Source organism: Nostoc sp. NMS8 (assembly GCF_017115045.1).
In the GTDB taxonomy this organism is placed as follows: domain Bacteria; phylum Cyanobacteriota; class Cyanobacteriia; order Cyanobacteriales; family Nostocaceae; genus Nostoc.
The window spans coordinates 115,343-173,013 of sequence record NZ_JABXKK010000094.1; the positions used below are offsets into that span (position 1 = coordinate 115,343).

Sequence of the window (57,671 nt, forward strand, 5' to 3'; positions counted from 1 at the left end):
AATCTTTTTGATGCCTAAGTCCATGAGCATTTGTGCCCCCATCCCGTAATCTCGCAAGTCAGCAGGAAATCCTAAACGCTCATTTGCTTCTACTGTATCCAATCCCATATCCTGCAACGAGTAGGCTTTCAGCTTATTAATCAAGCCGATTCCCCGCCCTTCTTGGCGCAGGTATACAACTACACCTTGACCAGCAGCCTCAATCATTTTCAGTGCTGCTTGCAACTGCATTCGACAGTCGCAGCGCAAAGAACCCAAAGCATCACCAGTTAAGCATTCTGAGTGCATCCGCACCATCACAGGCTCATCTTTGAAATTAGCTGGATCGCCCTTGACAATTGCAACGTGTTCTGTATTATCCAGAGTATGGCGGTAGGCGTAAATTTCAAACTGACCGAATTGACTAGGAAGCTTGGTAATCACCTCACGATACACTAAGCGATCGTGCTGTAGGCGATAACTGATTAAATCCGCAATACTAATAATTTTTAAATTGTGACGTTTAGCATATTCAACTAATTGCTGTAACCGCGCCATTGAACCATCGGGGTTTTGAATTTCACAAATTACCCCGGCTGGGTATAACCCTGCTAGTCGAGATAAGTCCACAGCCGCTTCCGTATGCCCTGCCCGTTTGAGTACGCCTCCAGCCTTAGCCCGAAGGGGAAAAATATGACCAGGGCGACGTAAATCGGTGGGTTTTGTGGCTGGATTGAGAGTAACCTGGATAGTGCGAGCGCGGTCTTCGGCTGAGATGCCTGTGCTTACGCCTAATTCTGGCCCGGCATCAATACTGACAGTGAAGGCAGTTTGGTTAGTATCTGTAATGTTGCTTACCATCAAGGGTAAGTCTAGCTCGTCTAGGCGATCGCCTGTCATTGCCAAACAAATCAGCCCTCTCGCTTCCACCGCCATGAAATTAATAGTGTCGGGTGTAGCAAATTGAGCAGCACAAATCAAGTCGCCTTCATTTTCTCTATTTTCATCATCTACCACTACAATGACGCGACCAGCTTTGAGGTCTGCTAAAGCGGCATCAATCGAATCAAATTTAAAAGCTTGGGTAGTATTAGGCTGTGACACAGAAAGATTTCCAGCTATAAACGTAAATTTTTTTTACAATTTCTTCTTTTAGATTGTAGCTCCTTTATAAGGCAGAGAAGTAGACTAGCAATAATTTGATCGCGTGACAAGAATTATGTCATTAAAAGTAGGGATAAAGTGCAGCGACAGTTAAGGATGAGGGGGATGAAGAATAATTTACTTCCTCTGCTCCCTCATCTCCCCGTTTTGTGCGCTACGCGTCTAGTCGCTGATATTGTTGATAGCTGAGAACGAATTAACTATTCATGGGATAAGGATTTCAGATCATGGGCAAATTTAGACGCGTACCCGTTGGGATTGTTGGCGCGTCGGGCTATGGCGGAGTACAGTTAGTACGATTACTGATGGATCATCCAGAAGTTGAACTGGTTTATTTAGGTGGTGAGAGTAGTATTGGGAAATCCTTCGGGGATCTCTACCCGCATCTAGCTCATGCAACTAACCTGCTAATAGAGGCTGTAGAACCAGAAATAATTGCTCACCGCTGTGAAGTAGTTTTCTTGTCTTTACCAAATGGTCTGGCTTGCCAAATCGCGCCGAAACTGTTGGAAAAAGGATGTAAAGTTATAGATTTGAGTGCAGACTATCGGTTTAGTAATTTGACAACTTATACAAATTGGTATGGCATTGAGAGAAGCGATCGCACAATTGCAGCGACAGCAGTTTATGGATTACCAGAACTTTATCGCGATCGCATTGCCGAAGCTCAACTCATTGGCTGTCCTGGTTCCTATCCCACAGCTAGTCTTCTTGCACTTTCGCCACTATTAAAGCAAGGTTTAATCGTACCAGAAACAGCTATTATCGATGCCAAGTCCGGCACATCTAGCAGTGGACGACAGCCTCAAACCAACTTATTACTAGCTGAAGCAGACAACTCAATCGCAGCTTTCAACGTCGGTCGTCACCGTCATACCCCAGAAATTGAGCAAATTTGCAGTGACTTAGCTGGTCACGAACTCATGATCCAATTTACACCGCACTTGATCCCAATGGTACGCGGGATTTTGGCAACGGTATATGCCAAGATGAGCGATCCTGGTCTAGTGCGAGATGACTTAATCACAATTTTCTCAGCCTTCTACCGTAACTCTCCTTGGGTAAAAGTCTGTAGTAGCGGTATTTACCCCCAAACCAAATGGGCTAATGGCAGCAATCTTTGTTACATCGGTGTAGAAGTTGACCCGCGCACAGGTCGCGTAATTGTCATGTCAGCAATTGACAATCTAATTAAAGGACAGGCGGGCCAAGCTATTCAGTGTCTAAACCTGATGATGGACTGGGATGAAACCTTGGGATTGCCCAAATTGGGGTTTTATCCGTAAATGGGGATTGGGGATTGGGAAGAATTCTAGTCCCCAGTCCCCAGTCCCTACTTCGGCCCTAACCCCACAGCACCAGCATAAACGGCGCGATCGCCTAGTTGATCTTCAATTCGCAGCAAGCGATTATATTTTGCTACGCGTTCGCTGCGACACAGAGAACCTGTTTTGATTTGACCGGCACGGGTTGCTACAGCTAAATCAGCGATCGTTGTGTCTTCGGTTTCACCAGAACGATGGCTAATTACTGAACGGATACTGTTACGAGTTGCCAAATCAATCGTTTCTAAGGTTTCGGTAAGTGAACCGATTTGATTGAGTTTAATCAAAATGGCATTAGCAGCTTTTTCCTGAATGCCTCTTTGCAAGCGGGTGGCATTAGTAACAAATAAGTCATCCCCTACCAACTGCACCCGCGAACCTAACTTCTGGGTGAGTAATTGCCAACTTTGCCAATCTTCTTCGTGCAAGCCATCTTCAATTGACACAATTGGATATTGGTCAACTAGTTGTCCTAAATAATCAATAAATTCAGCCGGGGCGTGAGGTTTACCATCGTAAACATACTGTCCATTCTTGTAAAATTCGCTAGCCGCTACATCCAATGCCAAAGCGACTTCTTCCCCTGGCTTATAACCAGCTTTCTTAATGGCAGCAACCAGCAATTCCAAAGCTACTTGATTGGACTCTAAATTAGGGGCAAAACCGCCTTCATCGCCCACACCAGTAAGCAAACCCTTTTCATCTAATACCTGACTAAGAGTCGCAAACACCTCTGCACCCCAGCGCAATGCTTCCTGGAAGGAAGTTGCACCAATTGGGACAATCATAAATTCTTGAAAATCCACGTTATTTGATGCGTGTGCGCCACCGTTAATCACGTTCATCAACGGCACTGGGAGCAAATTCGCTAAAGGGCCACCCAAATAGCGATATAGAGGAATATCAAGAGATTCAGCACCAGCTTTGGCTGCTGCTAAGGAAACTCCCAAAATCGCATTTGCGCCCAAATTGGATTTGTTGGCAGAACCATCTATCGCGATCATTGTGCGGTCTAGGAGTTCTTGGTTGAGGGCATCCAAGCCTAGTAATTTTGGTGCAAGTGCTTCTTTGACGTTTTGTACTGCCTTGAGTACGCCTTTGCCTCCATAACGGCTTTTATCGCCATCACGCAGTTCGTGGGCTTCAAAAGTGCCAGTAGATGCACCACTGGGAACCTGCGCCAGTCCGACAACACCGTTGGCTAAATGCACTTCGGCTTCAATTGTCGGTCTACCGCGTGAATCAAGAATTTCACGAGATGCGATCGCCTCAATGGCAGTATCTAGAAATTTACTCATCTGTACTTTATCCTTTATTCGAGTGTGTTACGCATCCAGTCCAGTTGCTTAACCCAATCGTTAGCATAGGCGGTTAAGAGGCTTTCTCGGCTGAGATTAAAGAAGATTTCCACTATAGGATCGGAATCAACGCCAAGAATGGGTAATTGTTTATCCTGTCCTTTCCTTTTAGTTCTTTCTGTGAAGGCATTTTTACCTTAAGACTTTGAGCTAGGTAAAATGTTGGCAGAGAATAACACTAAATCAATTACACAGAAAAGGTCAATATGCGATTACTACACACAATGCTGCGGGTGGGCAATCTTGAAGAGTCCTTAAAGTTCTACTGTGAAGTTCTAGGAATGAAACTGCTGCGCCGAAAAGATTATCCAGGGGGAGAATTTACCCTGGCTTTTGTTGGCTATGGCGATGAAAGCGACAACTCGGCGATCGAACTAACATATAACTGGGGAGTGGAAAAGTACGAATTGGGTAATGCTTACGGTCACATTGCCCTTGGTGTTGATGACATTTACGCTACGTGTGACGAAATCCGCAGTCAGGGCGGTAAAGTCGTGCGTGAACCAGGGGCGATGAAACATGGTTCGACAGTAATTGCTTTTGTGGAAGATCCAGATGGATATAAAATTGAACTGATTCAACTGGGAAGTCAAGGGTCAGCAGTCAAACAGGAATCACAAGAGCAACTTGTAAGTCAGTAATTCTTATAAGGTATAAAGGATTTCCAAAAAATAAATTATCCGCTAGGGTAGAGTGTCACTTACCAAGCTGGATTTAGATCCCCGACTTCTTCAAGAAGTCGGGGATCTGGGCAGCAAGTTTTGCTTAAGAAATATATTAAAAAGTTGAACCAGACGCGGCGAGATTGATTATTACCGCCTACTGTCTTCTCATACCAGCAAATCTCGAAGCGCGAGACTTCCCCTTTTTAGGCGGGTTAGGGGATATCTTCTGCGTAAATCCTATTAGTCTTACCTACATACTGTCGTTGATGAGTAACATTAATCGCGTAGACGTAGCCCATCGTAGACATCACTCTAATCACAACATCATCTGCCAAAGTCCACTCATAACAGTATTTTCGTTTTAAATTAGAAAATAGGTAATCGATTAAACTATCACCAATTACCAATCTAAAATTGCCACCGGAGATACACGCGGATATACGCTGAGAATGCTTGGATAATTAGGGACTGGGGACTAGTACCGCAAGGCAGAATTCAAAATGACGCTCTCTCTCTACGAGACGCTGCGCTAACAAAATTCAAAATTAATACGGCGTAAGCGTTTCATTAATTTTGAATGGGTATTTTACTTACGCCGTGTTGTACTAGGGAAAGATTTTTCCAATCCCCAATCCCCATTACCCTTTATCCCCAGAGGGGGCCCCACCTTCCCCAATCCCTAAACTAAAAATCAAAATTCCAAAATTATAAAGATGCAACCTACAGATCCAAATAAATTTACTGATAAAGCCTGGGAAGGAATTGTTAAATCTCAGGATATAGTTCGTGCTTATCAACAACAGCAACTAGATGTTGAACATTTAATTATTGCCCTGTTAGAAGAACCCACGAGTTTAGCAATCCGTATCCTGGCTCGATCTGAGGTCGATCCAATCCGCTTACAGGAACAGCTAGAAGCCTTTACCCAACGTCAGCCCAAAGTTGGTAAAAGCGATCAGCTTTACCTTAGCCGCAATTTGGATATTTTACTAGACCGAGCCGAGGAAGCTAGAGCCAGGATGAAAGATTCCTACATTTCCGTGGAACACATACTTTTGGCCTTTGCTGAAGACGATCGCATTGGACGAAAGATCCTCAAAGGCTTTAGTGCGGATGCAGCTAAACTAGAAGCTACTATCAAAGCTGTTCGCGGTAGCCAAAAGGTGACAGATCAAAGCCCAGAATCCCGCTATGAAGCTTTACAAAAATTTGGCAGAGATTTGACAGAACAGGCAAAAGCGGGAAAACTCGACCCGGTAATTGGGCGGGATGACGAAATTCGGCGGGTAATTCAAGTCTTGTCTCGTCGTAGCAAAAATAACCCTGTCTTGATTGGCGAGCCTGGGGTAGGTAAAACTGCGATCGCTGAAGCTTTGGCACAGCGAATGGTTAATGGTGACGTTCCCGAATCGTTAAAAAATCGCCAACTCATCTCTTTAGATATGGGTAGTTTAATTGCTGGGGCGAAATATCGAGGTGAGTTTGAAGACCGTCTAAAATCTGTTCTCCGGGAAGTTACGGAATCTAACGGGCAAATCGTCCTATTTATTGACGAACTGCATACCGTAGTCGGTACAGGTTCCAACCAACAAGGGGCAATGGATGCCGGAAATCTGCTCAAACCAATGCTGGCGCGGGGAGAACTGCGTTGTATTGGCGCTACTACCCTCGACGAGTTCCGCAAACACATAGAAAAAGATGCCGCGCTAGAACGCCGCTTTCAGCAAGTATTTGTGGATCAGCCAACGGTGGAAAATACTATTTCCATTCTGCGGGGATTGAAAGAACGCTATGAAGTGCATCACAACGTCAAAATTTCTGATTCGGCTCTGGTAGCAGCAGCAACCCTGTCAGCGCGTTATATTAGCGATCGCTTCCTACCAGATAAAGCCATCGACCTAGTGGATGAAGCCGCAGCCCAGTTGAAAATGGAGATTACCTCCAAACCAGCCGAATTGGAAACCATCGATCGCCGCCTCATGCAGTTAGAAATGGAAAAACTGTCGTTAGCTGGCGAAGAAAAGGGTACTCCCCAAACTAAAGAACGTTTAGAACGAATTGAGCAAGAAATCGCCAATTTAACGGAAAAACAGCTGACATTTAACGAGCAATGGCAAGGTGAAAAGCAGATACTTGAGGCTATCAGCGCCTTAAAGAAAGAAGAAGATGCGCTGCGAGTGCAAATCGAACAGGCAGAACGTGCCTATGATCTGAATAAAGCTGCCCAATTGAAGTATGGCAAATTGGAGGGAGTACAACGCGATCGCGAAGCCAAAGAAGCGAGCCTTTTAGAAATTCAAAACCAAGGTTCCACGTTGCTGCGAGAACAAGTCACCGAAGCCGATATTGCCGAAATCGTCGCCAAATGGACAGGAATTCCTGTTAATCGCCTGTTGGAATCAGAACGGCAAAAATTACTGCAACTAGAAAGTCATTTGCATCAACGAGTCATTGGACAAGAAGAGGCTGTAGAAGCAGTAGCAGCCGCAATTCGTCGCGCCCGTGCGGGGATGAAAGATCCCTCTCGTCCCATTGGTTCATTTTTGTTCATGGGCCCTACAGGTGTAGGCAAAACCGAACTCGCCCGCGCATTAGCTCAGTTTCTCTTTGATTCTGATGATGCCTTGGTGCGCTTAGATATGTCTGAGTATATGGAAAAACACTCAGTTTCTCGGTTAGTGGGTGCGCCTCCGGGATATGTAGGATATGAAGAAGGTGGTCAACTTTCCGAGGCGGTTCGCCGCCGTCCTTACTCAGTGGTGCTGCTAGATGAAGTGGAAAAGGCGCACCCCGATGTGTTTAATATTTTATTGCAAGTGTTAGATGATGGGAGAATTACTGATTCTCAAGGAAGGACGGTAGATTTTCGTAACAGCGTTATTGTCATGACCAGTAACATTGGTAGCGAACATATATTGGATGTATCTGGTGATGATTCCAAGTATGAAACGATGCGGAAGCGGGTAATGGATGGGTTGCGATCGCATTTCCGCCCGGAATTTCTCAACCGCGTTGATGATATTATTCTCTTCCATACCTTAAATCGCACAGAAATGCGGCAGATCATCCGTATTCAACTCAAGCGGGTAGAAAATCTCCTCCGCGAGCAAAAAATCTTCTTTGAAATATCCCAATCAGCTTGCGATCATCTTGTTGAATCAGGTTATGACCCAGTTTATGGAGCTCGTCCACTCAAACGGGCAATTCAGCGAGAAGTAGAAAACCCCCTCGCCACCAAGTTACTGGAAAATAATTTTATCTCTGGAGACACCATAATCATCGATAAAAATGAAACCGGTCTGTCTTTTAGTAAAAAAGTGCTGGTGAAGGTGTCAGTACCACAGATTGCTACATAGCATCTGGCACAAGAATCCCCCGTTTAGAAAACGGGGGAGTGTCAAATTGAAATCAGTGGTTAAGCTGTTGGACATTTAACTTACATAATAAATGACCTCTTAACAAAAGTAATGTGAACAGCAAAATTCCCGATTTCTTCTTAGAGAAGTCGGGAATTTTCGCTTAATATCTGATTATTTTGCACTAACTGATATTTTTCTTTTAACAGATGGGTATTATAAGCCTACTCTACTAACAACATCCTCATAAATTTGCCTTCAAATAAAATACATTTCCGCAATTTTACTGTGACGTTATGCTCTTATTGTTGTTCGAGCTTGAATTAAATAATTTTGAAAAAATCAGTGTTTACCGGATAAAATAAACAATTCATTAATGATATAACTTCAAACAAATTCTCTTTTGCAATAGCTGCTTCATTTGGAATTTCGTAAAACCAGATGCAGTAGTTAGACAAATATAGCCTCATCTTATGCCTGGGAAAATATTTGACAGGCATAAACAAAGATATCAAAAAAAATAGAAACCTCACTAAATATCACTTGACAGGGAAGCAGCTATGTCTCGAAAACGTCAGCTAGTCAAGGCAATTCAAAAAACTTTCAAACAAATTAGCAAGCAGTTTTTATCTGCAATTAACAAGCAAATTATTTGGCTCCTGCGGACTCTTTTTGGCACTCGAAGAAAACGCGGCTCAGAGAATGCTGGGTTTTTGTTGCCGACAGTGGCAATGGTGTTGATAGTAGTCGTCTTGTTGACCACTGTTATTTTGTTTCGGTCTTTTGAACGCTCCAAAAATGCTAGTAATGTCCGGGTGAATGAGGCTGTACTTAACGCCGCATCACCTGCCCTTGACAGAGCTAGAGCAAAATTAGACAAGCTATTTGATGACCGTCGGCTCCCACGAGCTACACCTTCAGATACAGCTTTAGAGAGTGCCTTCACGAATTATTTGAATGAATATACTTTTGGGGATGAAACTCAACTAAATCTGAATTATACCGGTCAAACAGCACTACCAACTTCATGGATGTACCCGATTGATACAAATAACAATGGGAAATTTGATACCTATACTCTTTATGGAATTTATTTCCGAAATCCGCCTATAACTAATGGCGCATATAGTCGTGCTAGAAATCCTTTAGAGGCCAGAACTCCGCCCATGACCTCTGGTAGTATAAGCAACGGTTGTCAAGATACTCTAGGAACAAGTGCTACTTTGGTGGGGAGTACGGGCTGGTTTAATATTGCTAGTAAGCTCAAAAAAAGCTTTTTTGTCTACACTGCTAATGTTCCCATCACTAATCCTAACCCACCAACCAATTACGAAACTTTCCAAGGTAATAAAGGTTTTTCAGCTTTAGAGTATCAACAAGACCGCGTACAACTACCGCTAGTTAACAATGCGGTGGTTTATGAAGATGATATAGAACTTACCCCTGGTCCTGCATTTAACCTCAATGGACGGATCTTGACTAATAGTAACTTCCTGACTGGTAGCGGTTCTCAAACTGTTACGCTTTATCAGGTTAGTAGTAAAAATTCCTGTTTTTACGATCAAGACAATTCCAAAATTATTGTCGGTGGCAATTTAGCAGCAGGTGGTTTCACGAATGATAGTGATTTAGGTAACAGTACTCTAGTACATTTATTCCAAGGGCAAGGATCTGATCCTAATACCAGTAATGGTGTTAAAGATAACAAATCAGTTGCAGGAGTACCGACTAATATTGCCTACAATAGTTTAGCTTATGTACAGCGCATCAATCTCTTAGTGAAATCGCAGGCGGCTAATGCTGCATCTACTGACCCACAAGAAGTCAAAGATGGTATTACTCAACAACTAAATGTATTAAATCTAAATACATCGACTGCCTCTACAGCACAACAAGCTAGTATCCGTAATAACCAGCTAGGACTTTACTTTAAAAAACGTACCCGCCGAGTACCCTATATTGAAATTGCTTTTGCTGGAGATGCACTAGGAACTTATAATGATACCGATAATAAGCCCCTAGTAGGAAGTGGTGACTCACTACGTCCACCAGACACTTGGGTTTATCCCTTTGATCCCACTGATGGTAAAACTAAGACTGGTTATGCCGAGTTAACACTAAAAGCTAATAGTTCTGATAGTACTAAGCTGTTACCTAGTGCTACAGAGACAACTAAGCAGCAACAAGTAGGTAAAGAACAATACGTTGGCGATCGCATTTTGCTTGGTAATAACCTACCTGCATTGTGGTGGAAAGGGACAACATTTGTTGGTTCAGATAGCACAGATACTCAAGATATTACAGGTATTGTCTGGGACGACGGAACTGGAACTCGCAATCGTCGCAGTCGTGTACAGCAACTAGCCGATTTAGGAACTGTTGACAGAGATGGAGACTGGGAATCAGCAGCTTCTAAAGTACCAACTACTCCCCAAGATCCTGTAGGCGGCTTACGGGTAATCACTGGTGCAGGGATTTATTTGCCTAAAGATTACACTCCTAGTAGTAGCCAAACTGATTTGAACACAGCAGCAGCAGCTACAAATAGAATTTGGTCAGATATGATGCCTGTACCTAATACTATTGCCATCAAAGCTGATAAATCAATCCAAGATACTCAAAATAGCAATATAGTATTACCCAACACTACTTATACACCGTATTTACGGATGCGGGCTACAGCAGTTTATCACTACCAAGCGAGTGGCTACAGTGCGACAACCCCTACACCTATTGCTTGTATAAGTAGCTTCTACGATCCCACAAATAGCGCTACAGCTAAGAACCTCAATAGTCTTCCGTCTGCGACAGGTTTTATCTATGACAAAGCCACAGGTGGTAAATCTCATAATGGTATTGTCTACGTAGCTCCAACAAAGGGGGTTTCTGACTATTCAGATTTACTAAACTACCAAGCTAGTTTAAGGTATCCCAATGGGCGGTTGGTAAATGAATTACTCAGCACCGCTTTACCAAAAGCAGCTGCCTCTCGGACACTCTCAGAGCAGTCTGCTATTCATGCTGCTATCTGTGCCATCCAAATATTAGATGGTAGTATCGGCGATCCAAGTAATACCGTTATCCCTCACGGTGCAATTTACGAAACTGCTTTTTTAGATGGAAGGCAGATTAAGGCAATTCATAAAGACGCGACAACGGCACTTGGTGTAAATACGTTCACCAATACCGATGGTGTAATTGGAGATGGAACTGGGATAGTAGCAAACGTGACGACTCCAGCCTACGAACTTGCCAAAGAAACCCGCCAACCTCTGGAAATTCGCACCACTGTATTAGATATTAGTAAGTTGCGGACAAAAACTTATGGCACTGCAACAACACAAGAATACTTAATCCCCAATAGCGGTATTGTTTACGCTACACGGGATGATGCACTTTTAGATTTGAGTGCTGCTTCTAATATTACGGCAGCAGACACGGATACACAAAAACAGAACAAAAAAGATGCTCAAAAATCAAGTAGCCCTGTAGACTTTATACTTGACCCAACTCGCCGTCCTAACGCCATCACGTTAATCAATGGCGACCCACTCTGGCGTGTTCAGGCTTACAGAGATGCAGAAAAAGGCTTGATTTTAGCCTCTAACTTGCCTGTATATATTCAAGGTGACTTTAATAAACATACCGGAGAAGAATTTAATACAGTTCTAGCTAGTGATTTGAGCAATTTCTACACTCGCGCTGCATCAGACCGTAATAAAAACTTTGCTTGTCGTACTGGTGACGCTAGGCTACCAAACTGCACCACTGGGGACGCATGGCGACCTGCCAGCGTGTTGTCAGATGCCATTACACTTCTTTCTAACAACTTCCAAAGGGGCTACCGGAGTGATGGAGACTATGACCTAAATAATAACCTGGGCGATACTTCTTCTATTACCGCATTTCAGAAAAATGGGTTTGCTTTTATCAATAGTAGTAATGCTGTAGTTACTACCAACAATAGTAATACCATCAATGCTGCCTGGTATGGTACTGACGGCTTGCCTAAAGACCTTGATACTACTACAACTGGTACTCAAGGTAGTTCTTATCTTAATAACTTTGTTACACCCATCCAACGAAGGAAAAATGCCCCAGAGTATTTAATGGAGGTCTGTCCAAAACTACCTGTTTCAGCTTGCAATACGGCTGATGGTTGGTGGGTGAGAATACCAGATCCAACTGCTACAATTCCAGATCCAGGTCTAAAAGCATCTGATGCTACTGGAGTTTTTCTCTTGCTAACTCATAAAGCAGGTACAACAGCACAATTACCGACTGATCCTAAATATCTAGGCTATCCTCGACGTGTTGCCTTTCTCCGTAATGCATCTGGAGTACTCACGGTTGATTCTAATAGTAAACCAACCATTATAGGTATCAAAAACCTGTTAATCACTCAATTTCCATTAGCTAGTTTTGATACTAATAGACCAGATTCTAAAGACAATGCTCTATGGTTCCGAACGACTACCGCTAATGACGATACTAAACCGCCAAAGTTTACTCTAGGCTCAAATACAAGCGATCAACCAGCTTTATCGCCAGTTTTACAAATTCAAGTGGCTTTCGGCACTGATGAAAGTACATCACCAACATCAAGTAGCAGAATAGGCCCTAGTAATACACAGGATAGTAACTGGCTGCAATGGGCCACACCTACCACCTTTAATTTAGCCGCAGCAGGGGGAGACACCCCGGCTCGTCCGACAGAAGATAATGGTGGTTTACACAACTTTGTCCGCTTACTGGAAAATTGGAACCCAACTAGCGACTTAAACGCAGCTATTGCAGCTAAAATTAACGGCTCTTTTATCCAAAGAGGTCGTAGTGTCTATGCTACTGCACCATTTGTAGCATTCTTAAATACCTCATCTAGCGCAGTATATCCGATCGCTAACTCTAGTGGTCTAGTACCTTTTTATCTAGCTCCTAAACGGCAGTGGGGTTATGATGTCGCCTTGCTGTCGCAATCACCAGATGCATTTTCGCAAAAATTAGCGATAACGCCAGATGACAAACCCAATGAATACTTCCGAGAAGTTGGTCGAGATGATACTTGGGTACAAACGTTATTGTGTGCAAAAGACACGAAAGGAACTATTGATGTAAGTGATGATACTAATGCTATCGATCTTGATCAACGTCCTACTAACTGCCCACCTACTTAAAATTTCCGAAGCTGGTGATTAGCAATGATTAAGCACAAACAACAAATCCACTCTTCTAGTGAATCTGGTTTCACGATTATTGAGTCGTTGGTAGCAATGCTAGTAGTTGCTATTTTACTAGCAGCGATCGCACCTACCATCGTCATTGCAACAGCAACTCGCGTCCAATCAAAACGCGTAGAACTAGCCACACAAGCTGTCAGAACATTCATTGACGGCGTAAAAACCGGAGCCGTGACAACTCCTGCTACCACTATTGCACCCACTGGAACATTAGCTGGCAATAATTTACTTACTCTTACAACTATGCCAGTTCCTCAAACAACAACATTGCTAACATCGCTATATTGCGTGACAAAAGATACAAATAACAGTTTGGTTATTACTAACCCAGATTGTACAAGCAACACAAGCAAAATATTTTACATTCAGGCTGTAAGAATTACAGCAACAGGAAGCACCCCAACTGATAGTACAGGTCTACCAAAGGATGGCTACCGTTTGGCAATTCGGGTTTATCGATCAGATATTGACGTTACTAAACCTGTCTATGCTGGTCTTAGCGATAGTAGTATCAATAAAAAACAAAACACTTTCACTGGAACTTTGGGAAATACCCAGTCCCCACTAGTGGAAATGACCACTGAGATTGGTTCTAGAAATACTTCTTTCAATGCTCTGTGTCAGCGTCTTGCTATTACTAGCGCCACTCCTATTCTTAGCAACAATACTTGTAATTAGTGACTTCCAAATAAAAAATACTCAATTACTTCTTGTGGGGTGGGCATCTTGCCATTGGTATCAACTTAACGTGAAACCGCTTGTCCACCGGGAATTGAAATTCCCATCTCATAGCTAAAGTCATCTGAAGATGACTAAATATCGCCAAAAATCTCTAGTCTACTTCAGTAGACTTTAGCCTATTAGCCCGGAAATTTATTTCCGGGCGGGCATGTCAGCCAACAGTTAAGCTATTTCCTAGCTTAAGTTGACACCAATGGCATCTTGTCTGCCTTTGGCTATGAGCAGGCAAGATAATTACGCTACAACATTGGATATCTACACCATCATTCACTATATGTATTTCTATCACTAAGGGGCATACCGTAGTTATGAAGAATGTACTCAGATTTCTTCTCAGCATTCAGCTGAAACACTCTAAGTTTGTTCAGCAAGTTCATGGTTTTACCCTGATAGAGCTTTTGGTAGCCTTATTGCTGGCATTCCTTGTGCTGACACCACTGCTAGGATTCATGGTTAATATTCTCACTACAGATCAGAAAGAGCAAGCAAAGGCAAATTCTGAACAAGAAATCCAGACAGCAATTGATTACATCGCCAATGATTTACAACAAGCTGTCTATATATATGATGGAGCTGCACTGGCTAACAATTCAAACACTACCCCAGCAAGCTCAGGAATTCAAGACCAAATACCTCCTGTTAAAAGTGCGACTGGTTGTAGTTCTACTGCTACTTGTAAACCAGTTCTCGTCTTTTGGAAACGCAAGTTTATTTCAGCTCCCAGCAGCACTACAGACGACACTTTTGTTTACTCACTAGTTGCCTACTATTTAATCAAAGATAGTAATACTACTTGGTCAAACGCGGCTCGTATTGCCAGATTTGAAATTAGTGATGGAGTTCTGGCTTCTAGTGGTACTAATGGAAATTGTACTGACTATCCTAATGATACATATATTACCTGTCCCAATAAAGGTTTTCAGCGTTTTAACTTAAATCTACCAGGTGCAGCAGGTATAAAGAATCAAATGAATTCATGGAAAACAGCCTCGTCAGCTTACGACCAACAAGCTTCGGTACTAATCGATTTTATCGATCAAACCTCTATTGGTTCAACAACTCTTCCTTGCACGCAGCAACCACTTAACTCAACCATAAATCCAACACTTAGCTCAGGTAATTTTATGGGCTTTTATACTTGCGTTGATGTTGCCAACACAACAGCACAGGTGTTTTTACGAGGCAATGCACTAGCTAGGTTGCAAAATAGCAATTTTGATTACTCTTCAACTAACCAAACTTACTTTCCGACCGCAAGTGTCCGCGTGCAAGGACGTGGATATTTATATACTAAATAAACTTCACAATAAACAGCACAACTAATAGTGGGGCATTATGGGCAACCTAACTTTAAAGTTATTCCACACTAGGATGTGTAATAAAGACACGAAGAAGCGATTTAATCCTCAACACGATGCTGGCTTTACTTTAATAGAAGTGCTTGTTGTGGTGCTAATGATCGGAATTTTGTCAGCGATCGCAGCTCCTAGTTGGCTTGCCTTTGTAAATCGACAGCAGCTAAATAAGGCTAATGACGCAGTTTTAGCTGCATTACAAGATGCAAAAAGGGAAGCTAAAAAAAGTAAACTTAGCTATACCGTGAGTTTTCAAAAAAATACCACAACTCAAAATGTAGAGGTTGCTGTTTATCGTACCAATCCTGGAGTCCCTACATGGAAACCTTTAGGGGCAGATATAGGCGTTAGCTCTAATAAATTACTGTTAGGTGCAAATCTCAGTGGCGAAAACACTGCCAATTCTACTAATAATTCTCCTGTATCTTATACTTTAAGTACGCCAATAAAAATTACCTTTGACTACATGGGGGCTTTACCAACTTTACCAACTCCTCCAAACTTTGGAACAGTGCCAGCAGGTACAGAGCCACCTGGGTTAAAAATAGTGGTAGCTGTACCAAGCGCTTCAAATTCTACATCGGCTAGTAGTGTAAAGCGATGCGTAATTGTGAAAACTCTCTTAGGTTCAATACTTACAGCAAAAGACAATAAATGCGATTAGGTAGTTGATGTAGTAATCTTTATTTAAAAACACGTAATAACACTGTACATAAAACTGCACATTGATCGCAAAATTGAAACATCATGTGCAGTTTTAATGTTTGATAGATTTATTTAAGAGTCGCTGATAAATTAGCCATTGGCTGAACATATAAAAAGCGTCATAATCAAAATATTCCTTTCATAAAATGACTGATAACCTTGACTTTACTGTAGCTATCCCAACTTATAACGGTGAAAGTCGTTTACCTGAACTACTAGAACGACTACAAAATCAACTTCACACCGAAAATTTATCTTGGGAAATTATAGTTGTAGACAATAACAGCACTGATAACACAGCTAAAGTTGTTCAAACATATCAAAAAAATTGGCAGTGTCCTTACCCTTTAAAATATTGCTTTGAAGCGCGACAGGGAGCAGCTTATGCACGAAAAAGAGCAGTAGCAGAAGCTAAAGGTAGACTTATCGGTTTTCTAGATGATGACAACTATCCAGTATCAAATTGGGTATCCACAGCTTATGCTTTTGCTGAAAAATATCCTAAAGCCGGAGCTTATGGCAGCCAAATTCACCCTGACTGGGAAGTAGAACCACCAGAAAACTTTCAGCGAATTGCTCCATTTTTGGCAATTACAGAGCGAGGTAATTTACCACTATTATATAAAGCAGCGAAAAAACTACTACCTCCTTCTGCTGGACTTGTTGTCCGAAAACAAGCTTGGTTAGAAAGTGTACCAGATAAGCCTATTTTAACTGGTAGAGTTAAAGGCAATATGCTCACCAGTGAGGATTTAGAAATGTTGTCCTACATCCAAAAATCAGGATGGGAAATTTGGTACAACCCTGAAATGGAGATTTCTCACAAAATCCCAAAATTTCGTTTGCAAAAAGATTATTTAATTCCGTTCTTTCGAGGTATCGGACTTAGCCGCTATGTGACTAGAACGGTAAATATAAAAAATGTGTATAGGCCGATTGCTCTTTTATCTTACATGATAAATGACCTGCGTAAAATCGCTTTGCACTTAATAAAATATAGAACTAAGGTCAAAAAAGATTTGGTGCTTGCTTGCGAAATGGAACTTTTTACAAGTAGTTTCGTTAGCCCTTTTTATCTATGGAAAAATGGATATTTTAAAAAATAAATTATAGAAACTTAAAGTATTATGACTGAACTACCAAGTGAAAAATTAGATATTAGCGTAGCCATTCCTGCATATAATGGAGCAACTCGTTTACCTAAAATTTTGGATAAAATCTTAACCCAGAAAGGAGTAGAAAAGCTTAACTGGGAAATTATTATTGTGGATAATAATAGTTCTGATAACACATCTGAAGTAATCGAGAATTATCAAAAAATATATGATGGAAGATTTCATATAAGATATTTTTTAGAACCCGAACAGGGAGCCGCTTTTGCACGACTGCGGGCAGTGCGTGAAGCCAGAGGGCAGCTAATCGCATTTTTAGATGATGATAATTTACCCGATCCTAATTGGTTATTAGAAGCATATAATTTTGGATTAAATCACCCTCAAGCAGGTGCTTGGAGTGGACAGATTCATGGTGATTTTGAAGTAAACCCACCAGAAAATTTTGAAAGAATTCAAGCTTTTTTAGCTATCAGAGAACATGGTTCAAATCCACATTTATTTGATGCGGATAATTTAAGACTACCTCCTGGTGCGGCGCTTGTTGTTCGGAAAGAAGTATGGTGTGAAAATGTACCAGTACGACCTAATTTAAGCGGGAAGTTACCTGGTATTTTGGTGCAGGGTGATGACTATGAACCATTACTTTATATACATTATGCAGGTTGGGAAATTTGGTATAACCCCACCATGCATACTTATCATCAAATACCACGTTGGCGATTTGAGAGAGATTACCTTCTAACTTTGGCGCGCGGCTGTGGATTGTGTATTTTCCAGTTACGCTTGATAAATACTAAAAATTGGCAAAAACCAATAGTGTTTGTGAAAACTATTTTAGGTAATTCACGCCGGGTATTACAGCATCTCATTCAATATAGATGGCAATTGAAAAGTAATCTTATTGCGCTTTTTGAGATGGAGTTTTACCTAGCTAGTATGATGAGTCCTTTTTACTATTTAAAATCTACTATACGCAGAGTATTAAAAAATAAATTAGCCACATAAAATAATGAAAGCTAGAAAAAAATTACCAAAAATCTCTGTAATCATTCCTGCTTATAATAGTGAGAAGACTATTAAACAGACAATTCAATCTGTTTTAAATCAAACTTTTACTAATCTAGAATTAATTGTAATTAATGATGGCTCACAAGACTCAACTTTAGAAATTATTACACAATTTCAAGATTTACGAATAAAAGTATTTTCCTATGCCAACGCTGGGGGTAATGTCAGTCGTAACCGAGGGCTAAACCATGCAGTTGGAGAATTTGTTAGTTTCTTAGACGCAGACGATCTTTGGACACCTGATAAACTTCAGTCTCAGTTAAAAGCTTTGCAAGGAAACGTTACTGCAAAAGTCGCTTACGGTTGGACTGATTACATTGATATCAATGGTAAATTTCTCCTTTCAGGTAAGCGCATTAATTTAAATGGAAATATTTATGAAGAATTATTACTAAATAACTTTTTAGAGAATGGTTCAAATCCCTTAATTTGTAAAAAATCTTTAATTACATTAGGTGGCTTTGACGAATCTCTAAATGCGGCTCAGGATTGGGATATGTGGCTGCGATTAGCCTCTAAGTTTGATTTTATATGTGTACCATCTGTACAAATTTTATATCGCCTAAGTGCTAATTCAGTTTCTTCCAATCTTGTCAGACAGGAAAAAGCCTGCTTAGAAGTGCTTGGGAGAGCATATAAAGAAAGACCTTCAACGGTTAGAAATAGTTGGGATATAAGTTTAGCAAATTTATACAAATACCTTGCTTGTAAAGCCTTGCAAAAGCCGTTTAATCGTCAAAAATCTCTATCATCTGTTAGATTTTTGTGGAAATATTTTCTTAACGATCCTTCAAAAGTTGAGAATTTAAATTTCACCTTAAAACTATTCTTGAAAATTGTCATAATTTTTATCTCGCCGACCTTGTTCTACAGTATTATTAATCGGCGCGATGCAAGAAACCAAGAACCTGAAAGATTGCTCAACATTTGGGCAGTTGAAAATCGGCCAGAAAGAAAAAATGGATACCCAGGTGTATTTACGATTTCTAGCTAATACAAAAAATCTCTGGAATAGAGACTCTAACAGTGGTTTTACCTTATTAGAGATGTTAGTAGTTGTTCTATTAATTAGTATATTAGCCACATTGGGAATATCTAACTGGCTGGCTTTTGTGGAGACTCGCCGTCTCAACACTGCCCAAAACCAGGTTCATTATGCTATGCGCCAAGCCCAAAGGCAAGCCACTAAGGAGAAATTGACTTGGCAAGCCAGCTTTCGTGAACAAAACAGCATAGTTCAATGGGCAGTTCATCCTGCTACAGTAAACCCATCTAACGTTAACTGGAATAATCTGGATTCCAATGTGCGCTTGGATGAGGAAACAACTTTATCAGAGTCAGATGGCATCAAACAAATCCAATTTGATTACAAGGGTAGTGTCACTAAACCACCATTGGGACGGATCACTCTATCTAGCAAGTCTGGTGGTAAAGTTAAACGTTGCATCATAGTTTCTACAATTTTAGGGGCAATGCGAACGGCAAAGGAGCATACTACAAGCAGTAACGATAAGTATTGTCACTAAAATATTTTTAGTTTATTCAAAAGACAAGGTATTCTGTGCTGAACTTACCAGGAAACCCAAAACGGCACCTGATTATTTTTACTCGCTATCCAGAACCAGGTAAGACAAAAACGAGATTGATACCTGTTTTGGGAACTGTTGGTGCTGCTAATCTTCAACGCCAAATGAGTGAATATACAATATTTCAGGTTCAAGAATTGCAAAAGGCTGTTGACATATTTGTAGAAGTGCGGTTTACAGGTGGCGATTCGCAACTCATGGAAGACTGGCTGGGGTTGGATTTGGTTTATCAGTTTCAAGGTGAAGGGGATCTAGGTTCGCGGATGGTGCGATCGCTTTTCGATGCCTTTCAATCTGGTATGGAACAAGTAATTATCATCGGTACAGATTGTCCTGGAGTGAATGCCCAGATTCTCGCGACAGTTTTTGAGAAGCTACACGCCTTTGACTTAGTACTTGGCCCTGCGATCGATGGTGGATATTACTTAATTGGTTTGCGTCAACCCATCCTGGAGTTATTCGTTAACATCGACTGGGGAACCGATCGAGTATTCCAGAAAACCGTGGACATTGCTCAGAAACTTAATTTATCATACGTGAGCTTGTCGCCTTTAGCTGATATTGACCGACCGGAGGATCTACCAATTTGGGAACAAGCCCTTGCAAGTCAGATGGAAAAATGAAGGAGATGAGTAGAGATATAAGTAGGTCGGCGTAAATAATTATCGTTGGGAAAGGCAGGGGGCAGGGAGCAGGGAGCAGGGGGAAAGAGAGTTTGATCCTTGTTTACTTTTCTTTACACAGTTTGGTTTTATTGTGCCGACTTACTTAGCAATTTTTGTATGGATGCAAGATATATGAAATCCCCGAATTAATTTCGTATCTTAAGACACCAGGGATTTCCTGAAGACACTATACATAACAAATGTTACTGTGGTCTAGTTGAAAACCAAGAGGCAGATAGCCTTTACCACGATTGAATCTGCTTTATGTTTTTACACAATAGTCACGGTCATGGGCACAATATTCAAGTAGCTTGAAATATGAAAATCACTCGTATTCACCGCCAGTTTGAAAAACTATGGTTAACCGTTTTGCTTCCGTAAGTCCTGCCCTCACGCTTAAGGTAGTTGGCATAATCTGCATTTTGTCTTTTTTCGTTGACTTTTTGATTCTATTGTTACCCTTTCAACCGACTGATCGGGTATGGCAAATCAACTTGGCAACAGCACTCGTCGATCGGGGAATTGTTCCTTTAGTAGGTTTAGGGCTTCTGTTTGCTGCCTATTGGGTTGGTAATCCTGATGCCGGAAGCGATCGCCCCCAAGGTATCGATTTAAGATTTCCCGCCCTGATCATCTCAAGTATTTTAGGGTTGATGTTCTTGCTGATTTTTCCCCTGCACCTGAATAATGTCAATCAAGCTAAGGCTCAAACACTTAACCGCATCACTCAAGAAGCAGATCAAGCAGAAAATCAACTGAACACTCGGTTATCGCAATTGCAAGCACAACTGAATACTGAGCAAGGAAAAGCCCAACTAGAACAGCTGCGAAACCAAACCAAAGCTCAGTTTAGTGAAATCCTCAAAGATGACCAAAAATATAAGCAAGCACTTGAAAGCCCTCAAATTCCTGCAAACATTAAAGAGTTACTGAAGAAGGCTAAAACGAATCCCCAAGCACTTGACAAAGCTATCGAACAACAAACAGATATTCAAACGCTGCAAACTCAACAACTGAGCCAAGTTCGCCAGCGCAGAGACGAAGCGCTGCAACAAGCTAAAGATACTGCTTGGAAATCTGGACTGCGGATTGGGATTAGCAGTTTGCTGTTGGCTATTGGTTACATTATCATCGGCTGGACAGGCTTAAGAGGTAGGGGTGCTGTACAAGGTGGTAAACCTAGAGCTGCCGCACGCTAATCCACTATTGGCATGGCAGTAATAACGTATCTAAAGATTATTGACGGCTGATACTGCCATGCAGCTAATAGCTCATAACAATAAAAAAGCAATTATCACTGAGTAAAATCACTATAAAACTTGGGTAATGTTCTCAATTTACATACTGACATATAACGAAGAAATAGATATTGCTGGTTGTATCGAATCGGCGATGCTATCGGATGACATCATTGTTGTGGATTCATGCAGTAGCGATCGCACTGTGGAAATTGCCAATCGCTATCCCATCCGCGTTGTCCAACATGCTTTTGAAAGCCACGGACGCCAACGCACCTGGATGTTAGAGTCTATCATCCCGAAGCACGAATGGGTTTACATTCTCGAAGCTGACGAGCGTATGACACCAGAACTGTTCGCGGAATGTGAAAGGGCAAGTCAGAATCCAGACTACATCGGTTACTATGTGGCTGAACGTGTGATGTTTATGGATCGTTGGATTCGCTACAGCACACAGTATCCCCGTTACCAAATGCGACTCTTCCGCCACGGTAAAGTGTGGTTTACAGACTATGGTCATACTGAGCGAGAAGTTTGTGAGGGGGCAACTAGCTTTTTAAAAGAAACATACCCACATTACACTTGTAGCAAAGGCTTGAGTCGCTGGATTGACAAGCATAACCGTTATTCTACAGATGAAGCTCAAGAAACACTTTATCAACTAGAACAGGGAACGGTTAACTGGCGAGATTTATTCTTTGGTAAATCGGAACTTGAAAAACGTCGCGCCTTGAAAGATTTGTCTTTGCGTTTGCCCGCCAGACCGTTGCTACGGTTTATATATATGTATTTTATCTTAGGCGGATGTTTAGATGGACGCGCTGGAATCGCTTGGTGTACATTGCAGGCATTCTACGAATATCTGATTTTGCTCAAAGTCTGGGAAATGAAGTATCTACCAAAACCTAATTTAGAGGCAACAGCAACTCTGGCACAAGAGAGTACACAAAAGTTACAGTGCAGGGATTCTGAAAGTACTCATGTTGATACGGTATAAAGGAAACTGGAGATTAGAAGGATTCCTAGTAAGATCAACAAGCCGCGAGAGGGTGCGCGATCGCAAAATCAGAATGCCAGAAGTAGGATAGCACAGCTAGCTGTGCTACCCTACTGTGTGTTACATCTAAACAAAACCATTATCATAAATTAATATTTTTAACAGAACATTTTCATAAAAGCCGCTCCTGCTTAAATGTGACTGCCCAGATAAAATAATTCCTTAGTTTACCTGGTGAGACTTTCACAATCATCAGCAGCTTTTGATTAAGCGCGGTAGATTAGTAATAACCAAGGACTTGCAACAATCATTTACAAGTCTGACAAAGAAAAGTAACATCCTTTGAGAATAACCAGTCGCCATCGGATTGGTTAACGTCTATGTGTATGCTTATGGCGAGTGTCAAAGGAAAATAGCTGATTTTCAGCAATCCCTATGTATTTTTGCGGCAGCATCCAAGCTACTAGGGTTTTGGAAGTTAGTTGCGGCATAAACTGCCTAAAGTTAAAGTCTTCGGAATTTGACGAATCTGCTGGTATGGATACCGATAACAAAAGTTCCTCTAGCTTAAAACAGGAGAATCGGGGCTTGGTAATCGATCGCCTAAAACAGGATTTAAAAAACGACCTGATTGCTGGTTTATTGGTAATAATTCCCCTAGCAACCACTATCTGGCTGACAATTACTATTGCTAATTGGGTAATTAACTTCCTCACCCAAATTCCCAAACAACTGAATCCCTTTGATGGCTTAAACCCAGTTATAGTAAATCTACTGAATTTATTAGTAGGGTTGGCTGTACCTTTACTAAGTATACTATTAATGGGCTTAATGGCTCGTAATATAGCTGGGCGATGGTTGTTAGATTTTGGTGAGCGATTATTACAGGCAATTCCTTTAGCAGGACAGGTATATAAAACTCTCAAACAGCTTTTAGAAACAATCCTAAAGGATTCTAATGGCAAGTTTCGCCGCGTAATTTTAGTAGAATATCCCCGCCGAGGAATTTGGGCGATCGCTTTTGTTACTGGCGCAATCAGCAATGATATCCAAGCCCAGATGCCTCGTCCCGTACTAAGTGTTTTTATCCCCACCACCCCGAATCCAACTACCGGATGGTACGCAGTCGTTCCTGAAGACGAGGTGGTGAACCTCTCCATGTCCATTGAAGACGCCTTTAAAATAGTTGTATCAGGTGGCATTGTCGCTCCCAATACACCCTTGGTTTTCTCCAAAGAATCCATACTAAAAGTCACACACGAAGAAACCAAGCAGCAGGTTATTACTGAATTTGGGACTGGGGACTAGGGACTGGGGAGTGGGAAAGATGAGTATGTGGATTCATACACTAAGCAAATCTTAAAAGAATTTCTTCTTTAGTAGGACTTATGCAATAACTCTCTGAAACTCTTATTCCTTTGTGGCTTTTGCATCCTACCCTGCGGGAAGCACCTCTTCGTCTATGCGGTTCATTTTTTATTTTGCGTAAGTTCTAGTACCCAGTATCCAGTCCCCAATCCTCAATCCCCAGTACCTTCTTATTAGCTGTTTAGGTAGCGTCTGGTAGAGAAGTTGGAGAATCTTGGGCGCGACTCGTTAAAATCTATCTGGCAAAGTCACAAGTAAATCGGTAATTTTGTTATTTTACTGTGCCAAAATTGGTACAATTGTAAGTTTGCCCAGCCTAGTTAATCTATTCTCGCACAATCACCCCTCATTTTTATGCAACCCCGTAAACCCCAGCAAATTGCTCGTGAATTGGCGCTTTTAAGCCTTAGTCAATTGCCAGTTAACCCCAAAAAATTAGATAAATTGGAAGACGATCAACTAGTATCCAAGTTGGTACTAGGAGCAGTACGGACTCTGACCTCAGAAGTGCAAGATACTCTTGATAATGCCGCAGGTGAACTGCAACGCAGTAACGATCGCCTTTTAAGCAGTCAAACTCGTGCTTCTGATCTCAATACTGCCAGAACAATGCTTCAAGAAGCGATCGCCTGTACCCAAACAGCAATCAATCAGTTGGGTACAGCAGTTGAGTTCCCAGTATTGATTCAGTTAGCTAATCAGGACAAGGGAGTTCGGAATTACGCTAAAGAGCTTGTGATTACCGTCAACGAAAATCGACATATTATAGATCAACTCATTTCTAATGCCTTAGTAGATTGGCAAGTAACTCGCCTCGCCCAAATTGACCGCGATATCTTGCAAATCGCTGTGGCAGAAATGAAGTTCTTAGGAGTTCCAGATAGTATCGCCATTAACGAAGCTGTGGAATTAGCCAAACGCTACAGTGGCGATGATGGTCATCGGTTTATTAACGGTGTTTTGCGCCGAGTTACTGAGCAGAAACAAACAGCATAGCCTTTTATGCCTTTTATACTTACTTCCAAAAGTGAGCAAAATGAGGGGGATAAGGGAGAAATAAGCAATGCCCCATGCCCCAAGTTAAATTAAACTCATAACTCATAACTCATAACTTATATAACCAATACTGCTGCAATGGTTTTTAATTGGTTCCGTCGTCAACATAATGATTCCTCTGATACTCCCTCCGATCAGAAGCAGGAAGAAACTCCTCCTATACAAGAACCCCAAACAGAGCCAGTTGAAACTGCACCAGACACAACGGCAGATTTGTTGGCATTTGCTAAAGCTGCCTACAAAAATATTCAGCAAAAACAACAAGCTGAGGTAGTAGAAACCCCACCTGATTTAGCAGATTCCTCAGTACCATCAGCGCAAGCTGAAACCACAGAAACGCAAATTGCAGAAGTCACTGAACCAGAAGCAACTGAGGAACCTGCTAGTACAACCGTAGAAGCTGAACAGCCAGTAGTAATCCAAGCTGCTACTGAGGAAAATACAGAAGATTCATTAGTGGCAGCAATTACCGAGCAGCCAGATGTCTCCAGCCCAGAACTCACAGCCAGCGAAGTTGAACCAATACCCACCGAACCAGAGGCAGCACCAGCCGCCTTATCCTTCTTAGAACGGGCGGCGGCAGAACGGCAAGCCAAGCTGGAACAACTAATAGCCACCGCTATTGAAGTCCCCGAACCGGAAGTAGCACAGCCAGTAGCCACAACCTCAGAGGTGGGAGAGGAAATTTTTGGGCTGGAATTTGATGATGGGTTTGTCTGGTCAGCGAAAGTTCTGGCAGATCAAGGTAGAAGTGCAGAAGACGTTTCTCTTGAAGAAATTACCTGGCTGAAAAAGCTCCGGCAAGGCTTAGACAAAACTCGCCGTAGTATTCTCAACCAACTAAAGGCGATCGTTGGTCAAGGGCCGCTTAATCAAGCTGCTGTGACGGAAATTGAGGCGTTGCTCTTGCAAGCTGATGTGGGTGTACAGGCGACAGACTTTATTATTGATGCTCTACAGAAAAAACTTCGAGAAGAAGTTACTGCACCTGAAGAAGCGATCGCTTATCTGAAAAAAATCCTCCGAGATATGCTGGATGCACCAAGCAAAACATCCCACAAAACTAGCTTTACCCCAGAAAAAGAAACCTTAAATATTTGGTTAATCACTGGCGTAAATGGCGCCGGTAAAACTACCACCATCGGCAAAATTGCCCACCTCGGACAAAAATCTGGTTATAAATGTTTGATTGGGGCAGCAGACACCTTCCGTGCCGCTGCTGTGGAACAGGTGAAGGTTTGGGGTAGTAGGAGTGGTGTGGATGTCATTGCCAATCCGGGAAAGAATACAGATCCAGCAGCAGTTGTATTTGATGCGATCGCAGCCGCTCAAGCGCGTCAAACTGAATTACTTCTGGTAGATACAGCTGGGCGACTGCAAAACAAGAAAAATTTAATGGACGAACTCGGTAAAATTCGGCGAATTATCGACAAAAAAGCCCCAAATGCTAAAGTAGAATCTCTTTTGGTTCTGGATGCCACTTTAGGGCAAAATGGACTACGGCAAGCTGAAGTTTTCTCTCAAGCTGCCCAACTGAGTGGCGTTGTCTTAACTAAGCTTGATGGTACTGCCAAAGGCGGCGTTGCCTTGGCCGTTGTACAACAGCTAGGTTTACCCATTCGCTTTATTGGTGCTGGCGAAGGAATTGAAGACCTGCGACCCTTTTCGAGCTATGAGTTTGTCGAAGCTCTCTTGAGTGGCTAATTGAAAAATTTGGGGTCAAAAATTTTTCTTGACAAACTGATAAATTTAGGGATAACTGATCTGGTATTATCACTTGAACTAACTAGAAATAAAATGCTGGAAACGGCTCAAGTACTGAAACCATAAGTTTGTAACATTCAGGAGGCGCTTTCCTCCTGTCTCCTACCTTCTCTCAGTAAATGGGTGATTTTTGCTAACATTTCCAGCTAATGCCCTTTTTGACACCCAAAATGGGCTTTTTCAATGTAGCACTACGGCTATTTTGTGACACACAAAAGCCTGTAAACTTGAACCTTACAGCAATTTGACGGGCAAGCAAAGTGTCAGCAATTTGCCCAGAACCTATCTCAACAAAAGTACGGCTTCCCACTATAAAAACTTCAGAGAATTATCGATTGTAAACTCAAAAGCTAAATATTGGCAATTATTCCGTCAATTATGGTATACAAATTAAGTATTTGAAGACTTATTTACATATTTTCCGATTTGGGAATCAGTGTAAGTCAGCTTTTAACAAGCCAAGCTTCATTTGAGCGCTTCTAGAGCTTTTCCCTTAGAAGGCTTCTAGTCTCCTAGTTGCTTCTGCTTAAGCAGTCACTCTGAAAGCGTTATAAATTATTCTTTGAATAAAGTATTTTTCTGACTTTAGAGATATGCTTTGGAAATTAAGTTATGAAAAGCTATATGAGCGATCGCTGAAACTAGGAATTTTTACAGGTTGGGTTTGGACTACAAATACATGATTTTAAATGACTAAATATTCCATCAAAAATAGAATAAGCAAATAGAATACTGATGAAATTTGCCTATTACGTCTTTATACTCTTGCTAAAATGACAAGTCTTGTCTAAATATGGTTTAGCAATGGCAAAGCCAAAAGATTTATAAGTAATCTAAAATCCGCCAATATTAAAGTGCAATAATACCCCTACCTGTGTCTCAACTTCCCTCTCAACCCACTGATAACAATAGTAGTGCCGCAACTGATGTCACACCAGTCGTGGCACTTAAAGAACTCGTGGCAAGGTTGCACCGGGAACAGAACAAAATTCAAGATTTGCTAAGTTCTTTAGGATTTGCCCTGAGAAGTTTCAATAATTTAAATCAGTTTTTGGAACTAATACCCCTGATGGCAACAAGGGTGACAGATGCAGACGGTAGTGCCCTGTTTCTCTATAAACCTAATGGTCAAGTTAGGTTAGAGCAGTTACATTGGCAAGATAGTCGTCAGCGAAAGAATATCCGCAAGGCGCTAGAAATAGCTAGCAGTCAAATCACACTTGTACCTAATGCTGCCCCTTTAGCGAATGCCACGGGAATTTTGGATGACCAAATGCATCGCTATTTGGGGCCAGATGTGCAAATCTTTGGTACGGCGATTCTGGTGAAGCATACAGAACGGGGATGGCTCTATGTCTTGAGTCGCGATCCAGAATATAGTTGGACAGAAACTAGGCAAAAGTTAGTTAGGTTAGTGGCAGACCAAACAGCAGTAGCGATCGAAAATGATGAACTAGCTGTAGAACTGAGAAAAAAAGAACGCCTAGACCAAGAATTAGAAATTGGTGCAGAAATTCAACGGCGACTTTTGCCACGTCAATGTCCTACAATCCCTGGTGCAGTTCTGGCGGCACGTTGTAAACCTGCCAATCGGGTTGGTGGAGACTATTACGATTTTATTGCTACCAGTAATAATAAGATTCAGCCCAAGATCAAAGGCGGTACGGAAAATAGTCGCTGGGGTTTGGTTATTGGAGATGTCATGGGCAAAGGTGTCCCCGCGGGACTGATTATGACGATGATGCGGGGAATGCTACGGGGAGAAGTGCTACATGGTAATTCCCCTGCCGGAATTCTGCAAAACTTAAATAGAGTTATGTATGCGGATTTGGAAAATTCCCACCGCTTTGTAACGCTATTTTATTCAGAATATAGTCCTCATAGCCGAATTTTGTCTTATAGCAATGCGGCACACAATCCTCCTTTATGGTGGCACGCAGCGACAAAAACTGTTAGCCGTTTAGATACTTTGGGAATGCTAATCGGTTTGGATGCTAACAGCCAATATGAAGATGCCCAGGTACAGTTAGAGCCTGGGGATACAATTATTTACTATACAGATGGTTTGACCGATGCTGCTGCTGCTGGTGGCGATCGCTTCGATGAAGATAATTTTGTCTCTAGCTTCAATACCGCTTGCAAGTACTGCAATGGCCCACAGGAGATTGTAGATTACCTATTTGACCAAGTTCAGCAATTCATTGGTGATGACAAGCAAAATACTGATGATATGACATTAGTTGTTCTGCAAATTTTATAAGAGGAGGCAGAAAGCAAGAGAAAAGAATTATTTATTTTTTCTTTAAATTTTCGTAGCGATCGCCTAAATCGTCGCACATCAACCTTTTTTGGTGACTTGTTTGTATTTAGCCTTGAAGATTATACATAAAAAATGATCCTTAGAATACTTTTCTGATCGAGTAAAAACTATATATTTTGCACATCTAGCACAGTAGGAAACGTCAAGGGGGAGAGCAGGAAAAAGGTAAAAGGTACAAGGTAAAAAATAAAAGGTAAATTTACTTCTTCATTTTTGCTTTCTTTCTATCCTTGTGACACAAGCATTTAACCTGCTCCCTCTTGGCGTTTTAATTTTTCTTTTCTCCGCCGTAGCAAGTTCACAACAGTTACGACGGAGTTTTGTTTTTGTTTGTTTCTTCTGTCTAAACTTGATTTTTTTAACTTTCTTGATATTAAGGTTGCTTAATCTTCATTTAATGATTTGTCAAGATTTTTCTGAAAATATTTTAGATGAAAAATTCCGATACTTATTCTTGCGCTCCAGCTTTTTGCAGATTCCGCACCACATTTTTATAACCATTAAATTCTGCAATCATCAAAGCCGTATAACCGCCCCGGTTTTTCAAATTTACATCTGCCCCGGCTTGCAGTAATACCTGCACAATTTCGTTATAACCTGCTGAGGCAGCCCACATTAATGATGTTGCCCTTGCTGAGTCTTGAAAATTCACATCTGCCCCCTTTGCTAGCAACAAATCTATAATCTCTGTGTGCTTGCGTTCGGTTGCTTTGATCAAAGCAGTTTTGCTATCATCCCCTGGAATGTTGGCGTCAGCACCATAGTCTAGTAACACTTTCACTGTATGGGTGTGTCCTTGTGATGCTGCCAACGTTAAAGGTACTTCACCAAGATTTTTCCCATTAATATCTGCCCCAGAATGCAGCAATGCCTCGACAATTTGGCTATGTCCCTGTAATGCTGCTACAAGCAGTGGTGTATCACCCAGGTGGTTCCTAATTTGGACATCTGCACCCCTGTTAAGTAAAACTTTTACGACATCAATGTAGCCTTCCACAACGGCAAGATGTAGAGCAGTTTCACCATCTTGGTCTTGGAGATTAATGTGGGCATCTCCATCCAGTAAAGCTGCTGCGATCGCACTGTGTCCAGCAGCGGCGGCGGCTGATAGGGCAGTTCCACCATCAGGGTTGTTCACATTCACGTCAGCCCCTACTGCTAGCAGTGCTTCCACAATCTTCAGATGTCCCAAGTCTGCTGCTAGCATTAAGAGTGTCTCACCTTCCTCATCCGGGATATTGACATTGACACCAGTTTGAAGAATTGCTTCTATAACTTCTATTTTTCCCTGCTTAACAGCAAGTTTCAATGCCGTATCATCATCTTTATCGGCGATATTAACTTGGGCACCAGCAGCTAATAAAACTCGCACTACATCGATATGACCTTTGAGGACTGCTGCCATTAAAGCTGTGCTGCCATCTTCATTCGTGGCATTGACATCAGCACCTCTGGATAGTAAAAGCTGCACAATGTCAAGTTGTTTTGCACTAGCCGCCAACATCAAAGCCGTCAAACCATAGAGTTTTCTGGGCAAGTTGATATTTGCCCCAGCATCCAGAAGCGATCGCACAATTTCGGTATAACCTAAATTAGCAGCAAACATTAACGCTGTGGTGCCTTGGCGATCGCACGCGTCCACCGCCGCACCCGCAGCCAGCAGGGCACACAGCCCCTTAATATCACCACTTTTAGCAGCTTTTAGCAGCAAAGTATCGTTGTTTTCAGTCATGAATGAGATTCCACATTGGGGGTTTTGTTGTATCCCCTCAAAATTTAGTCTGAGATTGTTTATCCACTTTGGCAAGAGGTTATGCAATTCAAAATTCAAAATTGCAGTCTTGGCAAGCATTTTATCTCTTTACTGGATGCGAATTAAAGTAAGTGAGGCTTTACTCTTGTCTTCTGTCCTGATTCCTCAACCTCTTTTAATTTGAGCAACATTAAGCACACAAAATAGAGTTATGCTAATTTTTATGAAGATTTAAGAATTAGGCGAGAACACAATGAGTCTGGAACTTTCTGCGTCGGTGAAATATTGGTTGAACTTCTTCCATCCGGTGCTGATGTGGGCGCTATTAGCATTCTCAATTTATGCTGCCTACTTGGGGCTGCAAGTACAGCGTACCAGAAATGCTCAGGGAGAAGAAAAGAAAGAACTGATTAAAGGTAGATATAACGTCAGACACTACCAAATCGGGTCTATACTCCTAGCTTTAATGGTCACAGGTGCGATCGGTGGGATGGCTGTCACTTACATCAATAATGGTAAATTGTTTGTCAGCGCTCACCTATTAGCAGGACTAGGTATGACAAGTCTAATAGCATTTTCTGCTGCTTTGTCCCCCTATATGCAGAAAGGGGCAAATTGGGCGCGTGCAACTCACATTTTGATAAATTTCACCCTTTTGGGACTTTTTGCTTGGCAGGCTGTTACTGGTGTGCAAATTGTCCAAAGAATTCTTACTAAAGCATAGTTAAGTAGTTAGAAATCATATCAAGCCTAGTAGGTAATGTGGTAATGAAAAACTCCATCCCCTTGTGGTGGAGTTTTTGGTCATAGTAAATGGGGAAGATATTAGCAAAGATATTCAGAAATCGATTGCCCAAAAAATTATAACTACAAATGCTGATTACGTTTTGAGCCTCAAAGATAATCACCCCACACTGCACCAACAAGTGAAGAATAAATTGCAGATAAAGCAGTAAATAAGTAAGTAAACGCAATTAAATATAAAATGTCATTGCGAGTGGAACGAAGTGAAGCGTGGCAATCTCAGTCTTTGCGATCGCAACTCTTAGAGACGGTCTGCGAACACTTCGTACCCTACGGGAAGGCTTACGCCAACGCAATGACGAACTATCTTATATTTATCTAGATCCACCGACTTAATGCATTAAATAAATGTAAAGTATCTGAACTTTAATCTTGAATTTATAAATGACCTGTAATTCACAAATAGCAGAAGGTTGGCATGGCAAACTTGATTTAGTCTATGCCGATCGCCAGGGTGCAACCCAATTAATTTACAATCACCAACAAGCGCCTCTGAAGGTACAACGCCCATTTTATCCAGAAGGGCAAAAAGTTTGTCATAGCGTAATTTTACACACGGCTGGGGGAATGGTGGGAGGCGATCGCTTATCCTCTAATATCCACCTCCAATCCCAAACCCAAGCCTTAATCACTACAGCTGCTGCAAGCAAGATATACCGCAGTAATGGCTTACAAGCTAGACAAACTATCGAAATGCAAGTTGACGCTGGCGCTTGTTTAGAATGGTTGCCGCAAGAGACAATTTTATTTAACGATGCGATTTATCGGCAAGATTTACGGGTAAAATTAGCAACCGGAGGCAGTTGGTTAGGATGGGAAATTACCCGATTTGGTCGTAGTGCTAGAGGAGAGAAATTCTTGCAAGGAGAATGGCGATCGCACACCGAAATTTGGCAAGAAGGTATTCCCTTATGGATTGATCGGCAATGGTTACGGGGTAGCGAAGAAACTTTTCACAGTCCCCACGGCTTGGCAGGAAAACCAATAGTAGGTAGTCTAGTTTGGGTTGGTGGTACAGTTTCAGGAGAAATTGTCGAAAAAACGCGAAATTTATGGGATGGGGAAGGAGAAGCGGGTGTTAGCAGGTTACAACATGGATTATTGTGTCGATATCGCGGTGCTTCTACATCTGAGGTGAGAAACTGGTTTATTGATGTTTGGCAATTGCTGCGAGTTTCTTTTTTGAATCGTGGTAATTGTATACCAAGAGTATGGCAGCTTTGAACGAACCGCCATCGCGCAGCGTCTCGCAGAGAAGACGCCAAGAATGCCAAAAGGAGATAAGAATGCAACTTACGCCGCAGGAAAAAGATAAGCTATTAATTTTTACTGCTGCTTTATTAGCAGAAAGACGTAAAGGAAGGGGTTTAAAACTGAATTATCCCGAAGCGATCGCTTATATTTCTGCTGCCATTTTAGAAGGTGCAAGAGATGGGCAAACTGTAGCTGAATTGATGAGTTATGGTACAACTCTATTGACGCGGGATGATGTCATGGAAGGGATACCAGAAATGGTGCATGATGTACAGGTAGAAGCAACTTTTCCTGATGGCACAAAGTTAGTAACAGTACATAATCCAATTCGTTAATTTTGTAAATTTTAATTTATTATGATTCCTGGAGAAATTATCACACCAGCAGGTGAAATTGAACTAAATGTTGGTCGTCCAACTATAAAATTACAAGTGTCCAACACAGGCGATCGCCCCATACAAGTCGGTTCCCATTATCACTTTTATGAAGTTAACACCGCCTTAAACTTTGACAGAGAACAAGCGCGAGGAATGCGCCTTGATATCCCCGCAGGAACCGCAGTTCGCTTTGAACCAGGCGACGAAAAAGAAATAACTCTCATCCCCCTGGTTGGTACTCGCCAAGTCTACGGCTTCAACGCCAAAATAAACGGAAACCTCTAAAAACTCTCCGCGTACCTCTGCGCTTCCCTCCGCGTCCCTTTGCGTTAAAAAAAAGGATTTTATATGCCTTACAGAATGGATCGCCGCGCCTACGCCGAAACCTATGGGCCGACAGTAGGCGATCGCATCCGACTTGCAGACACAGAATTATTTATTGAAGTTGAACAAGATTTCACCACCTACGGCGACGAAGTGAAATTTGGCGGCGGTAAAGTCATCCGAGACGGAATGGGACAATCCCCTATTTCTAACGCCGATGGTGCTGTTGATTTAGTTATTACTAATGCCTTAATTCTCGATTGGTGGGGTATTGTCAAAGCGGATATCGGCATTAAAGATGGCAAGATTTTCAAAATTGGTAAAGCCGGAAATCCTTATATTCAAGACAATGTAGATATTATTATTGGCCCCGGAACCGAAGCTTTAGCCGGTGAAGGAATGATTCTCACTGCTGGCGGTATTGATGCCCATATTCATTTTATTTGTCCTCAACAGATTGAAGTGGCGATCGCTTCCGGTATTACCACCATGATCGGCGGCGGTGCTGGCCCAGCTACAGGTACAAATGCCACTACCTGCACCCCTGGCCCTTGGAATATTTACCGAATGCTGCAAGCTGCTGATGCTTTTCCTGTCAACTTAGGATTTTTGGGTAAAGGTAACGCCAGTCAACCCCAAGGACTTGTAGAACAAGTAGCCGCCGGTGCAATGGGATTAAAACTCCATGAAGACTGGGGAACCACACCCGCAGCAATTGATACTTGTCTCAGTGTTGCTGATGAATATGATGTGCAAGTAGCGATTCATACTGATACGTTGAACGAAGCCGGATTTGTTGAAGATACGATCGCTGCTTTTAAAAATCGTACCATCCACACTTACCACACCGAAGGCGCAGGCGGCGGACACGCACCAGATATTATCAAAGTTTGTGGACAAGCCAACGTTCTGCCATCTTCTACCAATCCCACACGCCCTTACACCGTCAACACCTTAGACGAACACTTGGATATGTTGATGGTATGTCATCACCTCGATCCTGCGATCGCTGAAGATGTTGCTTTTGCCGAATCTCGCATCCGTCGAGAAACCATTGCTGCTGAAGACATTTTGCACGACTTAGGCGCATTTAGCATGATTTCTTCCGACTCCCAGGCGATGGGAAGAGTAGGCGAAGTGATAATTCGCACCTGGCAGACATCTCACAAAATGAAGGTGCAACGGGGAACTCTTAATCCACAAGGAACTGAGCAACAAGCAGACAATTTTCGGGCAAAAAGATACGTTGCTAAATATACAATTAATCCGGCGATCGCTCACGGAATTGCTCAATATGTGGGTTCAGTGGAACAGGGAAAACTAGCAGATTTATGTTTGTGGCGTCCGGCATTTTTTGGCGTGAAACCAGAAATAGTGATTAAAGGCGGAATGATTGCATGGGCGCAAATGGGCGATGCTAACGCCAGTATTCCTACACCGCAACCAGTGTATATGCGATCGATGTTTGGTAGTTTTGCAGGGGCGCGTCATGCCACATCATTAACTTTTGTTTCCCAAGCAGCTTTAGAGAGAGAAATTCCCAGCCAGCTAGGTTTACAAAAGTCAGCAGTTGCCGTTTCTGGAACACGCCAATTGAGTAAGCAGGATATGAAGCTGAATTATACACTACCCCACATTGAAGTTGATCCAGAAACATACCAAGTCAGGGCAGATGGTGAGTTACTGATTTGTGAACCTGCCACAGTTTTACCAATGGCGCAGAGGTACTTTTTGTTTTAATTCATCACAGACAAATCTACTGAAATCATAAGTTACCAAGAACTGATTATCGAAACTCCTTAAGACGTGGATAAAGGTTTAAAATGCAAAATTAGAAAATATCTTTATTATTTTCCGTTTCTAATTTACTTATTGGTAATAGCAAGTTATGCTCAATTGTTTGTCTAACTTTATCGCTAATATTACAATCGCTGTTTAAGCAGTTTACCAGGAGCTTGTTACTATTATAATATTGCTGTAGTAGTTTAGCTTGTCTATAACTGAACTGCCACTTATGACCAATATTACGATGTTCAATCATTAAAGCTATTAACTGTTCAGTCCAGGCTTGACTATTTTTCTCCCACCATTCTCCAAATCCTTCTAGTTTTTCAAATAGGTTTTCCCATTCTGGTATTGCCTCATTAAGCTTATCTCTTAGTAACTGCAATGCCGTCTTCAATTCTGGTTGAAAAGAAGAAGTTAAATCTATAGCATTTATAAGAAAATCATCAATATCAGCTATATTACACCAAGCATCATCCCGAGCAACTAACGCTTGTCCACGAGATGATTTATCAATAGTTTCATCAAGAATATCAGTAGCATCAAGACCTTGAAAAAAAGCGTTAGCTAAGTCATCGCTAAGAACAAGAGTATTTGTGAGAGCATGATTGAGTAACCAATCTATCTCTATATCATCTAAACTATCTTCTGAATCCCATCCTAGAGCATTATCTAAACCAGATAAAGTATTTTCTGAATCCCATTCAAGAGCATTATCTAAGTTATTTTGTTCGCTGTCTAAGGTCATTTCAAAATACAATGCTCTGATAGCTGCTGGCTTGTAAAAAGATTCAAATGAACTAGATTTACAATCAAGCCATTCTAAAAAATGCTGTAATTTTTCATCTGAAGCAGCTAAATTATCAATTTTCCGCTTCATTAACAATACTAAATTATCTGCTTTTACCATAACTCCAACGGTTAGTAAAAACACCTCTTACCAGCGTTTTTCATTGATATGTTTTACTAAATTTTCATATGCTAAAACAGATACAATTTTTCTAGCGCAGAAATACTCTTGAAAAGTCAGATGCGAAAAAGAATAAATTCCTTTTGCTCTTTCCACCAGTAAACCATGCTGGGCTTCAATAGATTTCAAAACAGCTTCGCTATCAAGTTTCAAAACCTCTGGTTCTAAATTAGCAAATTGTAAATTACTGATAAAATCGACGATATATGCCTCTACAGTTTTTTGTTTAAAGAAATAGTCTTTCTGCTCAAAGGTAGTAAAAGCAATTTCGCTGAGTAAATCTTCTTTACAATCCAACAATAAATTTTTATAAACTTGATTGCGCTCAATGTTCCGTTTCGCATCCCATTTCTTAAGCAATATATCCAACCCTTCTTTATAAAGTTCTGAACGGTTTGCTGGAAAATCTTCGTTTTCCTCAAATACTAGACACAGCAAGGTTAGCAATAGTGGATTAGTTGCCAGTTCAAAAATTCGTTTGTTAGCTTGTAGTTTTTCAATAAATCTTTTAGCTTTGACTTCGCAGTTTAAGCGGAACCAGTTGTGAGCATAAATAGCAATCTGTAAACCATTAGTTTTTTGTGATGCTGCACTGCTTGCAGTCCTGACACTCGCTTCTCACTGGCTTCGTGAAGTTCAAAGTGATCAAAGTTCTCCCGATCAAACTTTTGCAGCAGTCGCCCAATTTTCACTCGTTTGCGTTTTGTGGTTTTCTCCAGAATCTTGACGTTAGTATAGATTCCTCGCTCTCCAGTTAACTCAACAGGTTGATCCATATCCAGCACGCGCATCGTTCCACACTTTTCTTTAATGCTGGGTTTAACCTGTTCGCGGATTTCTTGAACTAGAGCATCAATATCATCCTCTGCAACCTCAGCAGTTAAGCAATCAGCAGGTTCCTGCTGGGAATATCGCTTTTGTAGATACTCCCGCAAGCGACTTTCTTTTACAGGCCCACTGCCATTGATACTGAATTTCTTATAAATCCCTGTTAAACAACTGCTGACATTGCTCTCAGAGATGTTTAGCGCTTGTACAACTTGAACTCGACTCTTGCTATTACTAAATATTTCCAAAAAGACTGCCTTTTCTTGTTTTGACAATTCGCTATATTGCTCTAGTTCTGTCAGGAAGTCTCTTGGTAATGACATATATCTAATGTGAAGTCGCCTTAAAGTTCAGTCTAGCTTGCATTTACAGAGTTTTGTGGCTAGTCAAGATATGTCAATCTAAGTCACAACAAGTCAAATAAATAACTACAAAACAAAATTGCGACATTGAACTCAGTCAAGCAACTGAGGCGATCGCAATGTTAGAAATATTAATTACTCTGATTCTCAAGAAATCTGTTGAAGTTATCCTAGTGTTACTGCTGAAAAAAATCTGGGCATGGCTGCTGAGGGATGAAAACTTCCAACGCCTTAACCACTTTTTGAAAATGCAGATTGTTATACTCTATCTGGATTTGATTTTGCTCAAAACATCTCTAAAGTCTCTGCCTGAGCCAACAAAAGAGAACGATTCACACACATATAGCTAGACAAATTGTTACAAATACAGCTAGTCTTATCAAAAATTTACTTTTACCCCGTACCTTGCATCTATATGACTTCACAATCTTCTCGTTCTGACAAAATTCTAGTTGTCGATGACTCTCCTGATAACGTGTTTTTGATCAAAACTATTTTGGAAGAAGAAGGTTACACAATCAGCACCGCAGAAAATGGGATTTCGGCCTTGGCAGAATTGAAAGCTTCTCCTTGTGACTTGGTTCTGCTGGATCTGATGATGCCAGGTATGGATGGGTACGAAGTCACTAAGCACATTCGGAAAGAGATGAAATTGCCTCAATACGTCCCCATATTGCTAATAACTGCCCACGATACGCCCAACGTCGCCCACGGTTTAGACTTGGGTGCTGATGATTTTATCCGCAAGCCTGTAACAGTAGACGAATTGCTGGCACGAGTGCGATCGCTCCTGCGCTTGAAGCATAGTATGGATGAACGTGATGAAATTGCCCGCCAGCGAGAAGATTTTGTCTCCCGTCTCACCCACGACTTACGCACTCCCCTTGTAGCTGCCGATCGCATGTTAATGCTATTTCAGCAAGGCGCGCTGGGAACATTATCAACGCAAATGCAGGAAGTAATCGCCATCATGGCCCGTAGCAATATCAACCTGCTTTCTATGGTGAATACTTTATTGGAAGTTTATCGTTTTGAAGCAGGTCGCAAAAGTTTAGCGTTTCAACCAGTTAATCTGGGCCAATTGCTAGAAGAGGTAACCGGAGAATTATCACCCTTAGCTCAAGACAAAGCACTGTTGCTAAATGTGGATTTTACCGAAGAATCAAACACAGTCATGGGCGATCGCTTAGAATTGCATCGTCTATTTACAAATCTTATCGGCAATGCGATCAAATTTACCGACTCCGGGTCTGTGACTATTCGTTTTACTTCTCAACGCCAGTTTGACAAAAGTAATCAATCTCACATTTCTGAAAGATCCAATTCTATTGACTACATTAGAATTGAAATAGCGGATACAGGCCCAGGTATTCCTCCTGAAGAACAAGCTACCATCTTTGAACGATTTCGCCAAGGCAGCCATAAGAGTTCTGGTAGTGGCTTAGGGTTATACCTTGCTCGTCGAATTGTTGAAGCACATCAAGGCATTATTCTGCTAAATTGTGAGTTGGGTAAAGGTAGTATGTTTATTGTGCTTTTACCCACCAAAATCTGAGAAAATTAGTAATTGTAAATTATGAATTTTAGAGCTTTTTATCCTGACAATTCATAATTTATAATTACTACTATCTACTAATAAAAATTAAATAAATATTTCAATCATAAAATTCTACACTAAAGTTGACGATGTGAGTATGAATTGTATAACATGATTAGCATTAATTAAATAGTTTTTGAGAGGACAAAATAATGATTACCACTGAATTATCTAACGTTGGCAATATTCTCCATAATCAGCGAGAATTTTTTCAAACAGGAAAAACTAAAGATGTAAATTTTCGCATTGAACAACTGAAAAGTCTTAAGCAAACCATCATTGAGCATGAAAAGTCAATAGTCGAAGCATTACAAGCAGATTTGCATAAACCAGAAGTTGAGGCTTACATTACAGAAATCAGCGTAGTTAAAGAAATTGATTACACCATAAAACATCTTCAAAACTGGAGTAAGCCCAAAAAAGCAGCAGTTTCCTGGGACTTTTTTTCCTACTCAGCAAAAATTTATCCAGAACCGTTAGGGGTTGTCTTAATTATTGGGCCTTGGAACTATCCATTTCAGTTAATTATCTCACCTTTAATAGGTGCGATCGCCGCTGGTAACTGTGCAATTATCAAACCTTCAGAAATTGCTTCTCATACTTCCCATATCATCACTGAAATTATTGCCAAACATTTTGACCCTGCTTATATTGCGGTGGTTGAAGGAGGCGTGGAAGCAAGTCAAAAACTACTTGCAGAAAAGTTTGATCATATCTTTTTTACTGGTGGTACAGCCGTCGGCAAAATCATTATGACAGCAGCGGCAAAATATCTCACCCCCGTGACTTTAGAATTAGGTGGCAAAAGTCCTTGTATCGTAGATACTGACGTTAATCTGGAACACACTATTAGACGAATCACTTGGGGTAAATTTATTAATGCTGGACAAACTTGTGTCGCCCCTGACTATCTTTTAGTCAATAAAAAAATCAAAAAAGATTTAATAGATGGTCTGGAAAAAAACTTAAAGGAATTTTATGGCGATAATCCTATAAACAGCCCTGATTATGCCAGGATTATTAGTGAAAAACACTTTGATCGACTGGTTAGCTTTCTCAAAGATGGAAAAGTTATCATCGGTGGAAAAACTGAACCTTCTGAGCGTTATATCGCCCCGACAGTGATTGATGATGTCTCCTTAGAAGATTCAGTAATGCAGGAAGAGATTTTTGGGCCGATTCTACCCATCATTGAATATACTGACATTGCAGAAGCGATCGCCTTGATTAACTCTAGACCCAAACCATTAGCGTTATACTTATTTTCTCAAGACAAAAATCTGCAAAAGCAAGTTTTACAGGAAACTTCTTCTGGTGGAGTCTGTATTAACGACACAGTTATGCAGGTTGGTGTATCATCTTTACCATTTGGTGGAGTAGGAGATAGCGGTATTGGCAACTATCACGGTAAAGCTAGTTTTGACACATTTTCCCATAAAAAAAGTGTGTTGCAAAACTCTTTCTGGCTTGATTTAAAATGGCGGTACGCCCCATATAAGGGCAAATTGCCCTTCATAAAGAAACTTCTGGGTTAGAAGTTATGAGTTATGAATTTTTGACTCCTAACTCTAAACTTCTAACTTCTAACATCAAATCCCAAAAGCGTTGCTGTAACGCTCCTCAGCCCAGGGTTCACCACGGCGATGGTAGCCATTGCGCTCCCAAAAACCAAGTTCTTCGCCGGGCAAAAATTCCAAGCCATTGATCCACTTAGCACTTTTCCAAGCATATAAATGGGGAACAACTAGCCGCATCGGGCCACCATGTTCAGATGGAAGGTCTTCACCAAAAACTTTAAAGGCAAAGAAGTTTTCTTCGCGGATAAAATCTTCTACAGAAATATTGGTAGTATAGCCGCCATAGCAGTGTTCCATAATGTGGGCTGCCTTGGGATCTACTTCAATCAGACCCATAAAATCTGTAACTTTAATGCCAGTCCATTTGACATCAAGTTTAGACCAACGCGTTACACAGTGAAAATCTGCCGTGAATTCGTGTTGAGGTAGCGCCATAAAGTCTGACCAACTAAAGGTAGCAGATTTTGCTAAACCCCAAACTCGAAACTCCCATTCTTCAGTGCTGACTTGGGGAGTTTCACCGTAAGTTAATACAGGGAAACCTTTAGCTAAGTGTTGACCAGGAGGGACGCGTTCGCCTTCTTCCTTTGCTGGTTTCTGAAAAAATTTTCCTAACATAGTTGGAGAAAAATAAGTTTCTCTAAGTATTTACAATCTTTTTTGCTGAACTGCTAACAGCACCAGATGTTTTACTCTTTATATGATTACTTGATCATTACTCATGAATGATAGGTAATGGGTAATGGATATTCCCAATTACTCACTACCAATTTTTTTCCATCTAATGAGCTTGTGTAGAGTATCTATGACTCATAATGCAATCAGGAAAGCTAAGAAAAAGCGTTTATTTAGTCGTAGGAAGTTTGATTGATCACTTTAGCAATCAAATCTATCGGTGCTGTTCATGCTTTTCCTGACTGGGAAATTATGATTCTTCTTCCTCTTCTTCAGCAGTTGGATATACAAATGTAGAACGTCCAGTCAAAATTGATTTGCCTAGAGAAAGGGCTTTCTGAGCTTCGACAACAGCTTTGTGTCTCCAGGTAGCTCGACGTTTATCTCGTTTTGATTTTGAAGTTTTCTTCTTAGGAACAGCCATGTCAGCAGATATCGCGATTCTTGACAACCTTCTTATTCTAGTCCATCCACTGACACGAAGGACAATAGTAAGGGCAATTCATGAATTGCCCCTAATGAAAATCTTTCTTTTCGGCTATTTTTTGGGTAAGTCCTGGCTGTTGTTAAAGAAAAGTAGCGATCGCGCAGTTTTAAAGTAAGTAGCCCAATTTTGAGCATCGGGGCGCGATCGCCATTGAGGACGACTGACATCTAATGTCAGGACTGGTGCGATCGCTCCATAATTTTGTACGGACACAATGATGGAAACATCTGTCACCAGTATATCTTGGTCGAAGCTCCTTTGAGCAGCTGCCCTTGCGGCCGCTTCCGCCCTTCTGAGAACGGTTTCATAGTTTTCTTCTGGCAGGCGGTCGATAGCTAGATCGACTCTAGCGGTGTAAGCTCGCACAACCTGCGGTGCAATCGCTTCCATCAAAAACCACGCAGGAACAGTAGATATAAGCAAAACTACTAAAGGAATTATCCGGATTCTTCTGGCAATTTGGCTAATAACTGAAAAGGGAGTGATCCATGATGGTAGGTGAGCATAAATCTTGCTCATGACCTTCTATCTCCTTAATGATGATCTGTTATTGAAATTAGGTAAAAGGTATTTTCCCGCTAATTAACGTAATAAAAATTACATTCTAACTGAAGATTCAATTAGAATCCCCTAGACTATAAGACACAGGTTAGCTTTGTTTTTTTGGCAAAGCCAACCGCAATTTTAAGACCAGCAAACAATAACTGACAAAGAGCGGGATGGCAAATTACTGGGCGATCGCGATTGGCATCAATCAATATCAGTTATTTCAACCTTTAAGTTGTGCCCAAGCGGATGCTGAGGCACTAGACGATTTTTTGGTGACAGAGGCAGGTTTTCTCCCCGAACACTGTCTAGTCATGACAGATACTTCGCCACCGATTGGGGATAGATCAACTTACCCGACAAAGGAGAATATTTTACTGCTGCTTGAAGATTTGGCAGCAAGAAGTTGGCAACCAGAAGACTATCTGTGGTTATTCTTTAGCGGTTATGGAGTCAACTACAAGGGCAAAGATTATTTAATGCCAGCAGAGGGCAACCCGGAACTAGTACAAGAGACTGGCATAGAATTGCGATCGCTAATGCAAAGTCTGCAACTTGCTGACTTAAATGTATTGTTACTGCTTGATATCAACCGCGCTTTTGGCACTCAAGCAGATGCTCCCGTTGGTGAAGAAACCATAGAACTAGCCCAAGAGCTACAACTTGCGACAATTCTTTCTTGCCAACCAGAGCAATTTTCCCATGAGAGTAGCGAATTAGGTCACGGATTCTTTACAGCAGCTTTGTTAGAAGCTTTGGGTTCTGGTAATGGTAGCAACTTAGCAGATTTAGAAAGCTACCTCAGCCTGATCGTGCCAAAATTATGTCACCACCACTGGCGTCCTGTCCAAAACCCTGCCACTATCATCCCATCAAGGCAGCAAGTAATCTTGCCAGAATTGGCAGTGGAAAGCGACTTTCAAGCAGAATCGGTGATTTATCCCGAAGAATCTTTTGCTGTTGCCCTTGCAGCTCCTCCCCTCGATGATTCCTTTAGAACTTCAGCAGATCGGAGCAGACGAGGAGAAGCTACTGTGAAATCCTCCCAACAGGTGAAAAGTCAAAAAGTCCAGGGGTCAAGTAGCAGCTTAGTTGCCCAGCCAATGGCGGAAACTTCTTTAGGAGTCAATACCACAGGAAGATTTATCCCCAATTCTTCAAAAGGTTACGTCTCTCGATTGCCAGCGAATCAGCCAAGCATCCCTTTTTGGAAACAGTTTATCTTATGGGGCGGAGGCAGCTTGCTGGTAGCAGGTTTAATCGCTGTAGTTTTTCTCCGTAATCAAGAAACTTTCAGAATTAAGCAAATATCAAGCACATCACCCAATACCAATGTTAGCGATCGCCAAGTTATTGAGAATTTACCAAGCGATGGTACTCCAGCAGTTAGACTCAAAAATCAATCTAGCGCCCAAATAGTCTCTAATTCCGAGTCAAAAAAGCGGAATCAAGCAGTATTAGACCTGGCGAAAATGTCGCTCAGACAAACTCAGGCGAGCGATTTGAGCATGGCGATCGCTACAGCCCGAAAAATTCAATCGGGTGAACCACTGTACGAACAAGCTCAAGAGAATATTCAGATTTGGAGCCAGATGATTTTAGATTTAGCAGAAGGTCGTGCTAAACAAAGACAGTATGCCAGCGCTATTGCTGCGGCTCGATTAATCACCAAAGACGAAGCCCCCTACGCCAAAGCACAAGCAGCAATTAACCTGTGGCGGCTAGAGGGTAAACAGTATGTGAGCAACAGAACTCTTTTAGATGCAGCTAATGCCTTAATTAAGTCTGAACAGGCATCTACCTATAATCGAGCGATTGAAGTTGCCAAGAAAGTACCAGCAGATCAACCAGGCTTCGATACAGCCCAGAAATCGATCAACAAATGGAGTGAGAAAATTTTAGACCTGGCCAAGCGTCGCGCCGCCGAAGGAGAACGTAATGCCGCAATTGCCACCGCTGCTTTAGTGCCAGAGGAAACAGCCGCTTATGAAGATGCTCAGGATGCCATTCAAAAATGGCAAAAGAAATAGTAAAAAAATAATAAAAAATAGTTAGGAGTTAGGAATTAGGAGTTATATTATTGATCCCCGACCTTTTACTCCTGACTCCTAACTTTTTCCTCAGCGTTCATATCTCAGTATTAGCAGTACTGCGATACATCTTCGCCACACTCGTCGGCTAGATAGCACAACGCTCGGAAACGTAAACCAACCACTTCTTCATATAAGGGGTTGAGCTTGCACATGGGTGGGATGTGAAACAAGGTCTTCCCAAATAATTTGACATCGCGCTCAAAGGGGCATTGAGATGGAATCAGTTTGCACAAACGATGAGCTAGTTGGCGATCGCGGACTTGAATGTTTTCTACTCGCTGCCGTAAGGGTTGGAGAATATCCCAGTAAGGCTTGGAAGGAGAATGGTTAAGCTGGGTTGTTTTATGGTCAGTAGTCTCTGCTTGATTGATTGATACCCAGCTAGCCAGAAAAATCCTTTTTGTGGTATTGTCGAATACCTTCATGGTTAACCCTCTGTGTTATTGAGGCTATTCACCTTTTTGATGAATATATACAACGTGGCAACGAACTTTCCCGGAAAAATCGCGTTCTGACTGCGATATAATGTAATACCTGATTAGCCACTTAAGTCAGAACCTAATTTATTACTACGTCAAGTTAATCGCAAATTTCTGGGGATCGGTAGTGTAATATTACGATCTTGTTCATAACTTGACACAGTTTAAATTTTAATGAAGACATCCGTCATTGGATAGGTTTTAGTGTAACATTTACAGAACTTAATATAAGGTCTTTCTGAAAGTATTTTTGCTAAGTATAAACATCAGTAATACTCTAGAAGGCTTTTTTCCTCTCGGTGTTCCCACTTTCTCACGTAAGTGTGTTCTATTGATTGATGGCTGAATGCCGTAGAAGCACTGATTTTTGATCGATTAGCATCGATTGCATTTCACAAAACTTAGGTTTGCAGTCGTAATTTGAGAATGATATAGTCTGAAGCGTTAAAATCAGATGAACTTGCTTATGGGTATTTCTGTACTTTACAGGGCAATTCCTCCTTCCAGTACACTGTTTGCAAGAGATGAAAGTTGGGAAGGATAGTGTCTTGACCACTTTGAGCAGTGGAGAGATTTGTTTATTTTAGCAGCCGAGAACAATGAGGAGATATTGGTTGGAGTTGCTCGAGGCGACAGCAACCTAACAAGTTAGATCGCCTCCAATAACTATATATAGATAATTTCTATACCCATGATAAAAGAAAGCGCAAAGACGTTCAGAAAAATTCTGTGTCTTTGCGCCAATCAAAGTTTAAGCCATGAAAACCACTGCTCAAACTTCTCTCTGTATGGAATTTTTATCTTAAATTCTCTATGATGCTACCTGAGCAGCAGTCCGAGTGCGTCGCCTTCTCCCATCAGCAACTTTTACAGGTGGCTCATCAGGGATTTGCATCAACAAAGTTACAGATGGCTGACATTGCAATTCCCGACGGATGGAACGTTGCAATTCTCGTTCTAAAGTTCCTTGCAATCCACCCCAGTCTATATCTGCTGCTTCACCTTGCTCAGGAGCAAATTCTGTCCAGCGCACAGTCAGGATTTCTTCAATGCGTTGTTTTACCCAAGTTTGTAACAGCGATCGCTCTACACTTGTTACTACACCCCGCAGGTGAGTTTCTGGTTTTGCTAACAGTTTACCATTCCAATCAATGGCAGCTGCGATCGTGATAATGCCTTCTGAAGCCATGCGTTGCCGTTCTTGCAGGACTTTAGCACTTACCATACCCGAACTAGTAGTATCCACCAATTCAATACCCGATGGCACTTTACCAGCGACACGAATGGCATCTTCTGTCAGTTCGACAATATCACCATTCTGAATAATGATCGTGTTTTCTGCGGGAATGCCCATACTCTGAGCCGTTTCTGCGTGCTTCACCAACATCCGATGTTCGCCGTGAAATGGCACAAAGAATTTCGGTCGGGTTAAGGCAATCATCAGTTTTTGTTCTTCCTGACAGCCGTGACCGGAGACGTGGATTCCTTTATCTCGACCATATACCACTTTCGCACCTTGAATCATCAATTTATCAATGGTGTTGACTACAGCGATGGTATTTCCGGGAATTGGGTTAGCAGAGAAGACTACCGTATCTCCTTCACGGATTTTAATGTGAGGATGTTCTTTGTTGGCAATGCGGGTCATTGCTGCCATTAATTCACCCTGAGAACCTGTAGTTAAGACTAAAACTTTTTCGTCAGGGAGATTGCGGACTGCGTGCAATGGTTGCAACAGATTATCTTCACACTTTATGTAACCTAAATTGCGGGCATGAGCAATCAAGTTCAGCATGGAACGTCCGACAACTGTCACTACACGATTCTGCTTCTTCGCAATATCCAAAATCATGTTAATGCGATGGACGCTAGAAGCAAAGGTAGTGACAAATAGTCGCCCAGGTGCTTGACTAAATACTCTCTCCAGATTGGGATAAACTGAGCGTTCCGAAGGTGTAAATCCTGGTGTCTCAGCATTAGTAGAATCACTTAGGAGGCAAAGAACGCCTTTTTCACCATGTTCTGCTAGGCGTTGCAAGTCAAACTTTTCACCATCCACTGGAGTGTGGTCAATTTTAAAATCCCCTGTGTGAATGACTACACCAAGGGGAGTATGAATGGCAACAGTGAAACTATCAGCGATGGAGTGAGTATTGCGGATATATTCAACTAAAAAGTTTTTACCAATTCGCACTACATCACGTGGTAAAACTGTTCTTATTTCTGTGCGATCGCGGACTCCTGCTTCTTCTAATTTACCCTCTAGCATTGCCATTGCTAATCTGGGCCCATAAATCACCGGGATATCAAATTGCTTGAGGTGAAAAGCAATCCCGCCAATATGATCTTCATGACCGTGAGTAACAATCATCCCTTTAATTTTGTGGCGATTTTCCCGCAGATAGGTCGTATCTGGTAAAACAATATTTACTCCATGCATCGCCTCTGTAGGAAAAGCCAATCCCGCATCTAACAGGATAATTTCATCGTCATACTCAAAAAGACAGGTATTTTTCCCAATTTCGTGCAAACCGCCCAAAGGAATAATTTTCAAGGCGGAATTATTAGCTTCGTTTTTAGCCATTTTCTCCTTAGATTGTTACTTGTGGTTAATTAAGTTGATAGTTAACGAACTTGCATTTAAGACATCATCTGTCTCTTAAGTCAGTCTGAAAGCAATCAAGTTTTAATTGAAGATTTCAATTTTTTATTCAATAAAATCGACTGTACACTCAAGGATTCATAGTATATCTATCAGTCCTAGCACAGGTTTTTAAATTGCAATTTATGAACAATTATGATCGTTGTTTATATGTATCTTTGGTAATGAGTAGATTAGCAATGCTTAACTAGTTGGTGGCTAGATTAAACTAAGTTCTTTCAGAACCGCTTCTAATTTTTGACTGACTTCTACATCAGCTTCACATAGGGGCAGACGAGTTGAACCAACCTCCCAACCTTGAAGTTTCAGTGCTTTTTTCACTGGAATTGGATTTGAAGTGAGAAATAGGGCTTTAAACAACGGGAACAGTTGGAGATGAATGTCGCTTGCTACCTCAATTTTTCCGGCACTAAAAGCTTGGATCATCTGCTGTAGTTGGTTTCCTACCAGATGAGAAGCTACACTTACCACACCCTTTGCCCCGATCGCTAACAAGGGCAAAGTCATGTAATCATCACCAGAATAGATGTGGAATTCTTTTGGTGTCAAGCGGCGAATTTCGCTTGCCTGATCTATACTACCAGTGGATTCTTTAATCCCGACAATATTGTTAACCTCAGCTAACCGGGCAACTGTTTCTGGCTGAAGGTTTTGTCCGGTACGACCGGGCACATTATATAACAACAATGGTAAGTCGGGACAGGCTTGTGCTATCGCCTTAAAGTGCGCTTCCAATCCCGCTTGTGGCGGTTTGTTGTAATAAGGAACAACTTGTAAGGAACCATGTACTCCTATTTTAGACGCTTTTTCGGTGGCTGCGATCGCTTCTTTAGTGGAATTTGATCCACAACCTGCGATGACCTTGGCTTTTCCGGCCACGGACTGCAATACCTCGACAAACAACTGGTATTCCTCATCCCAACTTAGCGTCGGGGACTCTCCTGTTGTGCCGCACATCACCAATGTATCTGTACCATTGTTAGCTAGATGCGCCGCCAGTTCTGCCGCTACATCATAGTTGACACTACCATCTGCTTTAAATGGCGTAATCATAGCGGTTAAAACATTGCCAAAATCTCCCACCCTTTTTTCACTCCTGATTACCCATGTTTTTATATCTTGGTGGTTCTCTATTGTAATAACCTATCTGCAAATTGCTTTCAAGTGTCATTAGTCTTTTGTCTTTTGTCACTTAACTAATAACTAATGACTAATAGCTAATGGTTTGAGTAGATTTTTCTCTACCAACAATTCGGCGATTTGGATTGCATTTAATGCTGCGCCTTTACGGATTTGGTCGCCACACAACCATAATTCCAAGCCACAAGGATGGGAAATATCCTGACGAATTCTTCCCACTAGAACTTCATCTTGACCTGTTGCTTCAATTGGCATCGGAAAATGGTTAGTTCCCCAATCTTCTACCAATTTTACTCCAGGGGAGGAATTTAAAATTTCTCTGGCTTCCTTCGCACTAAAGGGAGTCTCAAATTCTAAATTAATGGCTTCTGAGTGGGCACGGAGTACGGGAACCCGTATACAGGTCGCAGTGATTCTGATTTGCTGCGTGCCAAATATTTTTCGGGTTTCGTTCACCATCTTCATTTCTTCCTCACAATAACCCAAATCGTTTAATGGAGAGTTATGGGGGAATAAATTAAATGCCAATGGGTAAGGCAATATTTCGGCAATCGGTGGCTGTCCTTGTAGTATAGCGCTTGTTTGGGTTTTGACTTCTGCCATTGCCCTAGCACCTGCACCACTAGCCGATTGGTAGGTTGCAGCGACGATGCGTTGCACTGGTTTAACTTTATGCAATGGCCAGACTGCCACAGCCATTAAAATCGTTGTACAGTTGGGGTTTGCAATAATGCCTTGGTGATGCGCTGCGGCTTGGGGATTCACCTCTGGCACTACTAAGGGAACTTCTGGGTTCATCCGAAAGGCGCTGGAGTTGTCAATTACCACTGCGCCCTTTTCGACGGCAACTGCTGCCCAAGTTTTGGATGTGGAACCACCTGCACTAGCCAGTACTATATCGACATTTTCAAAGGCGCGATCGCTCACTGGCTCTATTGGTATATTTTCCCCTTTAAAGCGTAGCGATCGCCCCACACTCCGCTCTGATGCCAATAACTTCAATTCAGCAACCGGAAAGTTACGGTTTTCTAATAATTCCAGCAACTCAGTGCCAACTGCACCAGTTGCTCCCAAAATAGCTAAACGATAGGATTTCGACAAATTTGTTTCCTCCTTTAAGAGACTTATCTGCAATTTATTGGAACAATTGACAATTTTTTATATAATTAGCGATCGCAGCCTGGAAATAGATTTTGAATAAGCTTTAGATTTTTTCTAATTTACTCTGTTTTTATATATTTATTAATGCATTTATTTGCTTGCTTCTTTAATAAGTTAAGTAATGTTGAATTTTACGACTATGGACATCCATTTATTTTATCCGTTTTTAACTATAAACTGCCATTGAGCAGAAAAATGTAGATATCTGCACTTAGACGTTTAACAGGCATCTCACCTATAAGGCAAGAGACATCTTGGCTACACAAAAGTTGTTCACCAAGATGATGAATGTACTACTAAGATCGAAATGCACAAAACAAGTACAAAACAAACTTAGCTATGCGCTTAGGTTAACGGATACGCTGTCGTACCATAACTTAGAAATAGCTAGACTCAATACTATAACTTTAATTTGGGGTACTAACCACTCGTTGAGAACCAGGATATCACGGCATTAGCTCACTGAATAATTAATTCCTGAGAGTAAGAAGGGATTCGGGAGTGGAGGAATAATGAGCGAGCAGGGGAAGATGGAGAATAACCAATGCCCAATGCCCAATGACCAAATTGTTATGAAAGTAAAATGTCAAGTCCTTGGTCATTGGCAGTAAACTGGATCTTTGCCCCAGGACAAACATCCATCCTTGGATGTCACAAGACCTTTTGGCAAACTCCCATTACCCCTAAGAGACATTAAGCCATAAACGCAAACAATTATTTTATTGCGTTTTGTGTGTACTCGGAGTATAAAATACCAGAAAACTAGAGACAAAGCATGAAAGTCACCCAGGAAAAACTTCCCGCCAGCCAAATTGGCCTGGAAATAGAGATTACGCCGGAAATTACCAAGCAAACTTACGAACAGGTCATTAAAAACTTGGCGAGTACTGCCAATATTCCTGGGTTTCGTAAAGGCAAAGTGCCTCGGCCAATATTACTACAACGGCTGGGTACGACTCGAATCAAGGCAGCGGCGCTGGAAGAACTAATTCAAGATGGCATTGAGCAAGCAGTCAAACAAGAAGCCATCCCAGCAATCGGTCAGCCGCAATTGCGCTCCTCTTTTGAGGATTTGATTAATAATTATGAACCGGGAAAACCCCTGACGATTTCGGCTGCTGTCGATGTAGAACCAGAAGTGAATTTAGTGCAGTACACTGATTTGCAAGCTAAGGCTGAAGAAGTCAAGTTCGATCCAGAGCGAGTAGACAATACTCTGGATAAAGAACGCCAAGAATTGGCGACATTGATTCCTGTGGAAGGACGTGCAGCCCAAATTGGCGATATTGCCGTAGTCGATTTTAAAGGTTCATTCGCCAGAGTTGAGGGCGAAGACGAAGCAGCGGAACTAGAACCGATTCCTGGAGCCGAAGCAACTGATTTTCAAGTTGAGTTGCAGGAGGATAAGTTTATTCCCGGCTTTATTTCGGGAATAGTGGGGATGAATCCTGAAGAAACCAAAGAAATTGCGGCGCAGTTCCCAGATCCTTATGCTAATGAAGATTTAGCTGGAAAAGCGGCAACTTTCACAGTGACGCTCAAAGAACTCAAGGAAAAGGAGCTACCAGAAGTAAATGACGATTTCGCTCAAGAAATCAGCGATTTTGAAACCTTAGAAGAGTTACGTGCTTCTTTGGTAGAGCGATATCAAAAAGAGGCAGACGACAAAACAAAAACAAATAAGCAGGAAGCTTTGTTAACAGAACTGCTTAAGCACGTAGAAGTTGACTTACCAGCAACCTTGATTGAGCAAGAAGTGGATGCAATGCTAACGCAAACAGCAATGCGGCTATCTCAGCAGGGATTGGATGTGAGGAAGTTGTTTACTCAAGATATTATTCCTCAACTGCGGGAGCGATCGCGTACTGAAGCAATTGAACGCATCAAACGTTCCTTGTCCTTGCGGGAAATTGGCAAACGCGAATCTATCGAGGTAACACCAGAAGAAATCGCAGCCAGAGTCAAAGAGCTTTTGGAGCAATACTCAGAGGAACAGGACGTTGATGAAGATAAACTGCGGTCAATCGTAGAAAACGAACTGTTAACCGAAAAAATCATTGATTGGCTTTTAGAACACTCATCAGTTGAACTTGTACCCGAAGGTTCTTTGAGTCCCGCCGAGGAAACGGAAGACGCAGAATCAGATGGTGATGCTGATGCATCTCAGGCTGAGGAAGAAAACAACGAAACTTCCACAGAAGTCACAGAAGGATAATCAAAAATCTCACAGCCATGAATTCACCAGTTCTGAGTTAAAGTACTGGTGAAATGGGTAAGGTAAGAGAGATGAGGAAGCGGGGGAGCAGGGAGCAAGGGGATAAATAATCAATGCCCAATGCCGAATGCCCCATGATAAATAATTAAAGAATTAATGAATTTTCGGCAAATAGTGACATCGGTTATCGCCTGAGCTTGATACTGTGTTACACGAGAGGAAATTATATGAGGCATAATGGTTAACACGTAGCTTATACAAATTCCATTCGTTGAAAAGGCAGCATCGGCTGCTGAAACATTTGTCCTAAATTATCGTCAAAGAAAGCTTGTATGCTTGAATCGCAGTCGGGAAATTCCCCAATCAGCAACTTAAGTCGAATAAACATTAACTCCCAGTTAAGCAGCCCTAGCAACATCGTACCGATGGTTATAGAGCAATCTGGCATGGGAGAAAGAGCTTTCGACATCTACTCCCGCCTGCTGCGAGAGCGGATTATCTTTTTAGGAACACCAATAGATGATGCCGTAGCTAACTCAATTGTGGCTCAGTTGTTATTCCTAGACGCCGAAGACTCAGAAAAAGACATCCAACTGTATGTTAATTCTCCTGGTGGCTCCGTCTACGCAGGGATGGCAATCTATGATACAATACAGCAAATTCGCCCTGATGTTGTTACCATTTGTTTTGGATTAGCCGCGAGCATGGGGGCATTTTTGTTGACAGCAGGAGCTGCCGGTAAGCGAATGTCTCTGCCCGACTCCCGGATTATGATTCACCAACCACTTGGTGGCGCTCAAGGTCAAGCTATTGACATTGAAATTCAAGCCAGAGAAATTCTTTATGTTAAGGCTAAGTTGAATCAGTTAATGGCTCACCATACTGGTCAACCCTTAGAAAGACTTGAAGCTGATACTGAGCGTGACTTTTTTATGTCGGCTGAAGAGGCAAAAAACTACGGTTTGATTGATCAGGTCATTTCCAGGCAAAATCTTCCCGTAGCAGGGGAAAACGTCACCATTCTGAAATAAGAGGCTGGTATGGTTAAGTACGACTCCCATTTAAAATGTTCATTTTGTGGCAAGTCTCAAGAGCAGGTGCGTAAGTTAATCGCGGGGCCGGGAGTCTACATCTGCGATGAATGCGTTGACTTGTGTAATGAAATACTAGACGAGGAGTTACTCGATACCAGTGGTGCGGCAGCACAACCAGCGCCAAGAGCAGAACCACCTGAAAAACGGCGTACCCACTCTGCTAGTATTTCGTTTAATCAAATACCCAAGCCAAGAGAGATTAAAAAATATCTAGACGAACACGTTATTGGTCAAGACGAAGCGAAGAAAGTGCTTTCAGTCGCCGTTTACAATCACTACAAGCGACTGGCGGTGATTCAGTCTAAAGCCAGTGGCAAACCTGGGGCGGATGATGCAATAGAACTGCAAAAGTCCAACATTTTATTAATTGGCCCGACTGGTTGCGGCAAAACTCTCTTAGCCCAAACCCTAGCGAAAATCTTGGATGTACCCTTTGCCGTTGCCGATGCGACGACGCTGACGGAAGCGGGGTATGTGGGAGAAGATGTAGAAAATATCTTGCTGCGACTGTTGCAGGTGGCAGATTTGGATATAGAGGAAGCCCAACGGGGAATTATTTATATTGACGAAATTGACAAAATTGCTCGTAAGAGTGAGAACACGTCAATTACCCGTGATGTTTCTGGCGAAGGCGTGCAACAAGCATTGCTGAAAATGTTAGAGGGAACGATCGCCAATGTACCACCTCAAGGAGGGCGCAAGCATCCCTATCAAGACTGCATCCAGATTGATACAAGTAATATTTTGTTCGTCTGTGGTGGTGCCTTCGTAGGCTTAGACAAGATTGTAGATCAGAGAGTTGGCAAAAAAGCAATAGGCTTTGTGCAACCGGGAGAAGGCCAATCGAAGGAGAAACGAGCAGCAGACACTCTTCGCCATCTAGAACCGGATGATTTAGTAAAATTTGGCCTGATTCCAGAGTTTATTGGGCGGATGCCAATGGTAGCAGTAGTAGATCCGCTAGATGAAGAAGCGCTGATGGCTATTCTGACTCAACCACGTAGCGCCCTAGTGAAGCAGTACCAAAAGCTGCTTAAGATGGATAATGTCCAATTAGATTTTAAAGCAGATGCTTTACGAGCGATCGCTCAAGAAGCTTACCGCCGTAAAACTGGTGCGAGAGCATTACGTGGTATTGTCGAAGAATTAATGTTGGATGTAATGTATGAGTTACCATCCCGTAAGGATGTGACACGCTGTACAGTTACAAGGGAAATGGTCGAGAAGCGATCGACTGCTGAACTTATAATACATCCATCTTCATTACCGAAGCCGGAATCAGCTTAATAGTTATTAGTCATTGGTCATTAGTCATTGGTCAAAAAATAAGGAATAATAACCATGTAACAGGGACTAATGACAACTGACAAAGGACAATGACTAATGCCTTATATTAATGTTCGTGGCGTTGAGCATTACTACGAATGGGTGAAAAAACCATCTGGTTCTTTGGTCAAACCAGTGATGGTTTTCATCCACGGTTGGGCTGGTTCGGCTAGGTATTGGCAAAATACTGCTAATGCTTTATCAGAGCAATTTGATTGTTTACTCTACGATTTGCGCGGATTTGGCCGTTCTCGTGGGAAGCCAACCATCGCCCAAGTAAGTGAAGCTGTTGCTGAATCTGAGTCCCCACAGGAAGAATCAGAGGCAATCAGAGAGTTAACCTATGAGTTAGAGGAATACGCTGATGATTTGGCAGCTTTGCTAGATGGGTTGCATATTCAGCGTGCTTATATTCATGCTCATTCAATGGGCGCTTCTGTTGCCACTTTATTTTTTAACCGCTATCCCCAACGAGTTGAACGAGGAATTTTAACTTGTAGCGGCATTTTTGAGTATGACGAAAAATCCTTTAGTGCCTTTCATAAATTCGGTGGCTATGTAGTGAAATTCCGTCCCAAATGGTTAAGCAAAATCCCATTTGTTGACCGAATGTTTATGGCCAGATTTTTATATAGTTCCATACTACATTCTGAGCGGCAAGCTTTTTTGGAAGATTTTCTGGAAGCAGATTATGATGCAGCTATAGGAACAATTTTTACTTCAGTCAGTAAGGCTCAAGCTGAAGTGATGCCACAAGAGTTTGCTAAGTTGACAGTGCCGACTTTACTCGTGGCGGGGGAGTATGACAAGATTATTCCAGCCGAGATGGGGCGTCAAGCAGCTGCACTGAGCGACAAAGTGGAATTTGTGATGATTCCCAACACAGCCCATTTCCCAATGTTGGAAGATGTACCAACTTATCTGCAACGGGTACAAGAGTTTTTGCAAATTAACACGCCAGAGCCACAGCTGAGTTAACTGATTTTTCAGATAGCCTGTACAAGGCAACAGCGTCGTACTGGTCAGGATGCCCGATATATTGCAGCAACAAAGTTGGGTCTAAATTCGGAAAGAAACCACTACGATGTACTTCTCCATACTCGTCAGCCGGATTTAAACGAAACGTTTTTATCTGGTTAGATTTCCAGAACCAAACTTCAGGCACTTTCTTGGGTTTGTATAACTCTTTTCGATTAATTGTGCCGCTAGTAACAATGTCACGAGTTTCTTTATTGCTGCCAATGCAGTAAGACTCATCGGGTGTGCCAGAACCATACCCACCACGACCATAGAACCGAATTCCCAACTCTCTCATGTAAGCTTCTAGCAAGTATCCAAGAGTTGTTTTCACGTACTCATGTTTATCTCCAATGGGCGACATGATTTCTAAGATTCGTGACAAATAAGAGAGTCGGACATTAGGGTTGTCCTTTTGCTGTACCTCAATACCTTTGAATTCCTCCCAAGAAACATCGGCAACGGTCACTAGTTTCTCTTGTATGGGATAGTCCAGAATTGGGATGCTCATATCGCCTCTCAACAGTTTCAGATATACATCGACTTGATTGCTTCCAACAAACCAACGTAGGGTTGTATTTCCCCAATCATAATCCTGAGTTATTTGCTAAGTGTGTCCGTCTGTGCGATTCTTACCCTTTGAATTAACTCAAACCTAGTTCTCGTTTCAGCAAGTTAATCGAGTTAGCGCCGATATAATTTTCAACCTTAATTAGCTTTGGTGGACGAATAATATCTTCATCAGATGCTTGCACGGCTGCTTGTACTGCCGCAAAACTGGCTTGGTCGCTGATGATTACCTCAGCCCGTTTAACCATTGCCTGAAGTTTATAAGCGTCTTTTGGCTGCGAAGTCATCACTAGCAGCTCATCCCCCCGCAAACCGTGGAGAATGACTTCTGCTGCTCTTGCAATCCCGGAACTGAGGCTAACTATGCCTACACAGTTTTCTTTTGGTAGGGTTTTCAAGATGCTGAGTTCTTTGCTGTAGTCGTAGATATCGAGAGGAATTACTCGTGCAGCTTTTGGAGCTGCGATCGCTTCCACATTACTGATAAAATATCGACTGGTGACGACTGTCGCAGAGGTAGTTTTATCTAGCACAGCTGTTAATTCTTCCATTGCTACCAACTGGACTGGTATTTTTAGCGATCGCTCTAATTCATACACCATCAATTCACCAGCACCCATATCATAAGATGGAACTGCAACCAGTACCCGCGCACTACAACGCAGGCGCCAGTCAATTTCCGCTAAAAATAGCTCTCTAGCCTGATTTAGCGAACATCCTTGGGAGAGCAACTCGTCAAGTGCTTGCTGGACAACTTGATATGCATTAGGATTTTGTTTGAGAATTGGTGATTGCAGCCTACTACCGCCCTCATGACCTTGGGCACGAACATAAATACCCGAACCAGCCATACTTTCAACAAATCCGTCTTCCTCTAGTTGACGGTAAACCTTACTTATGGTATTACGGTGTAACCCCGTTTGCATTGCCAACGCCCGTGTGCTTGGCAATTTGTAAGCAGGGGGATATTGTCGAGAAGCGATCGCAAATCGGATTTGATTAAACAGCTGGGTTGATGCGGGAATTTCGCTGTCTGGCTGAATACGGAATTGAATCATCACCAAACCTCCTAATACTAAGTGCTGTTAGCGGTAGCGGGGCGTTTAGTCCGTGCTGAGTTTTGAGTGCTGAGGTTTGAGTATTAAGTGTTGCTTACCTACTCAGCACTTTTAACTCAGCACTCCTTCAGTGTACAGATGTATTTGCTACATCTCAAATATGTTTATTTACATATAAAGTTTTTCTGGGAGAAATTTCTAATGCGCTCACTACTGGTAATTGATAATTTAATTAGAAAAAAGCTGGGCATACTGGCATAGTTATATCAAATAAACACACGGCTAATCACACGGCACTGGTAAAAATTATTATGACAGAGCAAGCAACAATTACCACAACGGTTAATCTTTTGCAAGATAATATTCAAGTGTCTGCTTATTTGGCGCAACCAAAAGAATCTGGTTCTTACCCAGGAGTCGTGGTATTACAAGAAATTTTTGGTGTCAATGTTCAC

Annotated in this window: 48 protein-coding genes (2 of these 48 running past the window's edge); 32 read left to right on the forward strand and 16 right to left on the reverse strand. The window is 41.8% G+C overall.

Annotated elements, in window-relative coordinates:
• A protein-coding gene (gene ribBA / locus HWQ39_RS21650; protein ID WP_292849436.1) for a bifunctional 3,4-dihydroxy-2-butanone-4-phosphate synthase/GTP cyclohydrolase II crosses the window boundary here: on the reverse strand, nucleotides 1–1,083 show its 5' portion. The gene continues 591 nt to the left of window position 1, outside the view; 1,083 of the gene's 1,674 nt are visible here — the first part of the coding sequence; it begins with the start codon at nucleotides 1,081–1,083; its stop codon lies off the left edge, out of view.
• Nucleotides 1,084–1,370: 287 nt separating this feature from the next.
• On the opposite strand from ribBA, the gene argC reads away from it, so the two are divergent.
• Entirely contained in the window at nucleotides 1,371–2,429 is a 1,059-nt protein-coding gene (argC, locus tag HWQ39_RS21655; RefSeq protein ID WP_292849438.1) for an N-acetyl-gamma-glutamyl-phosphate reductase, read from the forward strand.
• Nucleotides 2,430–2,476: 47 nt separating this feature from the next.
• Here argC and eno read toward each other — a convergent pair whose 3' ends face one another.
• Nucleotides 2,477–3,766 (reverse strand): phosphopyruvate hydratase, encoded by a 1,290-nt coding sequence (gene eno, locus HWQ39_RS21660; protein WP_292849440.1) that lies wholly within the window; start codon nucleotides 3,764–3,766, stop codon nucleotides 2,477–2,479.
• Nucleotides 3,767–4,032: 266 nt separating this feature from the next.
• On the opposite strand from eno, the gene gloA reads away from it, so the two are divergent.
• On the forward strand, nucleotides 4,033–4,467 hold the full coding sequence (gloA, locus tag HWQ39_RS21665) for a lactoylglutathione lyase (RefSeq protein WP_292849442.1): 435 nt from the start codon (nucleotides 4,033–4,035) through the stop codon (nucleotides 4,465–4,467).
• A gap of 236 nt (nucleotides 4,468–4,703) precedes the next feature.
• Here the strand turns inward: gloA and HWQ39_RS21670 are convergent, their stop codons facing one another.
• Complete coding sequence (locus tag HWQ39_RS21670) at nucleotides 4,704–4,898, reverse strand: hypothetical protein (RefSeq protein WP_292849444.1); 195 nt, start codon at nucleotides 4,896–4,898, stop codon at nucleotides 4,704–4,706.
• Between the two features lie 306 nt (nucleotides 4,899–5,204).
• Here HWQ39_RS21670 and clpB point away from each other — a divergent pair, with 306 nt between their 5' ends.
• From clpB to HWQ39_RS21750, 16 genes are all read left to right on the forward strand, one after another.
• Nucleotides 5,205–7,847 carry an ATP-dependent chaperone ClpB gene (gene clpB, locus HWQ39_RS21675; RefSeq protein WP_292849446.1) on the forward strand — a complete coding sequence of 881 codons (2,643 nt, stop codon included), beginning with the start codon at nucleotides 5,205–5,207 and terminating at the stop codon, nucleotides 7,845–7,847.
• A 560-nt stretch (nucleotides 7,848–8,407) separates the two neighbouring features.
• Entirely contained in the window at nucleotides 8,408–13,021 is a 4,614-nt protein-coding gene (gene hpsA, locus HWQ39_RS21680) for a hormogonium polysaccharide biosynthesis protein HpsA (protein ID WP_292849447.1), read from the forward strand.
• 24 nt (nucleotides 13,022–13,045) lie between these two features.
• Nucleotides 13,046–13,762: a hormogonium polysaccharide secretion pseudopilin HpsB gene (gene hpsB, locus HWQ39_RS21685; RefSeq protein ID WP_292849449.1), complete on the forward strand. Its 717-nt coding sequence runs from the start codon at nucleotides 13,046–13,048 to the stop codon at nucleotides 13,760–13,762.
• Between the two features lie 371 nt (nucleotides 13,763–14,133).
• Nucleotides 14,134–15,123 (forward strand): hormogonium polysaccharide secretion pseudopilin HpsC, encoded by a 990-nt coding sequence (gene hpsC, locus HWQ39_RS21690; RefSeq protein WP_292849451.1) that lies wholly within the window; start codon nucleotides 14,134–14,136, stop codon nucleotides 15,121–15,123.
• Between the two features lie 37 nt (nucleotides 15,124–15,160).
• Nucleotides 15,161–15,844 carry a prepilin-type N-terminal cleavage/methylation domain-containing protein gene (locus HWQ39_RS21695; protein ID WP_292849453.1) on the forward strand — a complete coding sequence of 228 codons (684 nt, stop codon included), beginning with the start codon at nucleotides 15,161–15,163 and terminating at the stop codon, nucleotides 15,842–15,844.
• A gap of 187 nt (nucleotides 15,845–16,031) precedes the next feature.
• A complete protein-coding gene (gene hpsE, locus HWQ39_RS21700; RefSeq protein WP_292849455.1) occupies nucleotides 16,032–16,991 on the forward strand; it encodes a hormogonium polysaccharide biosynthesis glycosyltransferase HpsE in 960 nt (319 codons plus the stop codon).
• Nucleotides 16,992–17,012: 21 nt separating this feature from the next.
• A complete protein-coding gene (gene hpsE, locus HWQ39_RS21705; RefSeq protein ID WP_292849457.1) occupies nucleotides 17,013–18,005 on the forward strand; it encodes a hormogonium polysaccharide biosynthesis glycosyltransferase HpsE in 993 nt (330 codons plus the stop codon).
• Between the two features lie 4 nt (nucleotides 18,006–18,009).
• Nucleotides 18,010–19,062: a glycosyltransferase gene (locus tag HWQ39_RS21710; RefSeq protein ID WP_292849459.1), complete on the forward strand. Its 1,053-nt coding sequence runs from the start codon at nucleotides 18,010–18,012 to the stop codon at nucleotides 19,060–19,062.
• Entirely contained in the window at nucleotides 19,028–19,594 is a 567-nt protein-coding gene (locus HWQ39_RS21715) for a Tfp pilus assembly protein FimT/FimU (protein ID WP_292849461.1), read from the forward strand. Before HWQ39_RS21710 ends, HWQ39_RS21715 begins: the two co-directional genes overlap by 35 nt.
• A 35-nt stretch (nucleotides 19,595–19,629) precedes the next feature.
• Nucleotides 19,630–20,277 (forward strand): TIGR04282 family arsenosugar biosynthesis glycosyltransferase, encoded by a 648-nt coding sequence (locus HWQ39_RS21720; RefSeq protein ID WP_292849463.1) that lies wholly within the window; start codon nucleotides 19,630–19,632, stop codon nucleotides 20,275–20,277.
• A 398-nt stretch (nucleotides 20,278–20,675) separates the two neighbouring features.
• The gene (locus HWQ39_RS21725) at nucleotides 20,676–21,518 is read left to right on the forward strand and encodes an HpsJ family protein (protein ID WP_292849465.1); all 843 of its coding nucleotides are present in this window, start codon (nucleotides 20,676–20,678) and stop codon (nucleotides 21,516–21,518) included.
• 127 nt (nucleotides 21,519–21,645) lie between these two features.
• Nucleotides 21,646–22,554 (forward strand): glycosyltransferase family 2 protein, encoded by a 909-nt coding sequence (locus HWQ39_RS21730; protein ID WP_292849467.1) that lies wholly within the window; start codon nucleotides 21,646–21,648, stop codon nucleotides 22,552–22,554.
• Nucleotides 22,555–23,091: 537 nt separating this feature from the next.
• A complete protein-coding gene (locus tag HWQ39_RS21735; protein ID WP_292849469.1) occupies nucleotides 23,092–23,862 on the forward strand; it encodes a DUF502 domain-containing protein in 771 nt (256 codons plus the stop codon).
• A gap of 414 nt (nucleotides 23,863–24,276) precedes the next feature.
• A complete protein-coding gene (gene nusB / locus HWQ39_RS21740; RefSeq protein WP_179068411.1) occupies nucleotides 24,277–24,918 on the forward strand; it encodes a transcription antitermination factor NusB in 642 nt (213 codons plus the stop codon).
• 138 nt (nucleotides 24,919–25,056) lie between these two features.
• Nucleotides 25,057–26,682: a signal recognition particle-docking protein FtsY gene (gene ftsY / locus HWQ39_RS21745; protein ID WP_292849472.1), complete on the forward strand. Its 1,626-nt coding sequence runs from the start codon at nucleotides 25,057–25,059 to the stop codon at nucleotides 26,680–26,682.
• 934 nt (nucleotides 26,683–27,616) lie between these two features.
• Nucleotides 27,617–29,002 (forward strand): PP2C family protein-serine/threonine phosphatase, encoded by a 1,386-nt coding sequence (locus HWQ39_RS21750; protein WP_292849474.1) that lies wholly within the window; start codon nucleotides 27,617–27,619, stop codon nucleotides 29,000–29,002.
• A 508-nt stretch (nucleotides 29,003–29,510) separates the two neighbouring features.
• On the opposite strand, the gene HWQ39_RS21755 is transcribed toward HWQ39_RS21750, so the two are convergent.
• Nucleotides 29,511–30,914 carry an ankyrin repeat domain-containing protein gene (locus HWQ39_RS21755; RefSeq protein ID WP_366932290.1) on the reverse strand — a complete coding sequence of 468 codons (1,404 nt, stop codon included), beginning with the start codon at nucleotides 30,912–30,914 and terminating at the stop codon, nucleotides 29,511–29,513.
• Between the two features lie 154 nt (nucleotides 30,915–31,068).
• Between HWQ39_RS21755 and HWQ39_RS21760 the strand changes: the two genes are divergently transcribed.
• The 6 genes from HWQ39_RS21760 to ureC all read left to right on the forward strand — a co-directional run bounded on the left by HWQ39_RS21760 (nucleotide 31,069) and on the right by ureC (nucleotide 35,314).
• On the forward strand, nucleotides 31,069–31,539 hold the full coding sequence (locus HWQ39_RS21760; protein WP_292849478.1) for a DUF4079 domain-containing protein: 471 nt from the start codon (nucleotides 31,069–31,071) through the stop codon (nucleotides 31,537–31,539).
• Nucleotides 31,540–31,829: 290 nt separating this feature from the next.
• A complete protein-coding gene (locus tag HWQ39_RS21765; RefSeq protein WP_292849480.1) occupies nucleotides 31,830–31,955 on the forward strand; it encodes a hypothetical protein in 126 nt (41 codons plus the stop codon).
• A 48-nt stretch (nucleotides 31,956–32,003) separates the two neighbouring features.
• Entirely contained in the window at nucleotides 32,004–32,843 is an 840-nt protein-coding gene (locus HWQ39_RS21770; RefSeq protein ID WP_292849482.1) for an urease accessory protein UreD, read from the forward strand.
• A gap of 62 nt (nucleotides 32,844–32,905) precedes the next feature.
• The gene (gene ureA / locus HWQ39_RS21775; RefSeq protein ID WP_012407584.1) at nucleotides 32,906–33,208 is read left to right on the forward strand and encodes an urease subunit gamma; all 303 of its coding nucleotides are present in this window, start codon (nucleotides 32,906–32,908) and stop codon (nucleotides 33,206–33,208) included.
• Between the two features lie 21 nt (nucleotides 33,209–33,229).
• The gene (locus tag HWQ39_RS21780) at nucleotides 33,230–33,535 is read left to right on the forward strand and encodes an urease subunit beta (protein WP_190932845.1); all 306 of its coding nucleotides are present in this window, start codon (nucleotides 33,230–33,232) and stop codon (nucleotides 33,533–33,535) included.
• Nucleotides 33,536–33,598: 63 nt separating this feature from the next.
• Complete coding sequence (ureC, locus tag HWQ39_RS21785) at nucleotides 33,599–35,314, forward strand: urease subunit alpha (RefSeq protein ID WP_292849484.1); 1,716 nt, start codon at nucleotides 33,599–33,601, stop codon at nucleotides 35,312–35,314.
• Nucleotides 35,315–35,405: 91 nt separating this feature from the next.
• On the opposite strand, the gene HWQ39_RS21790 is transcribed toward ureC, so the two are convergent.
• The 3 genes from HWQ39_RS21790 to HWQ39_RS21800 all read right to left on the reverse strand — a co-directional run bounded on the left by HWQ39_RS21790 (nucleotide 35,406) and on the right by HWQ39_RS21800 (nucleotide 37,480).
• Entirely contained in the window at nucleotides 35,406–36,269 is an 864-nt protein-coding gene (locus HWQ39_RS21790) for a hypothetical protein (protein WP_292849486.1), read from the reverse strand.
• Nucleotides 36,270–36,296: 27 nt separating this feature from the next.
• Nucleotides 36,297–36,776, reverse strand: a complete 480-nt coding sequence (locus HWQ39_RS21795) for a hypothetical protein (protein ID WP_292849488.1) — start codon at nucleotides 36,774–36,776, stop codon at nucleotides 36,297–36,299.
• Nucleotides 36,777–36,856: 80 nt separating this feature from the next.
• Entirely contained in the window at nucleotides 36,857–37,480 is a 624-nt protein-coding gene (locus tag HWQ39_RS21800; protein ID WP_292849490.1) for a hypothetical protein, read from the reverse strand.
• 454 nt (nucleotides 37,481–37,934) lie between these two features.
• Here HWQ39_RS21800 and HWQ39_RS21805 point away from each other — a divergent pair, with 454 nt between their 5' ends.
• Together HWQ39_RS21805 and HWQ39_RS21810 are read left to right on the forward strand one after the other, a co-directional pair.
• Nucleotides 37,935–39,074: a hybrid sensor histidine kinase/response regulator gene (locus HWQ39_RS21805; protein WP_292849492.1), complete on the forward strand. Its 1,140-nt coding sequence runs from the start codon at nucleotides 37,935–37,937 to the stop codon at nucleotides 39,072–39,074.
• Nucleotides 39,075–39,268: 194 nt separating this feature from the next.
• The gene (locus tag HWQ39_RS21810; RefSeq protein ID WP_292849494.1) at nucleotides 39,269–40,651 is read left to right on the forward strand and encodes an aldehyde dehydrogenase; all 1,383 of its coding nucleotides are present in this window, start codon (nucleotides 39,269–39,271) and stop codon (nucleotides 40,649–40,651) included.
• A 54-nt stretch (nucleotides 40,652–40,705) separates the two neighbouring features.
• On the opposite strand, the gene HWQ39_RS21815 is transcribed toward HWQ39_RS21810, so the two are convergent.
• The 3 genes from HWQ39_RS21815 to HWQ39_RS21825 form a co-directional block, all read right to left on the reverse strand.
• Nucleotides 40,706–41,311, reverse strand: a complete 606-nt coding sequence (locus HWQ39_RS21815) for a sulfite oxidase-like oxidoreductase (RefSeq protein ID WP_292849496.1) — start codon at nucleotides 41,309–41,311, stop codon at nucleotides 40,706–40,708.
• Between the two features lie 307 nt (nucleotides 41,312–41,618).
• A complete protein-coding gene (rpmF, locus tag HWQ39_RS21820) occupies nucleotides 41,619–41,792 on the reverse strand; it encodes a 50S ribosomal protein L32 (RefSeq protein ID WP_012407602.1) in 174 nt (57 codons plus the stop codon).
• A 114-nt stretch (nucleotides 41,793–41,906) separates the two neighbouring features.
• Complete coding sequence (locus HWQ39_RS21825; protein ID WP_292849498.1) at nucleotides 41,907–42,374, reverse strand: hypothetical protein; 468 nt, start codon at nucleotides 42,372–42,374, stop codon at nucleotides 41,907–41,909.
• Between the two features lie 200 nt (nucleotides 42,375–42,574).
• Between HWQ39_RS21825 and HWQ39_RS21830 the strand changes: the two genes are divergently transcribed.
• Complete coding sequence (locus HWQ39_RS21830) at nucleotides 42,575–44,431, forward strand: caspase family protein (protein ID WP_292849500.1); 1,857 nt, start codon at nucleotides 42,575–42,577, stop codon at nucleotides 44,429–44,431.
• 110 nt (nucleotides 44,432–44,541) lie between these two features.
• Here HWQ39_RS21830 and HWQ39_RS21835 read toward each other — a convergent pair whose 3' ends face one another.
• The 4 genes from HWQ39_RS21835 to HWQ39_RS21850 all read right to left on the reverse strand — a co-directional run bounded on the left by HWQ39_RS21835 (nucleotide 44,542) and on the right by HWQ39_RS21850 (nucleotide 49,876).
• Entirely contained in the window at nucleotides 44,542–44,919 is a 378-nt protein-coding gene (locus HWQ39_RS21835; RefSeq protein WP_292849502.1) for a Mo-dependent nitrogenase C-terminal domain-containing protein, read from the reverse strand.
• Between the two features lie 865 nt (nucleotides 44,920–45,784).
• The gene (locus tag HWQ39_RS21840) at nucleotides 45,785–47,557 is read right to left on the reverse strand and encodes a ribonuclease J (RefSeq protein WP_292849504.1); all 1,773 of its coding nucleotides are present in this window, start codon (nucleotides 47,555–47,557) and stop codon (nucleotides 45,785–45,787) included.
• A gap of 276 nt (nucleotides 47,558–47,833) precedes the next feature.
• Nucleotides 47,834–48,718 (reverse strand): 4-hydroxy-tetrahydrodipicolinate synthase, encoded by an 885-nt coding sequence (gene dapA / locus HWQ39_RS21845; RefSeq protein ID WP_292849506.1) that lies wholly within the window; start codon nucleotides 48,716–48,718, stop codon nucleotides 47,834–47,836.
• A gap of 120 nt (nucleotides 48,719–48,838) precedes the next feature.
• On the reverse strand, nucleotides 48,839–49,876 hold the full coding sequence (locus HWQ39_RS21850) for an aspartate-semialdehyde dehydrogenase (protein WP_292849508.1): 1,038 nt from the start codon (nucleotides 49,874–49,876) through the stop codon (nucleotides 48,839–48,841).
• An 835-nt stretch (nucleotides 49,877–50,711) separates the two neighbouring features.
• Between HWQ39_RS21850 and tig the strand changes: the two genes are divergently transcribed.
• From tig to HWQ39_RS21870, 4 genes are all read left to right on the forward strand, one after another.
• Nucleotides 50,712–52,151, forward strand: coding sequence for a trigger factor (gene tig / locus HWQ39_RS21855; protein ID WP_292849510.1), 1,440 nt, complete (start codon nucleotides 50,712–50,714; stop codon nucleotides 52,149–52,151).
• A gap of 332 nt (nucleotides 52,152–52,483) precedes the next feature.
• Nucleotides 52,484–53,182 carry an ATP-dependent Clp endopeptidase proteolytic subunit ClpP gene (gene clpP / locus HWQ39_RS21860; RefSeq protein ID WP_069071412.1) on the forward strand — a complete coding sequence of 233 codons (699 nt, stop codon included), beginning with the start codon at nucleotides 52,484–52,486 and terminating at the stop codon, nucleotides 53,180–53,182.
• Nucleotides 53,183–53,191: 9 nt separating this feature from the next.
• Nucleotides 53,192–54,532 (forward strand): ATP-dependent protease ATP-binding subunit ClpX, encoded by a 1,341-nt coding sequence (gene clpX / locus HWQ39_RS21865; RefSeq protein ID WP_292849512.1) that lies wholly within the window; start codon nucleotides 53,192–53,194, stop codon nucleotides 54,530–54,532.
• 96 nt (nucleotides 54,533–54,628) lie between these two features.
• Nucleotides 54,629–55,549 carry an alpha/beta hydrolase gene (locus tag HWQ39_RS21870; protein ID WP_292849514.1) on the forward strand — a complete coding sequence of 307 codons (921 nt, stop codon included), beginning with the start codon at nucleotides 54,629–54,631 and terminating at the stop codon, nucleotides 55,547–55,549.
• On the opposite strand, the gene HWQ39_RS21875 is transcribed toward HWQ39_RS21870, so the two are convergent.
• Together HWQ39_RS21875 and HWQ39_RS21880 are read right to left on the reverse strand one after the other, a co-directional pair.
• On the reverse strand, nucleotides 55,521–56,099 hold the full coding sequence (locus HWQ39_RS21875) for a Uma2 family endonuclease (RefSeq protein ID WP_292849516.1): 579 nt from the start codon (nucleotides 56,097–56,099) through the stop codon (nucleotides 55,521–55,523). The genes HWQ39_RS21870 and HWQ39_RS21875 overlap by 29 nt on opposite strands.
• Nucleotides 56,100–56,232: 133 nt before the next feature.
• On the reverse strand, nucleotides 56,233–57,216 hold the full coding sequence (locus tag HWQ39_RS21880; RefSeq protein WP_292849518.1) for a GntR family transcriptional regulator: 984 nt from the start codon (nucleotides 57,214–57,216) through the stop codon (nucleotides 56,233–56,235).
• 311 nt (nucleotides 57,217–57,527) lie between these two features.
• On the opposite strand from HWQ39_RS21880, the gene HWQ39_RS21885 reads away from it, so the two are divergent.
• Nucleotides 57,528–57,671 carry the 5' end (the start) of a dienelactone hydrolase family protein gene (locus tag HWQ39_RS21885; protein ID WP_292849520.1) on the forward strand. It continues 597 nt past the right edge of the window, so 144 of the gene's 741 nt are visible here — the first part of the coding sequence; its start codon is at nucleotides 57,528–57,530; its stop codon lies beyond the right edge, outside the window.

Bases quoted from the DNA above. Each gene is read 5' to 3' on its own strand.
- argC (WP_292849438.1), top strand. From the start codon at position 1,371: ATGGGCAAATTTAGACGCGTACCCGTTGGGATTGTTGGCGCGTCGGGC.
- eno (WP_292849440.1), bottom strand. From the start codon at position 3,766: ATGAGTAAATTTCTAGATACTGCCATTGAGGCGATCGCATCTCGTGAA.
- gloA (WP_292849442.1), top strand. From the start codon at position 4,033: ATGCGATTACTACACACAATGCTGCGGGTGGGCAATCTTGAAGAGTCC.
- clpB (WP_292849446.1), top strand. From the start codon at position 5,205: ATGCAACCTACAGATCCAAATAAATTTACTGATAAAGCCTGGGAAGGA.
- hpsA (WP_292849447.1), top strand. From the start codon at position 8,408: ATGTCTCGAAAACGTCAGCTAGTCAAGGCAATTCAAAAAACTTTCAAA.
- hpsB (WP_292849449.1), top strand. From the start codon at position 13,046: ATGATTAAGCACAAACAACAAATCCACTCTTCTAGTGAATCTGGTTTC.
- hpsC (WP_292849451.1), top strand. From the start codon at position 14,134: ATGAAGAATGTACTCAGATTTCTTCTCAGCATTCAGCTGAAACACTCT.
- HWQ39_RS21695 (WP_292849453.1), top strand. From the start codon at position 15,161: ATGGGCAACCTAACTTTAAAGTTATTCCACACTAGGATGTGTAATAAA.
- hpsE (WP_292849455.1), top strand. From the start codon at position 16,032: ATGACTGATAACCTTGACTTTACTGTAGCTATCCCAACTTATAACGGT.
- hpsE (WP_292849457.1), top strand. From the start codon at position 17,013: ATGACTGAACTACCAAGTGAAAAATTAGATATTAGCGTAGCCATTCCT.
- HWQ39_RS21710 (WP_292849459.1), top strand. From the start codon at position 18,010: ATGAAAGCTAGAAAAAAATTACCAAAAATCTCTGTAATCATTCCTGCT.
- HWQ39_RS21715 (WP_292849461.1), top strand. From the start codon at position 19,028: ATGGATACCCAGGTGTATTTACGATTTCTAGCTAATACAAAAAATCTC.
- HWQ39_RS21725 (WP_292849465.1), top strand. From the start codon at position 20,676: ATGGTTAACCGTTTTGCTTCCGTAAGTCCTGCCCTCACGCTTAAGGTA.
- HWQ39_RS21730 (WP_292849467.1), top strand. From the start codon at position 21,646: ATGTTCTCAATTTACATACTGACATATAACGAAGAAATAGATATTGCT.
- HWQ39_RS21735 (WP_292849469.1), top strand. From the start codon at position 23,092: ATGGATACCGATAACAAAAGTTCCTCTAGCTTAAAACAGGAGAATCGG.
- nusB (WP_179068411.1), top strand. From the start codon at position 24,277: ATGCAACCCCGTAAACCCCAGCAAATTGCTCGTGAATTGGCGCTTTTA.
- ftsY (WP_292849472.1), top strand. From the start codon at position 25,057: ATGGTTTTTAATTGGTTCCGTCGTCAACATAATGATTCCTCTGATACT.
- HWQ39_RS21755 (WP_366932290.1), bottom strand. From the start codon at position 30,914: ATGCTTGCCAAGACTGCAATTTTGAATTTTGAATTGCATAACCTCTTG.
- HWQ39_RS21760 (WP_292849478.1), top strand. From the start codon at position 31,069: ATGAGTCTGGAACTTTCTGCGTCGGTGAAATATTGGTTGAACTTCTTC.
- HWQ39_RS21770 (WP_292849482.1), top strand. From the start codon at position 32,004: ATGACCTGTAATTCACAAATAGCAGAAGGTTGGCATGGCAAACTTGAT.
- ureA (WP_012407584.1), top strand. From the start codon at position 32,906: ATGCAACTTACGCCGCAGGAAAAAGATAAGCTATTAATTTTTACTGCT.
- HWQ39_RS21780 (WP_190932845.1), top strand. From the start codon at position 33,230: ATGATTCCTGGAGAAATTATCACACCAGCAGGTGAAATTGAACTAAAT.
- ureC (WP_292849484.1), top strand. From the start codon at position 33,599: ATGCCTTACAGAATGGATCGCCGCGCCTACGCCGAAACCTATGGGCCG.
- HWQ39_RS21790 (WP_292849486.1), bottom strand. From the start codon at position 36,269: ATGGTAAAAGCAGATAATTTAGTATTGTTAATGAAGCGGAAAATTGAT.
- HWQ39_RS21800 (WP_292849490.1), bottom strand. From the start codon at position 37,480: ATGTCATTACCAAGAGACTTCCTGACAGAACTAGAGCAATATAGCGAA.
- HWQ39_RS21805 (WP_292849492.1), top strand. From the start codon at position 37,935: ATGACTTCACAATCTTCTCGTTCTGACAAAATTCTAGTTGTCGATGAC.
- HWQ39_RS21810 (WP_292849494.1), top strand. From the start codon at position 39,269: ATGATTACCACTGAATTATCTAACGTTGGCAATATTCTCCATAATCAG.
- HWQ39_RS21815 (WP_292849496.1), bottom strand. From the start codon at position 41,311: ATGTTAGGAAAATTTTTTCAGAAACCAGCAAAGGAAGAAGGCGAACGC.
- rpmF (WP_012407602.1), bottom strand. From the start codon at position 41,792: ATGGCTGTTCCTAAGAAGAAAACTTCAAAATCAAAACGAGATAAACGT.
- HWQ39_RS21825 (WP_292849498.1), bottom strand. From the start codon at position 42,374: ATGAGCAAGATTTATGCTCACCTACCATCATGGATCACTCCCTTTTCA.
- HWQ39_RS21830 (WP_292849500.1), top strand. From the start codon at position 42,575: ATGGCAAATTACTGGGCGATCGCGATTGGCATCAATCAATATCAGTTA.
- HWQ39_RS21835 (WP_292849502.1), bottom strand. From the start codon at position 44,919: ATGAAGGTATTCGACAATACCACAAAAAGGATTTTTCTGGCTAGCTGG.
- HWQ39_RS21840 (WP_292849504.1), bottom strand. From the start codon at position 47,557: ATGGCTAAAAACGAAGCTAATAATTCCGCCTTGAAAATTATTCCTTTG.
- tig (WP_292849510.1), top strand. From the start codon at position 50,712: ATGAAAGTCACCCAGGAAAAACTTCCCGCCAGCCAAATTGGCCTGGAA.
- clpP (WP_069071412.1), top strand. From the start codon at position 52,484: ATGCTTGAATCGCAGTCGGGAAATTCCCCAATCAGCAACTTAAGTCGA.
- clpX (WP_292849512.1), top strand. From the start codon at position 53,192: ATGGTTAAGTACGACTCCCATTTAAAATGTTCATTTTGTGGCAAGTCT.
- HWQ39_RS21870 (WP_292849514.1), top strand. From the start codon at position 54,629: ATGCCTTATATTAATGTTCGTGGCGTTGAGCATTACTACGAATGGGTG.
- HWQ39_RS21875 (WP_292849516.1), bottom strand. From the start codon at position 56,099: ATGAGCATCCCAATTCTGGACTATCCCATACAAGAGAAACTAGTGACC.
- HWQ39_RS21880 (WP_292849518.1), bottom strand. From the start codon at position 57,216: ATGATTCAATTCCGTATTCAGCCAGACAGCGAAATTCCCGCATCAACC.